Below are 57,671 nucleotides of genomic sequence, written 5' to 3' on the forward strand. Positions count from 1 at the left end.
AAATTGACACATATGCCATTGAATTCTACTTCGAAGGCGGATAAGTTACAAATTCAGCAGTTTATGAATGAAAAAGCGCAAGACAATCAAACATAGAATTATAACGAACCACAAGAAGTAATTATGAGTAGATGTATAAAAATATGTAAGAGAGAAAAAATTTTAGAGATAAATGTAAGCGCTATCATTTTGAATGGAGGTCTTTGCTTATGCCAACAAAAGCAGAAATAATTAAAACTTTGTACCCAGAGGATATTTTGAGTATTGCCAACGATTTAACGGAGGGAGAAGTAACTTTATTAAAGCAATTGAACGATATGTTGGAAGAGAACTATCGAGATTCGGTGAACAAACATTGGTTAAATGCTACAGAGCCAGAAGGATATTTTGAAGCTTTAGGTAAATTGAATTATTTTCAAAATCCACTACTGTTTGAGGGGCGTGAAGGTGAAAAAACACCAAGTCAATTATTCCAATTCTTCATGTCATACACAATTGCTAAATTTGATGTCTCACTCGCAACATTATTAGGTGTACATCAAGGTTTAGGGCACAATTCATTCTGGTTTGGAGGAAGTAAAGAACAACAAGCGTATTACTTACCTAAATTACAGTCACACGAGTTGCGCACATGTTTTGCTTTAACTGAGCCTGAACACGGATCGGATGTTGCGGGAGGTCTTGAAACCACTGCAAAACGAGACGGAGATCAGTGGATTATAAATGGAGAGAAAAAATGGATAGGAGGAGCGAATGTTGCCGACGTGATTCCAGTCTATGCTGTAGATATTGAAACGGGTAAACCTAAAGGCTTTATCATAGAACCCAATCAATCAGGTGTTGAAATTGACATTATTGAAAATAAAATAGCACTTCGCATCGTACCAAATACTAATATACGTTTAAACAATGTGGTCGTCAAAGAAGCACAACGCTTACAAAATATTAATAGTTTCAAAGATATTGCACGTGTTTTGTATTCAACACGAGCTGGCGTAGCTTATATGGCAACAGGTGCTATGGCAGGTGCATTAAAAGCGACCACAGATTATGTGACTAAGCGGAAACAATTTGGTAAAGAAATTAGCAAATTTCAATTAATACAAGAAAAATTAGCCATGATGCAAGGTAATTTAGCACAAGCTATGGCAACGTGTGCGCAACTGGCACGTATGCAAGCAAAAGGTGAATATGATGAAGTTGCTACATCAACGGCTAAAATGATGAACGCATTGCGACTCAGAGAAACGGTTTCAATGGGACGTGGTATTCACGGTGGTAATGGGATTTTAGCTGGTGAATATGATATTGCGAGATTCTTTGCAGATGCTGAAGCCATTTACACGTATGAAGGCACACATGAGATTAACGCACTAGTCATCGGTCGTGCACTTACTGGTGATTCTGCATTTATCTAAGAATACATCGACTTCATTAAAAAAATGATGCAATAAATTTGGAGGTTTTAGTATGACAATCAGAAAAGCAACGGTCTTAGGTGCAGGAACAATGGGTAGCCAAATTGCCGCACTTCTGGTCAACGCAGGATTAAAAGTAAAATTATTAGATATTGTGATAGATGACAATGAGCCCAATAAGATTTCAAAAAAAGCATATGACATCATTACTAATCCGAAACGGCCGCAACTATTTGATTTATCTTTTGCATCGAATCTGTCATATGGCAATTTTAACGATGATTTAACTGGAGAAGATGATGCAGACATTTATATAGAAGCAGTTAAAGAAGAAGTGGAAATCAAACATCAAGTTTGGAATAAAGTGAAAGATGTGGCTAAAGAAGATGCAGTATTTGCGACAAATACATCAGGTATCCCAATCGAATCAATCGCAAATGTTTTTGACGATAGTGATAAAGCAAGATTTTTCGGTATGCATTTCTTTAATCCACCGCGCATCATGAAATTGGTCGAAGTGATTCCAAATAGTAAGACGGCACAAACAGTCATTGAACGAGTACAATATTTTGCTGAAGATGTATTAGGAAAAGGGGTTATTGTTGCCAATGATGTGCCTGGTTTTGTAGCCAATCGTGTAGGCACACAAACGATGAATGACATTATGTATCGCGCAGAGTCGCAAGGCCTTTCGATTACCGAGGTGGATGCTTTAACAGGGCGTGGTATTGGTCGTCCCAAAATGGGCACATATGGTTTATCAGATTTAGTTGGCTTGGATATTGCTTTAGCAGTGACTCAAGGGATGCAACGTATTCCAGAAGAACAACCATTTTTCCATGATAATCAATTAGCCCAAAAATTAGCCCGAAATGGTGCTTTAGGAAACAAAACGAAACAAGGCTATTATAAAAAAGTAAATAAACAACGATTGGTTTTTGATCCTGAACAAAACGATTATGTTGAACCCCAACAACCACAATTTGAAATACTTGGTCAATTTAGTAAAGATTTAGCTAAAAATTTAGAAGTTATCTTTAACGCACAAGACGATGCAGGTGTATTTTTATGGGAAACACTAAGAAACAACTTCTATTATTCAGCAATTAATGTTCCTAAAGCTGCGACTTCATTCAAAGACATTGATCGCGCGCTCGTGTGGGGTTTTAACTGGAAACAAGGACCATTCCAATTATGGGATTCGATGGGCTTTGAACGTGTGAAATCACGTATGAAAGAAGAACTTGGACAATTACCTGATTGGATAGAACAACGTAACGAACCATTCTATGCACAGGGTGAAACAATCGAACGAATTACACCAGTAGATGACTACATTAATGAAACACTGTGGAATAGAACAGATTCTAATTTATCAGTAGCGTATAAAGATCAATTATTATTGAAATTGCAAAGTAAAAATAATGTGATTACGGATGGATTTTTAGCAGATTTACTTGAAGCTATTGATACGCTTGAACAATCTGACTATAGTAGCATGGTTATCTATGCAGGTGGTGCCAACTTCAGCGTAGGTGCCAACTTATTCCAAATGAAACAAGCGCATGAAGAAGGACGCGTGGTAGAAGAAGTTGGCGCGGCGGTTGAGCAGTTACACTATGTGTTTGCGAGATTGAAATACGCAGTGAAACCTATCGTCACGGCTGTACAAGGAAAAGCATTAGGTGGTGGCTGTGAACTAGTACTGCATTCACCGATTGTAGTTGCAGCAAGTGAATCATATATCGGCCTCGTTGAAACAGGTGTTGGGCTATTACCAGCAGGTGGTGGACTTGCAGAATTATCTGATAGGATATTACGTACAGATCATAAAATGGATGATAAACAGAAGTCTATTACTGATATATTAATGCAAATCGGTTTCGCAAAAGTATCCACAAATGCGTATGAAGCGGTGAAATATCATTATTTAAGAACTACAGATACGATTATTTTAAATACAGAGAAACGTGTGGAAGTTGCTTTGAACAGAGCACGCTATGAGTCTCAAACGAACTATATGCCAACACCTCAAGTACGATATATTGCGTTAGGTAAAGACTTTAAAGCATTAGCTGAAGGACAGTTGGACGCGCAACGTATTGGCCATTTTATCAGTGATTATGACTATGAAATCACATTGAAAGTTGCGGAAGTATTAGGTGGCGGAGACATTCCGCGTAACACCTATATCAATCAAAGATATTTGCAAAAACTTGAAAAAGAACGCTTCTTAGAATTGCTACAAAATAAAAAAACTTATGACCGAATCACTCATATTTTAGAAACAGGGAAACCATTACGAAACTAAAAATGAAATACAACAAGGAAGGGTGAGTTTAAATGCGAGATGCATATATAGTAGCTTATGGACGTTCAGCAGCTGGTAAGGCTAAAAATGGAGCTTTGTTTCATGAAAGACCAGATGAAGTTGCAGCAAAAGTATTAAAAGGTGTCTTAGAAAAAGTTGATGGTTCATTTAAACCAAGTATGGTTGAAGACGTGATAGTCGGCAATTCATTTCCAGAAGGGTTGCAAGGACAGAATATTGCTAGAACGATTGCATTGTTAGCAGGTATGCCAAATGAAGTGCCAGGACAAACCGTAAATAGATATTGTTCTTCGGGACTTCAGACAATTGCACATGCAGCAAATCAAATCTTAGCTAATGAGGCAGATATACTTGTAGCTGGTGGTATTGAGTTAATGAGTGCTGTGCCAATGGGTGGTAATGAACCTACGAACAATCCTATTTTACAAGATGAAGATGCAGGTGTTTCCTACCCAATGGGACTAACAGCAGAAATGGTAGCAGAGACATATAACGTATCAAGAGCAGACCAAGATGCATATGCGGTACAGAGTCATCAACGTGCAGCTGTGGCACAACAGGCGGGCAAATTCGATGATGAAATTATACCGATAGAAGTGAACACAGTTTCATATAATGATGAGGGTCCTGTTATAGGGAAAGCAGTGTTTGATACTGATGAATTAATTAGGCCAGACACGAATCAAGCATCATTAGCGAAATTACGAACGGTATTTAAGGCTGACGGCACTGTGACGGCAGGCACCTCAGCACCACTTACAGATGGCGCAGGATTTGTAGTACTCATGTCTGGTGAAAAACTAAAAGAATTAGGTGTAACACCTATTGCACGTTTTGTTGGATTTAAAGCAGTCGGTGTAGATCCTAAACTCATGGGTATTGGTCCAGCCTATGCGATACCGGAAGTGCTTAAACAAGCCAATTTAACGGTAGATGATATGGATTTAGTGGAATTAAATGAAGCATTTGCCGCTCAAACATTAGCTTCAATTAGAGAAGTAGGGTTAGATATGGATAAAACAAATGTTAATGGTGGTGCCATTGCATTAGGGCATCCACTTGGAGCAACAGGTGCAATGTTAGTCGGTAAACTACTATCAGAGATGAAGCAAAGACCAGATACGAAATATGGTATGGTAACGATGTGTATCGGCGTCGGCATGGGCGCAGCAGGTATCTTTGAATATGTCAGAGCGTAGATGATACGAATGAAGATATTTAATAGTAGATAGTACGACAAAAAGTCGCATTAAACGTGATCATGTTTGATCCAATTAATGCGGCTTATATTTGTTTATGTGAAGATGTGCTACGTTTGATTTCTTAATCGTTGTTTAGCAGTTTGTGTTGCTTGATTTACAGGTTGGTTACCAAAAGCTTTACCTAGGCCAAAATCTGGCATATTGATATAAATATTTTCATATTGATTGGTATCGACATTATACGTTTCATGATAAAAGCCTACAGCATCGTTATTTTTCAATGCTTTAGAGAATTTACGCCAAGCTTTTAAGTGGGTAGGCATTCTAGAATAACTCAGCAGTTTTTCATTGTCTTCCCAATATTGAACAATCATGACGCCACGATATTTGAAGAGCATTTCATAAGACAAACATCCTAGAGATACATCTTTCGATAATTCTTTGAGCATAGGTGGCATTGCTAAGAGAACGGGAAGCCATTTGTGAATTTTGTGCCATTTGTTTACGCGAAGTCCTATCAAAAATACAGTGACAGATTTAGTTGGTAATACAGTATAGCGACCTTGATTCATATTAATCATCCCTTTCGTTTTGAAAGCATATCGTTAATTTCGTCTATATAGCGTTGGTTGCGTCTTTTTTCTATTGTCCAAATGATAAAGTAAACAATTGTATAAATGATAACGAACATGAGTATTGCTGAAATTTTCAAAGGAAACCATCCAGCTAGTATTGCTAATGGGAACATAATAATGAGCATGAGACTAAAGTGCAATAATGTTTGCGTTAATAGTGCTTTGTTCGTATTTGAAAAAATCAATTCACCAAAGCTGAAAGTAATACCAATTAATGCCCATATGACAACGGAAATACCCATGATTTGCAATTCGGTCAAATGCTCAAAATAGAACTTGCCCATCGTTGATTCTGGAGATACTGGGTGAAAAGCTGTTTTTGCAAATAGTGTCGAAAATATTAAAGAGATCATGACACCTATGGTAATGCCAATAGTTACTCCATTAAATAATCGTTTCATAATTTGAGCGCCTCCTTAATTAAAGGTAAATATCGTCTAGATGAGTAGGTGAAATCACCATTTGTAAATATGATTTCAATCGTACTGTTTTTATTTAATTTTAGCTTATCGATGTAATTTACATTGATAATTTCGGATTTTGAGATTTGTAGAAAGTGCGCATTGAGTTGTGCTTTGACTTCGTATAAACGGTGGGTGGTTGTGTATTGATGTTCAGGTGTCACCATTGTGAGTACTTTATTTTCTATACGAAAACATATGATGTGGTGTTGTTTGATGTAATACGTCTCTTCATTGTATTTTCCGGGAAATAGTTTGCTGTTTGATAATTGATTGATATAGTTTAAAATTTCTGGTAATTGTTCAGTGTCTTCATGACTTTTAATCACAATCGAATCTTTAGGTAATTGATTGTCATATATCATTTTGACTTCCATAGATATCAGGCCTCCCTGTTGAACTAAGTAAACCAAATTTTGTGAGAAATTACTATATAAAGAGTGTATGTGGCTTGAAAAATGAGCTAAGTGGCAAATAAAACTAATAAAATATAAAAATAAAAACCTCGAACAATTGCTAGTGTCGTACTAGTCTTGCTCGAGGTTGTATCGAATGGAATGTTATTAATAAACGTCTCGTTGATAGCGTTGTTGCTTAATCATATCATTCAGATAAGCTTCAGCTTCATCCTGATTATAGTTGCCTTCCATTTTTAGGACGCTGACAAGTGACTGATGCACGCCACTCGCCATCTCATCTTTGTTCCCACATAGGTAAATAGTAGCACCAGCCTCAATCCATTTATAGAATTCAGTACTATTTTGTTCAATGCGATGTTGGACATAGATTTTATTTTCAGTATCTCTAGAGAAGGCTAAATCTAATTTATTTAATATGCCGGTGTGCAGCCAATGTTCTAAATCATGTTGATATAGAAAATCGTGTTGTTGGTTCTGATTTCCAAAAATTAACCATTTCTGTGACTGTAAATTTAAGTGTTCACTTTCCTGTAGATAAGCACGATAAGGTGCAATGCCCGTACCAGCACCAATCATAATCACTGGTGTGTCTGCGTCTTCGGAAAATGTGAAGTTTGGGTTCTTTTTAATATAGATTGGCAATGTCTCTCCAACAGGTGTGCGTTCAGCAAGTTGAACGGAACAGACACCTAGACGCTCGCGTTGATGAGACTCGTATTTAACGACACGAACAGTTAAATGGACGCTAGAAGGATTGACGAGATGACTACTTGAAATAGAGTATTCTCTAGGTGGTAACTTTCTTAATAGCTGTGGTAACATACTCGGTTCTAATGCCACTGGTGTAAATGATTGTATCAGGTCAATCAAATCTCTGCCGTATATATAGTTTTCAACCCACTCAGATTTTTGAATATTAGCATTTAGCATGGGATTACCAAATAATTCCGCAGCTTTTTTCATTAATCCGGGTGTTAGTTTTGAAATTTCAAAGTCGTGCGTTAAAGCATCTTTAAGTGAACGCGTAGCGCCACTGTCATTAATTGGTACAAGGGTTTCTGCATCCCAATTAAGTGTAGCAATCAATTGTTCCACAAGGGCAGGGTCGTTTTGAGGGGTAATGACAATGCTATCACCAGGTTCATATGTTTCGGGATATCCTTCAAGTGATAATTCGAGATGTCTCACTTCACGAGATGCTTCTGGTTCTGTGAGTACAGTATTTTTTAAGACTTCGGCTTGAAAAGGATTTGATTTTGAATAAGGTGCTTGAGGTTCTTCAATTGTGACTACTTCGTCCTCAATATTAGGCGTATCTTCATGTGTATCAGGTGATATTTGTGTTAGCAGTTCAAGCATATCGATGATCCATTGTTCCGCTGTCTCTTCATAGTCGAAATCACAATCGACTCTATCGGCCATTCTATGTGCACCAAGTTGCCCTAAGATGTGATCAAAATCTTTACCTGCCTGACAAAAATCTGGAAAGTCTTGATCGCCAAGCGCTAATACTGCAAAATTAACCGAATTTAATTGTGGTACCGCATCACTATGAAGATGGTCGTATAAATCTAACGCATTAATCGGTGGTTCACCAACACCTTGTGTCGAACAAATAATGAAAAGATGTTCAACCTCTGGCAATGAATCTCTTGGGAAATCATCCATATCCCAAAGATGTACTTTAAAGTTTTGTGTTTTTAATTTTGATTCAAATGTTTCTGCAATTTCTTCCGCATTACCCGTTTCAGTACCGTATAATACATGCACTTCTAAAGGCTCAGATTCAGTTGATGCCGGTGCGATATTTGGCTGTTCAGTAGCCGTTTCGGCGTCAGTTGCCGTATTTGCCACTGCATCTTTATTTGTAACAGGTTCGTTCCCTGATGTTGATACATTTGGATTGAGCAGGTAACCACTTAACCATTGTTGTTGCTCTGTTGTTAGCATTGGTATTAGTTGATTAATGAGAGCTAATTGCTTCTCGTCAAAAGGGGTGTTGTCTTGATTCAGTTGCATGTGTGTCACCTCTATTTATTATATTTATATAGAAAATAGGTAGATTAACCCCTACGATAAACTATATTGAATTTTATTGAATTATAACATTGATTGTATGTTTTTAAATGATACGGATTATCATTTAGATAAAAATCCAACGAATGGCCGATACATTTTAAACATTTAAATATGCCCACATCATAAATATAACGATGCGGGCACTTTTAATATGTTAAAAGGAGAAATAAAGTATTAAGAATGGCTCAAGTTCTTAATTATTATATAATGGCTAGATTTTAATCATAAATATTCGAAATATGATGGATAATACGTTATCAAAGCTTAAGGTTTGATCGCAAATGCACGTACGGGAATCCAGGTGCATCTTTAGGTTTAGGGCTAATCGTGTAGATAATAGCACCGCGACGAGGTAGTTGATCCAGGTTCGTTAGTAATTCAACTTGGAATGTATCTTGACCTAGGACGTAGCGCTCGCCAACGATGTCCCCATTTTTAGCGACATCGACGGATGCGTCTGTATCAAATGTTTCATGACCAATCGCTTTGACTTGTCGTTCTTCGAGTAAATATTTTAATGCATCTAGTCCCCATCCTGGTAAATGGATATCGCCAGCATCATTTTTATTCTCAAAGGCTTCAATATTTGGCCAACGTTTCGACCAGTCACTTCGAAATGCCACAAATGTTCCTGGCTCAATGGTACCGAATTCGGCTTCCCATTGTTCGATATGGGCGCGCGTTAAGATGAAATCAGCATCCCGTGTCACTGCTTCTGAAAAGTCTAAAACAATTAATGGCAAAGCTAACTCTTTCAACTCTAGTTCATGCAAGTAACGTGTATTTTCTACAAAATGAACTGGAGCATCTATATGTGTGCCATACTGGCTAACGATATTCCAATGTTGTACATAAAAACCATCATCCGCAACATTGAACAGTGTTGAGACGCGTGCGCGTTCAAATTCACTAAAGCAAGGTATATGTTCATCAAACGTATGGGTCAAATCGACCCATGTTGATGACTTTAATTGTTCTAATTGATTCCATAATGGATAACTCATCGATATCACCTACAATATTTGATACTAAACAGCTGCTGAGTGTGTTGATTTGCGTAATTTTTCAACTGAATTGACGAGTACGCTTAGCGCTTCTTTCACTTCGTCTTCTTTGCGGGTCTTCAAACCGCAATCTGGGTTTACCCAGAACAATGAGCGATCAATTTCTTGTAAAGCACGATGGATTGCTTCTGTAATTTCTGCTTCTGTTGGTATTCTTGGACTATGAATATCATATACACCTAATCCAATACCTAAATCATAGGTAATGTCTTCGAAGTCTTGAATTAAATCACCATGACTTCGAGACGTCTCGATAGAAATGACGTCAGCATCTAAATCATAGATGGCATGGATGATTTGCCCGAATTGCGAATAACACATATGCGTATGAATTTGCGTTGCATCTGCAACTGATGAAGTTGCAAGTTTAAATGAACGGACGGCTTTTTCTAAATATGCTTCATGATATTCAGAACGAAGCGGTAAGCCTTCCCTTAAAGCAGGTTCGTCGACTTGAATAATTTGAATACCAGCTTCCTCAAGTGCCAATACTTCTTCATTAATGGCTAAAGCAATTTGATCTTGAACTTCTTCACGAGGTAAGTCTACACGTTCAAATGACCAGTTTAAGATGGTTACAGGTCCTGTAAGCATACCTTTGACAGGTTTGTCAGTAAGGCTTTGCGCATATAGCGTCTCTTTTACTGTCAGTGGCTCAGTCCATTTCACATCGCCATAAATAACAGGCGGCTTAACTGCACGTGAACCGTAAGACTGAACCCAACCAAATTTAGTTACTAAGAATCCTTGGAGTTTCTCGCCGAAAAATTCTACCATGTCGTTACGTTCGAATTCACCATGAACGAATACATCTAAACCAATATCTTCTTGTATTTTTATCCAACGAGCGATTTCATTTTTTAAGAAATCTTCATATGCAGCATCGGTAATACGATTATTTTTCCAATCGGCACGATATTTGCGGACTTCTTGAGATTGTGGGAATGAACCAATCGTTGTTGTTGGTAAATCTGGTAAATTTAAACGTTCATCTTGTGCTTTTTTACGTTCTTTGAATGGTGATTGTCTAGACGTACGCACTTTTTCGAAATCATAGTCCAAGTTTTTGAAAGATTGCTCTTGGAAGCGTGCATAGCGTGCCTTCAGTTCGTTATATTTACGGTCGTCATTATCATTAAATAAACGTTTTAATGCATCTAACTCATCAAGTTTTTCTGTGGCGAAGCTCAAACCTTCTGCGACAGACGGGTCTAATGTTTCATCGTCTAACGACACTGGTACATGTAATAAAGACGATGATGGTTGAATAACAAGGTCATTTGTATAATTCTGTAAGGTTTCGATTAATGATTTTTTAGCTTCAATATCAGCTGCCCACACGTTTCGGCCATCGATAATGCCAGCGTAAAGGACTTTATTACGATCTAATGCACCGTCTTTAATTTGTTGAAGATTAAAACCGTGATCATGGACGAAATCTAATCCAAGTCCTTTGACAGGTAACCCATTTAAAAATTGAAGATTCACACGCTCAAAATAAGTTTGAATGACTAAATGGTCGCCTAAACCAGCATCAGCAAAATAATCATAAGCAGCTTGTGTTATTGTTTCATAATCTTTACTGTCGTCAGTCACAAGGATTGGTTCGTCAATTTGAATGTAAGGTGCACCTGCGTCGACTAATGATTGTAGTACCTCTTTATATAATGGTAACAGTGTGTTTACTTTCTCTTCGAATGATTGATGTCCACCTTTAGATAGTGCTACAAAAGTGATTGGCCCAACAATAACAGGATGTGCATCGACATTGAGTGATTGTGCATAATTAAAACGTTCTAGCAAGACGTTGTGATTTAATTTTGGTTCAGCTTTGTCCCATTCAGGTACGATATAGTGGTAATTCGTGTTGAACCACTTGATTAAAGCACTTGCAACATATTCTTTATTACCTCTAGCGATATCAAATAATAAGTCATCATTTACTTCTCTACCTTGGAAGCGTTCCGGAATAATATTAAAAAGCAAAGATGTATCTAGAATATGATCATATAATGAGAAATCACCGACAGGCACACTAGATAAGTTGTAATTTTTTTGTAGTAATAAATTCTCTTTGTGTAAATCTGTTAATTGTTGATTTAAAGTTGTTAAATCATATTTGTTTGCCCAGTAACCTTCGATGGCTTTTTTCCATTCTCTTTTTCTACCTAATCTTGGGAAACCTAAGTTTGATGTTTGAATTGTCATAATATTGCCTCCTGTGTAGTTGAAGTAATTGATTTTGAATAATTTGCTAGTTCTAATGTATAATCGACTTTTTGAAATGGTGTGATTAAGTACAATCCATTAAAGTATTCATGTACGGTGTCGATCAGTTCTTTTGAAAGTTTAAGACTTAGTTCTTTTGTTTTAACTTTATCGTCTTTAACAGCTTCAAATTGTGCGAGTATATCTTCTGATAATTTGATGCCTGGGACTTCATTGTGTAAGAATAATGCATTGTTATAACTTGTGACGGGCATGACACCAATGAATAAAGGTGCATCTATGTGTTTGGTTGCCTCATAGACTTCTTTGATTTTTTCTTTGCTATAGACTGGCTGCGTAATGAAATAATGTGTGCCACTTTCTAACTTTTTCTCTAAACGTCTGACAGCACCGTCTAATTTTCTTACATTTGGATCAAATGCCCCTGCGATGTTGAAGTTTGTCTTTGTCTTCAGCGCATCACCATCTGTGTTAATCCCACGGTTAAAGCGAAGTGCAATTTCCGTTAATCCTTTAGAGTTCACATCATAAACATTGGTTGCACCGGGGAGGTGGCCAATCTTTGAAGGATCGCCTGTGATGGTCAATATCTCATTAATGTTGAGTAATGAAAGACCGAGTAAATGAGATTGTAAACCGATTAAATTACGATCACGACAGGTAATGTGAACTAAAGGTTCGATATCAAAACGTTGTTTGATTATACTTGCCGCGGCAACATTACTGATTCGCACCGTGGCGAGTGAATTGTCAGCTAACGTAACAGCATCGATATTGGCATCATCAAGTTTTTTGATATTTCTGAAAAATAAATCGGTATCAAGGTGCTTTGGCGTATCTAATTCTACAATGATAGTAGGGCGTGACTTTACTTTAGATGTTAGATTTTGTTTTTTGGATGATTGTTCTTTCTGGTTGATATATTTCGTGATTGGAACAACATTTTTTTCTGAAACAGGCTTTAATCCTGTAATAGATGATTTAATATATTGAATGTGTTCTGGCGTTGTACCACAACATCCACCAATCAAGCGTACCCCTTCGTTGATGAGTTGCTCAGCAACTTTTCCAAAGTAAGCAGCATTATCGCTATATTTGAACTTACTATTTTCAATATCCAGTAGACTAGCATTTGGATAACACGATAAAAATGCGTGATTTGGTAACTCGATATGCGAGAATGATTGTTGCATATGGTGTGGACCATGATGACAATTAAGACCGACAATGTCAGCACCACTTTCAGCAACTTGTTGTAGCGCATCATTGATTTCTGTACCATTTCTCAAATAGTTGGTATTCAGTGCAGTAAGTTGTGCAATGACTGGAATATCATATTTGCGTTTCGTCGCTTTAATAATATTTGTAAGTTCTTCTAAATCATAATACGTTTCGAATAAAATGCCATCGACACCAGCTTCGACCAATGTCTCTACTTGGATTTCCGTATGATATTGAATAGATGACAGTTCTAAATCTTCTTGTTTAATTCCTCTGAAACCACCAACAGTGCCTAGAATAAACGTTTCATCATTTGCAGCCTTTTTAGCAATATCTACTGCTGCTTGATGAATATCTTTGACTTTGTGTTCGAGTCCGAAGACTTTAAGTTTTTCAAAATTTGCGCCATATGTGTTTGTCTGAATAACATCGGCACCGGCTTCGATGTAAGTACGATGAATACGTTCAACTTTATCAGGATGCGTTAAGTTGTAAGCTTCTGGACAAGTGTCTAAGCCTTCTGAGTAGAGGATTGTTCCAATTGCACCATCAGCTACTAAGATGTTGTTCTGTAATTTGTCGAGTAGTTGACTCATTGAAAGCCTCCTTAAATGCGTAATTTAAATCTGAAATTAATTCATCAGCGGATTCAATGCCAACGCTAAGTCTAAATAAGCCAAACGTAATATTGCGTGCATCCCTTACTTCTTTTGGAATCGCTGCGTGCGACATTGTAGCCGGATGAGAAAGTATCGTTTCAACGCCACCTAAACTCACGGAAACTAAAGGTAAGGATAGGGCATCTACAAATGCTTGTGCTTTGGTTTCATCTTTTAACCTAAATCCCAGAACAGCGCCGCCATGATGTGCTTGTGATAAATGTAAATCACTATTTCCCGGGTAATATACTTCAGCAATTTCATCGCGTTGGTGAAGTGCTTCATAAAGCTTTTTGGCATTTTCAACGGATTGATTGAAACGAACAGGTAATGTCTTTAAGTGTTTAGCAAGTGTCCAACTATCTTGCGCTGATAAAGCTGTACCAGTACCGTTCTGTAATAAATACAAGGCGTCCGCAACTTTAGCATTGTTCGTAATTGCGACTCCGGCAATGATGTCACTATGACCGCTTAAAAATTTAGTTGCACTATGTACGACAATGTCTGCACCAAGTGCTAACGGCGATTGTCCAAGAGGTGTCATAAATGTATTATCGACAGCGAGTAATAATTGATGATGACGTGCTATATCGGCAGCACCTCTGATATCAGTGATTTTAAATAATGGATTTGAAGGTGTTTCAATATAAATCAGTTTCGTATTATCTTGAATCGCTTGTTCAATTTCTTGTAAATGTGTTGTATTTACTGTTGAAAATTGAATGTCAAAGCGTGTTAATATTTGTTCTGTAAGTCTAAATGTCCCACCATAAACGTCATCGGGAAGAATGACATGATCTCCAGCATTTAATGTGAGTAATACTGCAGAAATCGCTGCGATGCCTGAAGCGTATGCGAATGCATGACTACCGCCTTCTAACTTTGCTAATTTTTCTTCTAATAAAGCACGATTAGGGTTGCCACTTCTTGCGTAATCATAAGGAGCGCCACCGCCGAGCGTTTTTTGATGAAATGTTGAAGAATCGTAAAGTGGTGGGTTGGCAGAGTCGTAATCTATGCCTCTACGTGCATCAAAAATTACTTCAGTTTCTTTGGATAAACTCATGAAATCACCTCTTGCTTTGATTTTTCTAATGCTTGAACAATATCTTGCTCAATATCTTCATAATCTTCAATACCGATAGACAATCTGAGTAAATATTCATCTATACCACGTTTGTCTTTCTCGGCGTCTGGCATATCGACGTGTGTTTGAGTATATGGAAAAGTGATAAATGTCTCTGTACCACCTAAACTTTCAGCAAAAATGCAGACCTTGAGATGCTCTAAAAATTTAGCTGCATTATAATTTTTATTTAAGCGTATGCTCAACATGCCAGTACGACCACTGTAAAGCACTTTTTCAATTGCTTCTAACTGACTACATCGTTCTGCTAATAATTGTGCATTATATTCTGAACGATCCATTCTTAAATGTAATGTCTTTAAACCACGTTGTAATAAATAACTATCGAAAGGTGACAGTGTTGCACCAATCATGTTGTGGAGTTGTCCTAATTGTTCGGCGAGTTGATCATCTTTTACCGTGACTACGCCAGCTAGGACGTCATTGTGACCGCCGATATATTTCGTAGCGGAATGTAAGACAATATCTGCCCCATCTTCCAGTGGTGTTGAAAGGTAGGGTGTTAAGAATGTGTTATCAATAATCGTAAGCAAATTATGCTTCTTAGCTAAGATGTAATAAGGATCTACATCTACTTCAATCATTTGTGGATTTGATATGGGTTCGATAAATAATGCTTTCGTTTGTGATGTAATACTTTGTTTGACCTCTTCATAATTTAGAAAGTCGACATATTTAAAATGAATACCATACTGTTGTTCGTAAAAATCAAAGAGTCTAAATGTACCACCATATAAATCGAAAGATACTAATACCTCGTCGCCAGATTTGAACAAATTACAAATTAATTGAATGGCTGACATGCCACTTGATGTCGCAAATGCAGCAACACCTTTTTCCAATTGTGCAAATGCTTCTTCGAACGTTGAACGTGTTGGGTTCTTCGTTCGCGTATAGTCATATCCTGTAGATGCGCCAAGTTGCGGATGCTGATAGGCTGTTGATAAATAGATTGGATTGGCAATTGCGCCTGTATGGTCATTGGATAATGCGATTTGAGCAAGTTCAGTATTTTTCATAATTGTTAACCTCCTTGTAAAAATAAAAAAGCTTCCGTCCTTTAAACCCGAATAATCGGATGTAAAGGACGAAAGCTTAGCTCGCGGTACCACCTTTGTTTGTTACTTTATCGCTAAAGTAACCTTATCCAGTACGCTAAATTGTTAAGTGCTTCGCGTAGACTGAATGGAGCATCTTAATTCGCAATGTAATGATTGTGCGAAAAGATGATGTGTGGTTAATCCAGTACGCCATTTAACAAAATGTTAATACTGTATCGCTATAACGGGCGATCCCGTTGACACCTCATATTGGTATCAACACTCAAAGGCCATTTTCAAACTTTCTTTCCGTGTCTTCTTTCAGCGTTACAAAGACTCTCTGTGCCAGCAGGGTAAGTTTTACTTTCCTTGTTACTGTGTTTCGAATATGTTTTCGTATTTGATATACACAAGACTACACACTAAAAATTACTTTGTCAACAACTTATCTGAAAATTTAGATTAAACTAATTATTCGAGGTGGTATTTTTAGCTGTTTCAGTGATGTTATAATAATTAAAATGTACCAATGCAAGCAGGCCAAGGGAAGCAGGTGTATGCAAATGAGCAATCATCAAGATCAAAGATTAATATTAGATGCTGATGAAAAAATTCAAAAAATAAATATACAAGCGATTAAAGCGAATCCTTATCAACCACGTAAAACATTTGACGATGAGCGATTACATGATCTCGCAAAATCTATTCAATTACATGGTATTTTACAGCCTATCGTACTTCGCAAGACCATTGCAGGATATAATATTGTAGTGGGTGAAAGACGTTACCGTGCTGCCAACATTGCTGGACTGACTGAAGTACCTGCAATTGTTAAATCATTAACAGATAAAGATATGATGGAACTTGCAATTATTGAAAATTTGCAACGCGAAGATCTTAATGCGATTGAAGAAGCGGAAAGTTATCGAAAGTTGATGGATGATTTGAATTTAACACAACAGGAAGTGGCACAACGCTTAAGTAAATCCAGACCCTATATCGCTAATATGTTGCGCTTACTTAATTTACCCAAATCTGTTTCTATCATGGTTAGAGACGGTGTATTGTCAGGTGGACATGGACGTACGTTATTAGGTGTGAAAGATGCACATCAAATGTTAAGGATTGCTAAACAAGCCTCCCGGGAGTCTTGGAGTGTACGTGAGTTAGAAAAATATGTGACAGCCCAATCTGAAACACCGAAAAGTAAGGCAGATGTTGCGCAAGATGCTATAACGAAACCTAAATTTATTAGACAACAAGAGCGACAACTTAAAGAACAATATGGTGCGCACGTTGCGATTACTACTAAAAATAAAAAAGGCCAAATTACATTTGAGTTTAAATCTGAAGCTGAATTCAAACGACTGATACATCAATTGAATGAAAAATATAAGCATGAATAGAAGGAAACAATATTCACATTCATACGGTTTTGTAGTATAATGTAACCATAAACACAATTGTCATAAGTACATCAAAACCCCCACAGCCGGTCAAAGCTTTGTGGGGGTTTTGTATGTTATTTTTATTCATTATCTTAGTGAATAAATGGAATGCCAAAGAATAAGTAAAAGAATATTAAAGGTGTAATGATTAATATATTGATTAGATTTAATATGTAACTTATTTTCCAAATACTTTTACATTTTTTAGAAAAAAGAAATACTAGTATTGATATCACAAATAATACTATTGAATTTAAAATGAAAAGGTTTAATATATCTCCCCCATACCAACTAGCGGGGGACAAAGGACTAAAGAACATTACTAAAATTATGAAATAATTAGCAATATTGATACTGAACATAAATAGTTTCATTCATAAATCAAACTTTTTCTAATGGTTTTATTATGTATTGTACCATGCTTCATAACTTTCCAAACTACTATGATGTTATAAGTCGAATTTGCAGTTAGAAATAGTCAATTTTTTCCTTACGTGATATAGTGTATAAATAATTTTCAAGACAAAAAATTACGGTATAAGGTAGGTTGGACTTTACATGGATAAGGCTATACAAGATCTTGCAAAAATTGAATTACACTGTCATCTCGATGGCTCAACGAGTGTGGAACTTATTAGGCAACTCGCTAAGGAACAAGATATCGACATCAATGAAGAGAAATTATTTGTTGATAGTAGCTGTGATAGTTTAGATGCATATTTACAGTGTTTTGAAGAGATTTTAAAGGTTTTACAGACAAAAGATAGTTTGCAACGTGCTGTGGTTGATGTTGCGCAACAAGCAGCGCGCGACAATATTAAATACATAGAAATTCGCTTTGCACCTTTATTTCATATGGATAAAGGTTTGACATTAACCGAGATATTAGAAGCTGTTGAAGCAGGTGTACAAGAAGCGGTACATACACTAGATATTCAAATGAACTTATTAATCTGTGCGATGCGTCAACATGATGAAGCAACGAATCGAGCGTTATTTGATTTTATTAAACAAAGCGATAGCAAAGCAGTATGTGGACTTGATTTTGCAGGACCAGAAGGCGGATTTCCTACTACGGCTATTCAAGGTGCTGCTATATACGGTCTAGAGCAAGGATTTAATATGACGTTGCATGCAGGAGAATGTGGTTGTGCGCAAAATGTCGTAGAAGCGATTAAATTAGGCGCGCATCGAATTGGTCACGGTGTGGCGATTAATCAAGATTTAGATGGCTTACAGTTTGTGAAAGAACATGATGCATTACTAGAAATCTGTCCGAAAAGTAATATACAAACGCAAGCGATTACCAGCGTTCACCAGTTAAATATTCCATATTTGATCCAAGAAGACATCCCATTCCTAATTAATACAGATAATCGTACGGTGACACAAACATCATTAAATGAAGAATATAGCTTATTATTACATCACCAATTGATGACGTATGAACAAATTCAATATATTAATCAACGAGCGATTAAATATACATTTTTAACTGATGATGAGCAACAACAATTAAAATTTAAAATGCAGTCATAAAAAAACGTTCAATTTCTTCTGAAATTGGACGTTTTTGAGATTCAAGACATTCACTTAGGATTTAGTATTAGGTTTGATACCGGATGCAATAAATAAACTAGCGCGTTGATTCATAAAAATATGGTCACCTGTATAAAACGTGTGTGTGTTTATATTGGTTAAGCCGTTTTGTTCAAGCACAGCCCGAATATCTGACTGATCAAAGCCATTGTAAACATTTGGATGATCAATTTTTTCATTTTTATCAAAATCGACAAGGATGAGTTGACCACCCTCATTGAGATGCGCACTGAGTTTCTCTAACAAACCTTGATAATTGCCACTATGAAGCAATACCAATGACAAGAAAACGACATCATAAGTCGTATTGACTAGTGAAGTATCATCAGATAGTGCATCGCCGGTCAAAGCTGTGATGGATGTTTTGCCCAATGCTTCGACTTTAGTTCGGAAAACATCAATCATATTGGGTGAAGCATCCATAAGGGTTACGAATTCAAAATGATGATCAATATTTAAGGTTACTAAGCCAGTACCGCCCCCATAATCTAGTAATGAATGGTGTTGGGAGCCCTCCAATAGTTGGTTGGTTTCTTGTGCAATGATTTGTGCCAATTGTATGTTTTTAGGGGTGTCATATTTTTGTGCAATAGCTTCAAAACGTTCTTTATTCAATAGATAAACTCCTTTAGTTATTAATTAATTCCAAAAGTATAATGGTTATTATAGATTCTAAAAGTCTTTAATAGATAATAGCACAGACTAGAATGTCTCACAAATAAATGAGCTAAGTCCAAAGTACGATTGAGTTTGAGCACAAAACTTGGTTTACTATTTATTAATAATTGGAATGGAAGGAACTTAAGACACCATGAAGCAATATTTAAAAATGATGAGTGGTAGCGTCTGTCTCGCGATATTAATGATATGTATTGGCAGTGGATTTACAAATGGCGTGGATGAGGGCGTATACCAATTTTTAAAACATAATATTACACAAGACTGGGCAATTCAATATCTTACAATCATTTCAACAGTATTATCTCCAATTAGTTGTTTGATTTACGTGATAATTTTATTGATTGTTTTATATATGCACGATAGATTTAAATTTTGGTGGTATGGTTTTTGGTGCTTCAGTGTATTTGCGATTGGCACAATTTTAAAATATGTCGTTCAACGCCCAAGGCCTAATGTGATGATTGATGGATTTAGCTTTCCGAGTATGCATGTTTTAAGCATGTGTATCTTTGTCAGTTTAATACTATTGATGAAAAATCATAAAGTGCTACAATGTCTCGCTATATTTTTAGTTATCTCTATCATGATTTCTAGAATTTATTTACAGGCGCATTATTTTACAGACACGATTGGTAGTTTGCTTGTATTGTATATTATGCTTCAAGCGTTAAATATTGGGAAAATGAATGATCAAAATCGTTAAATATAGGTTGACTATAAAAATGGCTGATTTCAGTTTGTATGAAATCAGCCATTTTTATTATGAGATAATAACTTTTAAAAAAGCAGCGAAATAAGCGCAAGGATAGGTAAACCACCTTGCTTTAACAAGATGGACTTTTGGCTCGTCAATGCGCCATATGCTGCTACTAAAATCATGTAAATCAATATGCATGCGATAAATGCTTTTGCATGCTCCGAAAAGAATAATAGATAGAGTAACAATATGCCTAACAGTCCATTATAGACACCTTGATTTTTCATAAGTGTATTTAAATGATTGGTTTGTAATGCTTCCTTAGGCATTTTGAAAAGCTTACTTGTTTTACTAGAAGTTGTGACAAATGTTTGTAATACCATAATGTATAAAAACTCTATAGCAACAAGTAACACTAATACAAAAGATACAATAGTCATTATTTTAGCCTCCATATCATTCGTAAATCTCAATATAACTATATAAAAAAGTTATGAGAAAATAAATATGTAAATTCAATATAATGCTTAAATAGTTCAAATAGTGAATACGCATATCGATAACATAAAATTTTTAATTCTCAAAAATTTCATATAAAAAACATAAAATTAAATTGACAGCGTTTTCACAATCGCTTAACCTTAATATGAATTTAACATTTCATACATAAGGAGCGTATTCATGTTTAACTTTTTAAGTCCACCAAAACATATTGAACCACTAGCATCAGAAAAAGTTGATGATACTTATAAGCGCATACGCTTACAAGTCTTTTTAGGTATTTTCATTGGTTATGCTGGATATTATTTATTGAGAAAGAACTTTTCTTTGGCAATGCCTGACCTGATAGAGCAAGGGTTTAGCAAAGGTGAGTTGGGTATTGCATTATCTGCCGTGTCTATTGCATATGGTATTAGTAAATTTGTAATGGGCACAGTGAGTGATCGGAGTAATGCGAGGATATTCTTAGCTTTAGGTTTATTTTTAACGGCAATTGTTAATTTATTGATGGGGTTTGTCCCATTTTTTACGTCTACGATTTCAATTATGTTCGTCATGCTCTTTCTTAATGGATGGTTTCAAGGTATGGGATGGCCACCATCTGGCCGCGTGCTAGTTCACTGGTATAGCGTAAGTGAACGTGGGTCAAAGACGTCAATCTGGAATGTTGCGCATAATGTCGGTGGTGGGTTAATGGCGCCCATTGCGACTTGGGGCATCTCTATGACAGCATTATATAATTTCGGTTATTTAAAAGGCTTTGAGGGTGTGTTCATTTATCCAGCGATATTAGCGATTGTAATTGCGATCATTGCGTTTTTACTTGTGAGGGATACACCTCAATCACAAGGTTTACCACCAATTGAACAATATAGAAACGACTATGCGACACGTTCTAAAGCAACGTTAGAAACGGAGTTGTCTACGAAAGAGATTTTGTTTAAATATGTGCTAAACAATAAATGGGTATGGGCAATCGCATTTGCGAATATATTTGTTTACTTTGTGCGTTATGGCGTCCTAGATTGGGCACCAACGTATTTAAGTGAGGAAAAGCACTTTGATTTAAAGGCGTCGGGTTGGGCTTATTTTCTATATGAATGGGCAGGTATACCAGGCACGCTATTATGCGGTTACTTGTCAGATAAGCTATTTAAAGGTCGCCGTGGTCCAGTAGGATTTTTATTTATGCTAGGCGTCACGGTATTCGTTATCATTTATTGGCTGAATCCACCAGGTAACGCTTGGCTAGACAACGTTTCACTTATTGCGATTGGCTTCCTCATCTATGGTCCTGTTATGTTGATTGGGCTACAAGCATTAGATTATGTTCCGAAAAAAGCGGCCGGTACAGCAGCTGGTTTGACGGGGTTATTCGGATATTTATTTGGCGCGGTAATGGCCAATATTGTCTTAGGATATGTAGTACAACATTTTGGATGGGATGTCGGTTTCATCTTACTAACAGTCATTAGCGTACTGGCGATGCTGAGTTTCATTCTAACTTGGAATAAGCGTGGTCAAATGTAGTGTTATTCAGATATTAGGCTGAAAATGAAAATATATAGCATACAAAAAGCACGCAGTAGTATAAAAATTAACTACTGTGTGCTTTATTATACCTATTTATGGATTAGGAACATTCACAAAATCTTGTTGATTTAATTGTACAGATTCACCTTGTTGATATAATTTTTCAACATGAAATTCTCCCCAATAACAAAGTGAAGATAAGATTTTACTGAGTGTGCTACCGTATTCTGATAGTTCGTATTCGACTTTAGGTGGTACTTGATCATAAACGATGCGATGAATAATGCCGTCTTTTTCTAATTCTCTTAATTGTTGCGTCAACATTTTTTGCGTAATGTTTGGTATGGCACGTTTTAAAGCGGATGTGCGCATGCGGCCATTATTTTGCAGATGGCACAAAATAACGGGTTTCCATTTGCCACCGATGACATCAATCGTGGCCTCAACACCAATATTATATGTTTTAGTCATGTTATTTGCTCCTTATAGGCACCAAAAAGCACCTATCGTACTTTAAAGTGCGTACTTCCTATTTGTATATGTGTGCATTATAGTAACATAATCAACAACAAATAAGGAGAGAAATGATTATGAATAAAAATAAATTTGCCATCATAGCTTTGGCAATGTCAGCATTTGCGATTGGAATGACTGAATTTATTAGCGTCGGACTATTACCATTAATTAAAGCAGAATTCCATACGACAATACCGTTAGCAGGTTTAACGGTTTCACTATATGCAGTAGGTGTTACGATTGGTGCGCCATTGATTACGCCTATGACGAATAAAATGAAGCGGAAACATCTACTTATTACGATTATGATTGTTTTTATCGTTGCGAATGCTTTGGCAGCATTTTCCACAACTTTCAGTATGTTATTAGTGATGCGTGTGTTATCAGCATTAGTACACGGTGTCTTTATGTCTATAGCTACTGCAATCGCAAGTGACCTTGTTTCACCGGATAAACGCTCTAGTGCGATTGCCATGATGTTCACAGGTTTAACGGTAGCTACAGTTACAGGTGTTCCTATTGGCACATGGATTGGACAAGAATTCGGTTGGGAAGCTTCATTTATAACTATTGCCCTCATTGGTCTAATCAGTTTAATCGTAAATATCGCAACTGTGCCTAATGATTTAAATGAATATGAGCAGGCTTCTTTATTAGAGCAGTTGACTGTTTTTAAAAATAAATCGCTAATGATGGTTTACGTGATTACAGCTTTAGGTTACGGAGGTACGTTTGTCGTATACACATATTTAACAACGATGCTGACAGACATACTGCACTTTGGTAACGATGGTGTCGTGATATTATTAGTCATTTACGGCGTCATGGTCGCTATTGGCAATACATTAGGCGGAAAATTAACCAACCATCAACCGACAAAAGTATTAATAGGTATCTTCTTACTACAAGCCATCGTATTGCTCCTTGTGGGTATCACAATGTCATTGCCAGCAGTAGGTACGATTGCAATTCTGTTAATGGGCTTATTCGCCTTCATGAATGTACCAGGATTACAATTGATTGTTGTATTATTTGCAGAGCGTAAGAACAAAGCAACGACAAACTTTGCTTCAAGTTTAAATATTGCAGCATTTAATATCGGTATTACACTAGGATCTGTCGTTGGTGGTTATGTATTAAAGCATTTTTCAATCACAATGACACCTTATTTCGGATTAATTATGGTATTACTTGCGAGTGCAATGATGTATATGGTTTATAAGGCAGAACAAGCGAAGCAATTACAATTAGCTTAATTGATGCACGATTTTAGTGTATTACTCAAAAAAGATTTTTAAAAAATGTAAAACTACTTTAAAATTCAATTTATATTTGAATTAATCTTTCGTTAAATTTAAAATTATTATAGAGTGATAGGTTTTTAAATTTAACTGAAAGAAGTGAATGTTTATGAATGTAAAAGAACTACTATTTGAAAAATTAGACGCTAAACAAGCAGAAATGGTGAAGCATCGTCGTTATTTACATCAACATCCTGAATTATCTTTTCAAGAAACAGGCACAGCGTCATACATTAAAGACTTTTACAAAAATAAAGACGTTACCGTGACGCAACCAGTTGAAGGTAGTCATGCAATTATTGTTGAAATCAAAGGGAAACATCCTGGCAAAACCATTGGGTTACGTGCCGATTTCGATGCGTTGCCGATTACAGAGGAAGCAGATGTGCCATTTAAATCATTAAATGAAGGTGTCATGCATGCTTGTGGTCACGATGCGCATACTGCATATTTATTAGGATTAGCAGATGCTTTCATAGAAATTAAAGATCAACTTTCAGGAACAATTAAAATTATTCATCAACATGCCGAAGAATTACCACCAGGTGGCGCGCAACAAATTATGGCGTCTGGTGCGCTTAACGATGTTGATGAAATTTATGGTATTCATGTTGTACCCGTAGCTGGACCAGAAGTGATCGGTTTTAATAAAGAGAATGCTTTTGCCGGCAGTTCAACATTCACACTAACAATTAAAGGCTTGGGTGGTCATGCTGCGAGCCCTCATAAGACGCATGATGCATTAGTTGCAGGCACGAATTTTGTAAATACGCTGCAAACGATTGTATCTAGACGTATTGACCCATCAGAAATGGGCGTCATTACTGTGGGTGCATTTGAAGCGCCAGGTGGTGCAAACGTCATTCAGGACAAAGTTACGATTAAAGGCACAGCGCGTTATTTAAATGATGACTTGGAACAATTTATGTATGAAGAAATTGAGAAAGTGGCTCAGAGTGTAGCTGTTGGGTTTGATGTTACGTATGATTTAGATTATCAATTTGGATATCCGGTGCTTTATAACCATCCAAAACAAACAAATCATGTTGTAGATATCTTGTCAGCGAGCAAAGGTGACTATTTTGAACATTTAGTGGAAATTCCAGCAGTTTCTGGTTCTGAAGACTTTGCGTATTATTTAAAAGAAATTCCAGGGACATTCTATATTGTTGGTTGTAAGCCAGAATATATTGAATCTCCATATATGAACCATCATCCAAAATTTGAAGTAAACGAAGACGCATTAATTGTAGCTGCCAAATCACTTGGTGAGATAGCGATTAACAGATTGACGGCAATAGAATAACTTCGAATTTAATGAAAAATTCAAAGATAACTTTCAATAAACAACAAAAAGCACTTACGCCATTCCTAATAGAATTGGTCGTAAGTGCTTTTAAATTATCATTATAAAACTATCGATATTTATAACGTGCGGCGTGCGGGTCTAGTATCATCAGATAGTTTCGCAGATAGAATCAATGCAATCACTGAAATACCCGTAGCAACCATAAAGGTTACGTTTACACCGTGTATAATACCGTCAACGCCATCACTTGGGTTTGCGGATACAGACATTAGTGTGATGAATAAAGCTGTACCAATCGCACCAGCCATTTGTCTGAATGTATTGTTCATGGCAGTCCCGTGTGCGATTAAGTGATTTGGCAATTGGTTGATGGCTAATGTGGTCATTGGCATCATAACCATAGCAATTGAAATCATACGTAAAGCGTTTGAAACGGCAAGATACGTGAAGCTTGTATGCGTTGTGAGCATTGTAAACGGTATTGAAGACACAACGAGTATGAATAACCCAATACGTGCTAACCACGTACCACCAAATTTATCGAATAAATAACCTGTCACTGGGTTCATAAGTCCCATAACGACTGCACCTGGAAGTAACACAAGTCCAGACTCTAAAGCAGAGAACTGTAACATATTCTGCATATACAGTGGCAAGATGATGTTAGTAGCGATTAATACACCAAAGACAAACATACTTAATACCGTACCTAATGTATAAACGTTATAGCTAAAGACTCTAAATTCTAGCATTGGCTCTTTCAGTTTTAATTGGCGACGAATGAAGATGATTAAAGATACAACCCCGACAACAAGTGGTACGATGAATTGTACACTTGCCCATCCAGCTTCACCGACTGAACTGAAGCTATACAGTAATCCACCAAAACCGAGCGTTGATAGAATGACTGAAGCAATATCCAATTTTGGATGAGATGTTTCGGTAACATTTTTCAATAAGAAAATTGATGCGATTATTATAATTACTGCGATTGGGAATACAACGTAGAAGACACTTCTCCATGTAAGATGTTCTACTAAAACACCCGATAAAGTAGGACCTATAGCAGGTGCAAAAGCGATGACGAGTCCAAACAGACCCATTGCAGTACCACGTTTTTCTTTAGGGAATGTTAAAAATAGAATTGTTTGCATGAGTGGCATCATGATACCTGCGCCTGCAGCTTGTAGAATACGTCCGATTAATAACATTGAAAAATCTGAGCCAATCGCACAAAGTAATGTACCCACTGCGAAGATACTCATAGCAGTTAAAAAGAGCTGCCTCGATGTATAGCGTTCGATTAAAAAGGCTGTAACTGGAATCATAATTCCGTTAACTAGCATAAATATAGATTGTAACCATTGCACGGTACTTTCAGATACGTGAAGATCTTTCATAATTGGCGGTAAAGCCGTTCCGAGTAACGTTTGGTTTAAAATTGTAATAAATGCCCCTGACAATAATACAATGAACAAGGGTATTCTTTTTTCGACATGAAAATTGTCATTTGATGTCAAAGCACTCACTTCTTTCATTAAAAATTACACAGTTTTATATTATAGCACTATACTTAATTTAAATCTAAAAGTTGAACTGAGAAAAATTGAATTTGCAGACAAAAATTATAAAAATGAGCATAAATAACAATGCTATTAAGTGCGGCATCAGGATTTTAAGACATTTGTTTCTTATATAAACATTTTACAACTATATGTAAGGAATACTACATGACTTGTGCTGATAATGTCAAAGTAAGAAGTTTGTTACGGTACTTATATTATTACGATAAATTCAGAATATTTAAACTTTATTATATAATGTACTATAATAATGAAGGTATTTAGACATTGGGTTTAAAATCACATCAGCAGATAATGGTTTTGAGCATAAAGCTTTTAAATGAGGAAAAGTGAGGTCTACGATAGATTTAAGATTAAAAAATAGAACTATTGTGGATTTTAATTTAAAGGAGAATATGTAATGAATAAACAAGATTTAATTGCTCCAGACAAATATAATATTGTCAGTGAAATTGAAAAATTTGCGGAGGATCCAACGAAACAAGCATTAATTTTTGAAGATGCAAGTGGTGAAGCACAAAAAGTGACGTATCGTACATTGATTCAAAGAGCCAATAAAGTAGGTAACGTGTTCAAAAAACATGGCTTACAAAAGGGAGATAAGGTTCTTATCATGATGCCGCGTTGCATAGAGACTTATGAAATATACATCGCGGCATTAAAGCTCGGTATTGTTGTGATACCAAGTTCAGAAATGTTACGTACAAAAGACCTGCAATATAGAATTACACATGGTGAAGTTAAAGCGATTGTGGCAGCTGCTCAAGGTATTGAAGAATTCAAAACAGTGGAAGAATACACTGAATTGACGAAATTTATTGTTGGCGGTCAAGCAGAAGAATGGCTAGATGTCGAAGCAGAAATGGCTACCGAAGCGGACACATTAGAAATAGTCGAAACGTCTAGAGACGATGTTGCACTATTATCTTATACATCTGGCACGACAGGTAATCCAAAAGCCGTCGTACACTCACACGGTTGGGGATATGCGCACATGCAAATGGCGCCGAAACATTGGTTGAGTATCACAGAAGATGATATCGTTTGGGCAACTGCAGCACCTGGCTGGCAAAAGTGGGTATGGAGTCCATTTTTATCAATTATGGGGTCAGGTGCAACAGCTTTTGTATATAATGGTAAATTTAATGCAGAGCAGTATTTATCACTATTGGAAAGCTACCAAATCAATGTACTTTGCTGTACGCCAACTGAGTATCGTTTAATGGCCAAATCACCAAACTTGGCGGACTACAATTTAGAACATTTACACAGTGCAGTATCTGCTGGTGAACCATTAAATAGAGAAGTTGTGGAAAAATTCCAGAATCATTTTAACCTCACTGTACGTGATGGCTATGGTCAGACGGAAAGTACACTACTTATAGGTTTCTTGAAAGATACACCAAGTCGTCCGGGCTCAATGGGGAAAGCTATTCCAGGTAGTCATGTCACAGTGATTAATGATGACGGCGCACCTGCAGCAGTAGGAGAAGTCGGCAATATTGCAGTGCCCTTAGACTTACCGGCACTCTTCAAAGGTTATTATAAAGATCCTGAACGCACAGCCGAACCTAGAATTGATTCATATTTCATAACTGGCGATTTAGCCAAAATTGATGAAGATGGTTACTTCTGGTTTGAAGGTCGTAAAGATGACATTATTATCAGTTCTGGTTATACGATTGGACCATTTGAAGTTGAAGATTCGTTGACGAAACATAAGTTTGTGAAAGAATGTGCCGTGGTCGCAAGCCCGCATGAAGTTAGAGGGAATATTGTTAAAGCATTTGTGATTTTGCAAGACGATGTGCCTGCAACAGAGGAAACAGTTAAAGCATTGCAACAATACGTCAAACAAGATGTCGCACCTTATAAATATCCGCGTGCGATTGAATTTGTCGAAGACTTACCTAAGACCAACTCCGGTAAAATTAGACGCATTGAACTTAGAGAAGCAGAACGTGAAAAATCATAATTTAAATGAAGAAACCCCCACGCTATGGTTGTAGTGTGGGGGTTTGTATGTCAATTGAGTTGAGCGAAATTATTGGAAAGCTGCACCTAATAGTGTGAATCCAATAAATACGACAAGGTAGGCAATCGACCATATGATAGCCGATTTCTTAGAAAAGCGACATGTCGCAAATAATAGGATGCCAAATACATAAGCACCAATGAAAGTTTGTAAATTAAATGCGCTTAATATTTTGTTACCTTTATCAAAAATATTAAGACTGGTAATCGAATAGTCGTTAATGGATAATCCTGCAATCCATTGAATAACCAATACAATTAGTCCGATAACACTAGTAATAATCAAATAACTTAAAGTTGCTGAAAAGATAGATTTTGCGCTTGCATCAGACTTCATAATTTTAGCAATTAATAAAAAGATAACGAATGTGACCCCGATACTAAGAATGGCGCCAATAGCACCACCAACGATACCACCAATTTGTGCAATAGATTTCGATTGTTCAATTTCTTGTTCACTTAAGCCAGTACCCTCGTACATTTGATTATAATCCACATTTAGACCAGCAATTATAGCAGCTAATATAACGATGATGATGGTGATAACAAGTTTTAAGCCCCAAGTCGGTTTTTCACGTAAACTTGCAAAATGTGAGGCTAAAGGTAAGTTAGATGATTCCATATGTATTGTTCCTCCTATGTATAACGTTTTCAAAAGTGTAACATGTACTACAATATTTTAAAACACTTCTATAAATTTTTAGTATTAATTACTAAAAATTAATAAAGTTAAAACTAAATAAATATGTTGTAAGTAAATTTAGAACACTATTTGTTTGATATTAATTTTAAAATAAAAAACATGATATTGAATGTATTTTTTATTGTGTCGATGTGATATGGTTTGAATAAGTAAATGTAAAGGCATTCATTTTATAAATATAAATAAAGGAGTGGCATTATGTTACATTATTACAAATTATTTTGGAAAAATGCGTTGAATATCAAAGGTAGGTCGAGACGTAAAGAATATTGGTATCCCATACTTATGAATATATTACTTGCGATTGTCATTGGACTTATTACTTATGCATTGCCCATACCGAGTATCATTGAAGAAGTAGTAGGCTGGATTCTTTATATTCTAGTGACAATTGCGATGTTTACAGTCACGGTGAGACGTTTTCATGATGTTGGAATGACGATGATGATTCCCATACTGTTGTTTGTAGGGACTTGGATCAATAACGCTATAAACTTTATTGATATTGATATTGTGAATAGTTTAGGATCTGCATTCTCAATCATAGCTGTTATTTTAGGTGTTATATACTTGGTGATTTCAATCGTAGGTTTAGTCGTATGTTTTACTAACGGTCAAAAAGAATTTAATAAATACGGCGACAATCCTAAAAGTAATGTGTAGCATTTATTAGGAAAGAGACGAGGCTGGAAAATGAGACGTAATAAAATCAAACGAAAAATGGATAAGGAAAATAAAGAAACAATATTTGGTGTCATATTCGATGTATTTCTAAATACCATTGGTTGGGTAATCAAGCTTATTAAAAATATTATTTCTTAAATAAGTATAAAAAGGGATAAGTATCATGAGGGCACGTAACTACTTGAAAAAGTGGTTGCGTGTTTTTTTATGAATTTTGCAATTTAGTGTATATTTCACAATTCTAATGTAAACTAATTTAAAATATAAGTTTACATTTATGTTCGATTAGTTTTATGATAATTACTAATAGGAATAAAAATTACTTTTAACCAATGGGGAGTGTCGAACAATGAAATTAGCTGAACGCATACTAAATGGTGAAGACTTAACAAAGGCAGAATTTTTACAGATTTATGAAAATCATAATATCGATACGTTGGATTTATTGAATGAAGCATATCAATTACGAAAGCATTATTATGGTAAGAAAGTGAAGTTAAACATGATTTTAAATGCGAAAAGTGGCATTTGCCCAGAAAATTGTGGCTATTGTGGGCAATCACGAGATATGAAGGAAAAAGAACGATATCGACTAGTTGATAAGGATCAAATTATGAGTGGCGCGAAGGTTGCGCATGATCATCATATTGGTACGTATTGTATTGTAATGAGTGGTCGTGGTCCAAGTGACAAAGAAGTAGATCACATTAGTCATACTGTAAAAGCTATCAAAGAAAATCATCCACAATTAAAAATTTGCGCTTGCCTTGGATTAACAAACGAGGAACAAGCGAAAAAGTTAAAACAAGCAGGTGTCGATAGATATAACCATAATATTAATACGAGTGAGCGTTATCATGACACAGTGGTAACGACACATACTTATAAAGATCGCACAGATACAATAGAAATTATGAAAAATAATAATATATCTCCGTGTTCTGGCGTGATTTTTGGTATGGGGGAAACGAATCAAGATGTGATTGATATGGCATTTGCGTTAAAAGAAATAGATGCAGATAGTATACCGATTAATTTTTTACATCCAATTAAAGGAACTAAATTTGGAAATATGAATGAATTAACACCAATGAAATGTTTAAGATTAGTTGCACTATTTAGGTTAGTGAATCCATCTAAGGAGATTAGAATAGCTGGTGGAAGAGAAGTGAACTTGCGCGCATTACAACCTTTAGCTTTGAAAGCTGCGAATTCCATATTTGTTGGTGATTATTTAATTACTGGATGACAGCCAAACAAATTAGATTATGAAATGATAGAAGATTTAGGATTTGAAATTGATTTTCAAACGGATGGTAATGTCAGTTATGAACAAACAAGTGAAATATAATAATATTGTTGGCATTGTTACAATAGTGTTATATAAAAATTTTTAAAACATATTGATTTATAAATATATGATGCTCTATATTTTAAAATGTATAAGTGTGATAGTATGGCACTGAAAATACATTTAAGGAGTGTTTGTTAATTGAAGAAAAAATGGATGTGGATTATAGGGATTGTCGCAATCATTGGATTATTGGCAATCGCATTGATTTTAAGGCAAGTTAATAGTAGCTCAGAGGATAAAGACGGCTACGATACATATAAAGTGGAGAAAGAAAGTCCACTCAATTTAGAGGGGAAAGCCTCTCCGCATGCAGTTAAAACATATAACAATAATAGTCAAATTGGGACATATGTCAGTACACAAGTTGATGATGGTCAATCAGTCAAACAGGGGGAACCATTAATCAATTACGACGTGAATAACAGTAAACGTCAACAGCTTGCTAACAAAGTGGATGAAGCACAGGCAAGTGTCAACGAAGACTACCGTAATATTAATCAAAATCCAAATAATAATGACTTACAAAAGAAACTCACACAAGATCAAAGCGCATTAAGTGAAGCACAACAACAATTAAGTCAACATGATAAGCAAGTCAATGATAGCGTGTATGCTGCTTTTGACGGGAAAGTAGATATCAAAAATAGTGAAAATGTGTCAGACGGACAACCTATTTTACAACTTGTATCGAAAGAGCCTCAAATTAAAACAACAGTTTCTGAATTTGATTTAGAAAAAATCAAAGAAGGCGACAAAGTAAATGTCAAAATTACAAGTAATGGTAAAACGGGTAAAGGTGAAATTAAGAAAATCTCAGAATTACCTAAAAGTTATGAAGAACAATTGGGTGAGTCAAGCGGTGCTAGCGCAGCAAGTGCCGGTGCTGGAGAAGGTGATGAAGGTGCAGGCACAGCGGCAACACAGTCATCTAATCCTGTAACATCTGATCCAAGTGGAGGTAATGATTCAGAATCATCAAAATACACGGTTATTATTGGAGATTTAGACATCCCGGTACGTGCAGGTTACTCTATGGATGTTAAAGTACCATTGGATTCTATAAAATTACCAAAATCTGTATTAACAAAAGATAATAATGTCTTTGTAGTCAATAAGGATAATAAAGTCGAAAAACGCGATATTTCAATTGATAAAGTCAATGGAGAAATCTTCGTGAGAAAAGGATTGAAGAAAGGTGACACGCTCATCAAAAATCCAAAAAATACAATGAATGATGGAGACAAAGTTGAGGTGTCATCATGATAGAACTTGTAGATATCAATCGACATTTCAAAAATGGTGATGAAACCAATCACATTTTGAAGGACATTAATATCAACATCAAAGAAGGCGAATTCATTGCGATTATGGGTCCTTCAGGTTCAGGTAAGAGTACACTCATCAACATTTTAGGATTTATTGATCGTGGTTATGAAGGCGATTATCTTTTTAATGGCGAAAATTATAAAAAAAGTTCGGACAATCACCTCGCAGAAATTAGAAATAAAACGGTAGGGTTTGTCTTTCAAAATTTTAAATTAATTCAAAATAACACGATTTTAGAGAATGTGAGTATCCCTCTTGTGTATGCAGGTATGGGTTCGCAAGCACGTAAAGAATGGGTCATAAGCACATTACATGATGTCGGCTTATTTGATAAAGAAAATCTAGTGCCGAATAAATTATCAGGTGGACAACAACAACGTGTAGCCATTGCACGTGCGATTATTAATCAACCGAAATTTATTATTGCCGATGAGCCTACAGGGGCACTAGATTCAAAAACATCTAAAGATATTATGGAATTATTTTTGAAATTGAATAAGGAACACAACACGACAATGATTCTAGTAACACACGATCGTAAAGTTGCGGATAAAGCAGATCGTATTATTCATATATTAGATGGACGTGTGCAACGAGAAGAGGTGGTTAAATGAAGAACATATCTAATATTTTAGCCGTCTCATTTAAGTCGATTTTGAAAAATAAACGTCGGAATATCTTCACAATGATTGGTATTATAATTGGTATTGCGGCCGTTATTACAATTATGTCTTTAGGAAATGGATTTAAGAAAACGGCAGCCGATGAATTTTCAGATTCTGGTGCAGGCAAAAACTCAGCCATTATTAGTTTCATGACGAGTAGTGGTGAAGGTGCTAAGGAAAACCCGTTCACACAACAAGATATTGATATGATTAAGCAAAAAAATGGTGTCTCTGATGCGAAAATCAAAGAAAATGATGACACAGGTTATTCTGCTAAAATGACTAATGCCCAGAAAAAAGGCGACATCAGTATTTTGAAAAAGAAAACGATGGAGAGCCCTGAAAAAGGTAAAGGGTTTGATGCAGATGACAACGAGTTACGCAAAAAAGTGGTAACTGTGGATGACAAAATTGCTAAAGATGTTTTCAACAAAGATGCGATTGGCAAAACGTTGTATATCGACGGCCAAGGTTTTAAAGTTGTCGGTATAGCGAACGATGCGATGAATCAAAATGCTGTCAATATGCCATCTAAAACGTTTGAACAATACATGAGTGGTCTAAATCAGGATTACCCGTCACTACAGTTGACCATTGCAGATGATGCGAATAAGAAAGATGTCGCAAATAAAGTCGCGGATGATTTAAATAAAAAAGGTTCGGGCGTTGGTAAAGGACAGTATAGCTATAATGATACGGAAGAAATGATGAAAGGTATCAACAAAGTCTTTGATGGTATTACTTACTTTGTGGCAGCTGTTGCAGGTATTTCATTATTTATTGCAGGTATTGGTGTCATGAATGTAATGTATATTTCTGTAACTGAACGTACAGAGGAAATTGCGATTCGACGTGCCTTTGGTGCCAAAGCGCGTGATATAGAGCTACAATTCTTAATTGAAAGTGTGGTACTCTGTGTCATCGGTGGTCTAATTGGTTTGATACTCGGTATACTGATTGCGGCAGGTGTTGATGCTGTGACGCCAGATTACATTCAGAGTGTGGTCAGTCTGAGCTCCGTGTTAATTGCGGTGGGCGTTTCAATGTTAATCGGTATCGTATTTGGTTGGATTCCGGCTAGAGCAGCGGCGAAGAAAGAACTTATTGATATTATTAAATAAGGAAATGCATAGTTTTATAAAAATTGAGTCATATGCAAAATGAACGCCCCTTACGATAAACGTGAGGGGCGTTTTGTGACGAAGTAATTAATCATAGGTAAATTTGTAATCATTATCTGAACATCTTTTCTTTTAAATAATGTGCAGTTTCAATAATTTCATCATAATAAAGTCCTGAATAATCAATATATTATACAACAAAGCGATTTCCTATTCCCACTCTTATTAAGTTAAAAGTTTCTTGAAATATAGGCATATTTTCAATCAGCACAACTGATTATTTTTTGTGAATATTTCCACTACTCAAACGTTTTTAAATTGTCTAATTGACTTCCTGAATTTTGAACTATCTATGATACTCTTTCATATCCTGCAATCATTTAAAGTCAATCCAATTAATAGACATTTATTTTAATAGAGCGTATAAATAATCAATCTACTTTTACACATCTATTTAAATTTCTTTTTTAACCAATTTAAATATTTTATATATATAACTGAAATAGTTATACCAACAGCTATAATAATACTCACAATAAACCATTTATCGTTTATGAAAATATCAACTATTTGACCTAAAGAAATAATAGTAAATATCAAGATAATGATATTTAAAAAGTTTATTTTTGATTCCATCACTTTCTGTTGTTTAGTTATTATATTATTCGAATTTTCAAAGTGTACTTTTTGTATAAATTCAAACTCTTTATCATCTATAAAATTTTTGTCTAGTTCACTTCTTAGATTATGGGAAGGCAAATATTTTAGTGAGTACCCTTGTATTATGGTCTTTTCTAGTTTATTGAGCCATTCTCTATGTAATGGTGTATCAGTATATGTTGTTTCTGCTAAAAGGTTCAATATAGTTTTCTTTATATAAATATGATTTAATGCAGACATAATAAATGAATTGTTAATTCCTCTAAAATGAGTTTTATCGTTAATGTAATCTTCTTTAGGTATTCCATACTCATTTTTTCCACTTTTTAAATTAATAACCATACGATCGATATTTCCGATAAAAGTAAAATGGCTAAAAGTAAATTGAGTTACTTCTTTTATAAAATAGGAACCTAATTTTTTATAATATGGAGCTGTCACAATTCTTTTGTAATTGCTAATATTACTAGAATTATTATGCATACTGTCATCTATCATAAAAAGCGTATAATATGAATGTTTAGTATCTTGATTAAAGATTATTTCAATATTTTTGACTATTTCTTTCCAGTAATCACTAATAAAGTCATTTATTACACCTTCTTTTATTTCCACTTCTTTATAGTCAATATCTCCATCTTTTAATTTAGGAATTAAAACTTTATCGCCCTTTTTTGCTGTTTCTAAAATATTAAAATTGTCCTCCATTATTTCTAATCTATCTAGTTCATCAGATATTTCTATATAAAAGATTCCTTGATTAAATATTTTCAAAGTAAAATATGTATAAATAGTTTTATCTTCTTTTTCAAATACTATAGGTGCTAAAAAATAAGTATGATAACTAGAGTATGAATCCATAGAAATATAATTGTTGTAATATCCTTCAGACTCCAAAAAATTCCGCCCAACATATTTTAATATTTCTTCATAAAATATTTGCTTTTTAAAGAGTTTATGGTTTTTCAGTGACTTTTCCAAAATTCACTTTACTTTTTCTCTCAAATTTACCAAATGCCACAATCGGAAGTACTTCTCTTATCTTACTTAAATCGTATTTATCAAAAGTTTCTACTGCATTTTCAAAAACATGGTAATGGTATATTCTACTTAAAAATTTAATTCTGTAAATATAGCTATTTTTCTCTATTTTAACAGTCTTTTGCATTCCTACCCACTATGGTGTTATAATGCAATTAACAAATATGATGCAAGCATGATAAGCACCGAGCCCGATAACTACTGTGAATAGTTATCGGGCTCTTTTGGTGTATTGGCTTTGTCGTCGTTTAATTATCTATCACGTTTATTAAGCCAATAAGAAAATAACGTGAGTATAACCCCTACTAGCATAGGAGCTATTAAAGATACAAATATGATGCTGAACATGATGTCACCTCCTTCCATGCTAATTACAGCACAGAAGTAAAACGACGACTTTTATATTATATCACTTGTAAATACATAGTGTATCCACTTCCGATTAGCAGAATTATGAAAATTATTTATAACATAATAGGACAAACTGAGTTTTTATAGAAGTGAATTTTATGATGATTACTCTGTAAATAATTCCATAGTCGATTTCTAGAATAAGGAAAAGTCATATCACGTAATTTAATTATGGAACCGTAATTTCAGCCCCACATTCTTGACAATAACGAATAATAAAGTTATCGTGATAATATTAAATAAAGATAATGATAGTCGTTGAAGGGCGCTTTTATTAAGGTGTGGAAGCTTTAGCAAGATGTTAATAGATAAATTGGCAAATTGAAAAAGTGGACAAACAGTAGCTAAAAGTGAAAATCGTACGGCATATTCAAGTGACTTTAAACATTCCAATAACAAATTTTTTACTTACATATACATATAATAATGGTAGCAAAGCAAATCACTACATACTGATATAAAGTGCGTTGTAATGAAGCCGACAATGATAATAAATCGAGCAAGGTTTATTATAGATTGTCGGCTTTTTTAAATCTTGAGAACAATATATTTCTGCTATAAACAATGTCCACTTTCCAATAAATCTATCGTACAAAGGAGAATCTGATATGTTCACACTACTTGATGTGTCTACACTGTTAACTATATTTTTCATCACTATTATTATTTCAGTCCTCAGTGGAATAATATTTTTAAATAAACGTATACCAGTGGCATATGTACGTATACATATATGTCTCTTAACGTTACCGCCATTCGTCGCATTAGTAGGTTTAATCGGAGCACCTAAAAATATAATGGTAGGTTTATGGTATTCAGATATACTAGCGTGGCTCATGTCATGTTTTGTCTTAATGATTGGCTTAATTATTCAACGTTATTGTGTGCGTTATTTATCTAGTGACAAAAAATATAGAAAATATTTCATGTTATTTACATGCACGACGAGTTTTGCAGCAATAGCTTGGTTAAGTGATGATATGCGCTTGATGGTTGTATGTTGGGGCTTCACATTGGTAGGTTTGGCGCTACTCATGAGTCTCAAAAAGGCGTGGAAAGTGACAAGAGTTGCTACAGTCGTGACGGGGAAATTGTTCTTCTTAGGATGGTTTGCGCTCTTCATCGCAGTGCTTTGGTTAGGTATTGCAACAGGAGAGTGGCGTTTTCATGCTATTTTTACAGAAACAAATTTGAATCAAATTGACGCGTGGTCTAAATTTGGTATCAATCTATTAATTGTATTAGCGGTCATGGTTCCGGCAGCGCAATGGCCATTTCAACGCTGGTTAATTGAGTCTGTTGCAGCCCCAACACCAGTTTCTGCAATTATGCATGCAGGTATCGTGAATGCAGGTGGCATTATGTTGACGCGTTTCTCGCCTATATTTAATGGTGACATTGCGTCGTTGGTGTTATTATTCTTCGCCAGTATCTCGGTAGTGATAGGCGCTGGCATCAGCCTTGTTCACGTGGATTATAAACGCTTGTTAGTCGGTTCGACAATTGGGCAAATGGGTTTTATGTTAATTCAATGTGCATTGGGTGCATATATCCCTGCAATCATTCATTTAATCTTGCATGGTCTATTTAAAGCCACGCTATTCTTACGCTCGGGATCAGCAGTACGTCACTTTAGTGTGCCGAGTCGTGCTAATGAAAGAATGTCTTATCTATGGATCTTAGCTGGTCGTGGTTTAGCATTAGCGATTGGATTAGGATTCTGGTTATCCGCACCTGAGCAAGGTTATCGTTTGGTCAGTGGCTTAATCTTAGCGTGGTCCTTATCTGTATCCTGGACACAGCTCGTGGCATTTGGTGAAGGTAGATTTGGTCGTATCATGGGCTTAATTATCCTGATTGTTGTTGGTGCAGTTTATTATATTGTCCATCACTTCTTTAGCCATGCCTTGCACATGATTGCATTCGATAGTGCGCAGCCGCCGATGTTCACTGTTGTGATTCTCGCGTTGTTATTACTGTTTGGTAGCTTGATGAGTACATGGATTGCACGTCACCGTTCGTCGGTCGCATTTTCAATCATTTATATGTGGATAGTGCGTTTAGGCGATGCGAAAATGGAAACCGTTGAGCGTCATCCAAATTATCTAAAATCGTACATATCTAAAGGAGGACATTAAAATGGGAAACTCTAATTACACATCAACAGACGCATTATATGAAAAAGTGACGCATGCAAGTCGTGTAATTGTACCTTTGTCACCCATTTCAGTGTTCGCTGCTAGAAGTCCATGGGCGAATTTAGAAGACAAGACGTTTGATGAAATTGCACAATGGTTAAAAGATGCACGTAAAGTAGATATGTATCCGCCGCGAATGGCGATTTTACAAGCACATCAACAAGGCGAAATAGACGATACTATACTGGAGCGTCGTTTACAACAATGGCTTGATGATAGGACGTTAACGATACCTAGAGCGGCAGCAGAACAATATGGACGTAATGCTTTGAAATTACAATCATTATCTAAAGCTACAGATTTAAACAAGCAGCTGGATACGTTGGTTGCACAATACAAGGCTAAGGATTCAACTAATGCCATACACCAACCTAGCACGCGTTTAGTACCATTAAAGAGTACATATATTGTTGATCAAAATAATGAAAAACTAATTGATACCGTAGATTATCACATGATAAAGTGGTGCAAATTATATCTGGATGATGCACAGTCTGGATGGACTATGCCCAATCGGGATAAAGGATTGTTTTATGCATGGCAACAACTTATAGTGTATGATCCAGCACTTTCAAAACAGCAACGCGCACGTTTGAAAGATTTGCCTAACAATGCATCGGAATTGATGGATACCGTGTTAACACGATTAGGAATTGCGGAAGCTGATATACAAACATATTTAGAGAATCATTTACTGTCATTACCAGGTTGGGCTGGCATGATGTTGTGGCACGATGAACAACATGATAAAGCACATGATTTAGTATTTTCATATCTTGCCATTCGTCTTGCTATGGAATGGACGATTGTCGCACCTTATTTGCCTGCGTCAGAGCCAGGAGATTTAAGTCATTCAAACGAAAATTATTTGAAATCACACATTCAAGCGTGGTTAGAGTGGGGCGGTTGTTCTGTAGAGGATTGGCAAAGTATGTCAGAGCATGAACAACAAAATTATGTCGCATTTTCTCGCAAATTTAATGATCAATTATGTAGAAAATTATGGTTAGAAGCATGGGAAGCAAGCTATAATCACCAATTAAAAGAGATGTTAGTCCCAGAACAGCGACATGATGCACAAACGAATGTTAGTGATGCGCATATGCAAAACCATACTGAAGTGCAAATGGCATTTTGTATCGATGTGCGTTCAGAACCATTTAGAAAACAAATTGAGTCAGCAGGTCCTTTCGAAACCATCGGCATTGCAGGATTTTTCGGCTTACCTATCGAGAAATTAGAGTTAGGCAGTAAGCATGGTCATCCATCGCTCCCAGTGATGAATCAACCACAACACCAAATTAAAGAATATACCCATGAACGCGAGCCAAATGCGTTTCAACAGCGTAAGCACATATTAGAATCAGTAACTTATACGTTTAAAAAAATGAAACAAAATGTACTTCCAAGTTTATTATTACCGGAATTAAGTGGTCCATGGCTAACGATACAAATGTTTACGCGTAGTTTTGTACCTAAACGTGTAGGTATGGGTATGCATAAGTTCTATGCACGTTGGTTGCGCAAACCTGAAGATACAGCGCTAACTTTGGATTATCAAACGCATCAGCATCACCATTTACATTTGAAGCATGGTTTACCAGTAGGCTTTACAGATACTGAAAAAGTAAGCTATGCACTGCAGGCATTGAAACTAATGGATTTAACTTCAGACTTTGCACCACTTGTTGTGATGTGCGGTCATGGAAGTCAAAGTGCTAATAATCCATATGCGGCTTCATTAGATTGTGGGGCATGTGGTGGTGCGGCCAGTGGATTTAATGCGAAAGTGTTAGCGCAGCTTTGCAATTTACCGGAAGTCCGTAAAGGGTTAAGAGAAGAAGGTATTAACATTCCTGAAACGACAATCTTTGCTGCTGCTGAGCATCAAACTTCTGTAGATGAAGTAACTTGGATTTATGTCCCGGAGCTTACGGAAGTGGCACAAGCTGCATTTGAACGTATTGAAGCGGCCCTACCTGAAATCAGTTATCGAGCAAATCAAAAACGACTCGCACAATTGCCGAATAACAATTTAACAACTCGTGACCCGATTCATGAAGTACATCGTCTTACAAATGATTGGAGTGAAATTAGACCAGAATGGGGTCTAGCTAAAAACGCTGCATTTATCATTGGGCAACGTACTTTAACACAAACCAGTGATTTAGCTGGAAGAGCATTTCTGCATAACTATCACTGGAAACATGATGAAGACGGCCAAATACTGGCGAATATTATCGCGGGTCCAGCGCTCGTTGCACAATGGATTAATTTACAATATTATGCGTCTACCGTTGCACCACATTACTACGGAAGCGGTAGTAAGACCACACAATCCGTGACTGCTGGTATAGGCGTGATGCAAGGGAATGCGAGCGATTTGTTAACAGGCTTACCTTGGCAATCCGTCATGTCAGCCGATGATAAAATGTATCACTCACCGATAAGGTTGTTAATCGTTATTCAAGCACCTAAAGTATTTATTAAGCGTTTGTTGGAAAATGATCCGGTATTCAAACAAAAAGTTGAAAATGGCTGGGTCAGACTGGCTAGTGTTGATGAGCATGATCAATGGGAAGACTGGTCATAGTTTAATTAATATAATAAATGATTGTAAGTAGTATGAGTGTACGTATATTATCGTTATTATTTCCTGGGGAATGTTGCACAACAATGGAGAAAATAGCAGAAAAATGGTACGGTTATCTTTGTTAAAAGTAATTTTCTGATATATAATTTTGGTGCTACAGGAGATGCATATTTAATGAAAATGACCAAAGGTAACTACGAGTCTGAAATCAGCAAAGCAATCACACAATGGGAAAAAGACTTCCTTGGCCGCGGCTCTCTGTCAGTTAAAACGGATATACTGCGCGATATGATTATTGTAAGTTTGCAAGGTGTGTTAACTCAAGCAGAATACAAAGTTTGCGAAACGAATGAAGGTTTATTAACGATTAAAAGAACCCGTTCTAAACTTGTAGAATCTGGCATAGAGGCATTAGATGATATTATTTTGTCTATTACTGGCGAAACCGTCAAAAGCTTCCATACGGATTTGAGCTCTAGAACTGGTGAACGTATTATTATTTTCAAGTTGGAAAATGATTTCGAGAAACAAATTACTGAATAATGTATGACTATAACAGGTGCCACACTTTATACTATTGATACTGATTAATAGATGGAGTGTGGTTTTATATGTGAAGATGTGGTGTTCAATAGTGCTATATATGTTTGTTTTTTAAGCATTATGAACATCGTTGTTACAAAAAATAGTTTAGTAAGTAAAAAATGTTATTAAAACACTTTGCTAAAGACCATATTTTTAATAAACTAGTTAAGGTCGCATATTTTATGGATTTATAAATATATTTTAACGTGCACGTAAATTTAAATCGGAAGTTCGATTTTTTGCAGTGTTAAAATGGTTAAAATAGAATTATATAAGAGTGATTGAGGAGGGAAAACGGTTGAATCAAATTAAAAGTATCCTTTATTCGATTATAGAACCATTAACGAAACCAGAAACATATCAAACCTTATTATCCAATATTATAATGATTATTATTTATGTCGTTGCAGCTTGGATTATTTTGCAGTTTATTAATAAAGGAATTGCGCAATTCTTTAAAATGCAAAATAAAGGTAAAAATGCTAATAAAAAACGTTCTAAAACATTGATATCATTAGTTCAAAATGTCGTATCATATGTGGTATGGTTTATAGTATTGACTACCATTTTAAGTAAATTCGGAATCAGTGTCGGCGGTATCATTGCCAGTGCTGGTGTTGTCGGCTTAGCAGTTGGTTTTGGTGCGCAAACAGTTGTGAAAGACATTATTACAGGTTTCTTCATTATTTTTGAAAATCAGTTCGATGTCGGAGATTATGTTAAAATCAGTAATGGTGGCTCTCCAGTAGCAGAGGGCACAGTGAAGTCAATAGGATTAAGGTCAATGCGTATTAATACAATTTCGGGTGAGCTAACGACTTTACCAAATGGTAGTGTCGGAGAAATCACCAATTATTCTGTAATAAATGGCGAAGCGATTGTAGATATTCCAGTGGCAATTGAAGAAGATATTGATAATGTGGAAGAAGTACTTAACACATATTTTGAAACAATACGCTCAAAATATTACTTGTTCATATCAACTCCAGAAATTATTGGCGTCAATTCTATTACAAATAACGAATTTATATTGAGAATTTCGGCTGAAACGATACCTGGTGAAGGTGCTTCAGGTGGCAGAATTTTAAGAAAAGAAATATTGAAACTATTCAAAGTTAAAGAAATTAAAACGCCGCAGCCAACGATGGTTCAGTACGATGCAAACCAGCAAAATCAAGGTTAAAACGGTCGGAGGTGTTACAGAATGACATCAAATTACGGTTTAAATGATATTGTAGAGATGAAAAAGCAACATGCATGTGGCACGAATCGTTTTAAAATTATTCGTGTTGGTGCGGATATTCGAATAAAATGCGAACATTGTCAACGCAGCATTATGATTCCTAGACAAACATTTGATAAAAAACTTAAAAAAATACTAGTATCTCAGCAAGATACTGAATAATAAGGAGAATAAATCATGGCTTTAACAGCAGGTATTGTTGGTTTACCCAACGTAGGGAAGTCTACACTTTTCAATGCAATAACAAAAGCAGGTGCACTTGCAGCAAACTATCCATTCGCAACAATCGATCCTAACGTAGGTATCGTTGAAGTACCAGACCACAGATTAAACGTTTTAACAGAAATGGTACAACCTAAAAAGACACTACCAACTACTTTCGAATTTACAGATATTGCAGGTATTGTTAAAGGTGCTTCTAAAGGTGAAGGACTAGGTAATAAATTCTTATCACATATCCGTGAAGTGGACGCGATTTGCCAAGTCGTACGTGCATTCGATGATGATAACGTGACGCATGTATCTGGTCGCGTAAACCCAATTGATGACATTGAAGTTATTAATATGGAATTAGTATTAGCTGATTTAGAATCAGTAGAGAAACGTTTGCCAAAAGTTGAAAAAATGGCACGTCAAAAAGATAAAGATGCGGTTAATGAGACACGCATTTTATCAAGAATTAAGGAAGCATTAGAAGAAGGTCATCCTGTAAGAAGTTTAGAATTTACAGAAGAAGATCAAAAATATGTCAATCAAGCGCAGTTGTTAACATCGAAAGACATGTTATACATTGCTAATGTGGGCGAAGATGAAATCGGTGACGATGACAATGAAAAAGTGAAAGCAATTCGTGACTATGCGGCTCAAGAAGATTCAGAAGTAATCGTAATTAGCGCCAAGATTGAAGAAGAAATCGCAGTGCTTGAAGATGAAGATAGAGAAATGTTCTTGGAAGATTTAGGCATTGAAGAGCCAGGTTTAGACCGTCTAATTCGTACGACATATGACTTATTAGGACTTGCTACTTACTTCACTGCTGGTGTACAAGAAGTGCGTGCATGGACATTTATTAAAGGTATGACAGCGCCACAATGTGCTGGAATTATCCATACAGACTTCGAACGCGGCTTCATCCGTGCTGAGGTAACGAGCTATGATGACTATGTTGAACATAACGGTGAAAATGGTGCGAAAGAAGCTGGTAAGCAACGTTTAGAAGGTAAAGACTACATCATGAAAGATGGCGATGTTGTCCACTTTAGATTTAACGTGTAGTTTGTCAGTTTGAATTGTTAAAATATAGAAAGGCGACATCACATGTAATCGTGTGGATGTCGCCTTTTTGCGTCATATTATAAATTTTAAATTTTTTATAGGGAGTTAACTATGAAGTAAACCAATCTGCATTAACATTAGGACCGATATAGTTGGCATCTACAGCTTGGCCTAATTCTGGAGAGTCATAGCTATCCGTATATTGCCATAAAACATGCGGACGGTCGGCTTCCGTTTTAGAATAATTGGCGAACCAGTAACCATCATATTCGTCTAACGCATTCTGTGTATTTTCAAGCATGAAACTTTCATTCGAATAAAATAGCACTTTTTTATTTTTAGCTAATGATTTCATTTCATCATACCAAGCAGAAGTCGTCTCTTCTGTTGTTCCTGATTTAACTGCATTTTCTTCAAAATCATTAACATAGAAACTTGCGTTTGGTGCACGATCATACAATTGTTTTGCTTCATAACGTGCATCATCAGGATTTTCATACATACTATATGAATAAACACCGTAGTCTAAATTATTCTTTTCTAAAACTTTAATATTATTTTTTAATGAAGCATCTTCTCTTTCAGAGCCATATTGTGCACGAATAATGATAAATGGATTGTTTTTCTTCAGTGCTTTGACTTGTTTGCTAGTTAAGTCACCTTGCCATTCTGAAATGTCGATGACACGCTCACCTTGTTGTGTTGATTCCTGTTCAGGTGCTGGATCTGCAGAACGCATTTGTGTGCTACTTTCTTTGGTTGATTTTTGATTATCATTGGATTGATAGGCAGCACCCATAGTCCCTTCTGGATGTTGTGCCGTTTCTGCTGCGCTTACAGTACTTAATGGTACAATTATTGCGAAAATAATGCTCATTGCTAACATGCAACGTTTAATAGTAATAGAAGAAAACATAACTTACTCCTTTATATGTATTAGATTGTACATTTGAATCTTTGTAATGCAACGAGATTCTGTACTCTCGAATGCAAGTGTCATGTTAGTAGAAAGTATAATCATTTACAACCTAATTTTATAATCTATACATTGTTTTATAATTTTTAATATTTTTGTAATTAAAAGTTAATTGCTAGTAATTGATTTTAGTCATATGTATTTTTTGATTGTATTTTAAGATTTAAAAATCTAATGTTTCATATGAAACAAAAGCAAATTTTCAAGACAGATCACGTGTGAAACCCATTGTAAAATGTAAAGACATGTGCTATAATTCTTGATTGTGAGTAATGAAAATTATTCCTTGCTTATCACAAATGATGATGAGCCGCATAGACCACAAGGAGGTGCAATTATACAATGAGAACATATGAAGTTATGTACATCGTTCGTCCGAACATTGAAGAAGATGCTAAAAAAGCAGTTGTTGAACGTTTTAACGGAATCTTAGCTTCTGAAGGATCAGAAGTTTTGGAAGCAAAAGACTGGGGTAAACGCCGTCTAGCTTACGAAATCAATGATTTCACAGAAGGTTACTACAACATCGTTCGTATCCAAACTAACGACAATGTAGCTACTGACGAATTCCAACGTTTAGCTAAAATTTCTGACGATGTAATCCGTTATATCGTTATTCGTGAAGACGAAGATAAGACAAGAAAATAATAGATGGGGGTCGTTTAAATGATAAATAGAGTTGTTTTAGTAGGTCGTTTAACGAAAGATCCAGAATACAGAACAACACCCTCAGGCGTGAGTGTTGCGACTTTTACTCTAGCAGTAAACCGTACGTTTACAAATGCCCAAGGGGAACGCGAAGCAGATTTCATTAACTGTGTTGTTTTTAGAAAACAAGCAGAAAATGTTAACAATTACTTGTTTAAAGGTAGTTTAGCTGGCGTTGACGGTCGCATTCAATCACGTAGCTATGAAAATCAAGAAGGTCGTCGTATCTTTGTCACTGAAGTTGTTTGTGATAGTGTTCAATTCCTTGAACCTAAAAATCAAAACCAACGTCACGCACAAGAAGGAAATAATAATTTCCAAAACTTTGGCGGACAACAATCAGGTCAAAATACGTCATCTTATCAAAACAATAACAACAGTTCATCAAACAATAATCAATCTGACAATCCATTTGCAAATGCAAACGGGCCTATTGATATTAGTGATGATGACTTACCATTCTAATTATATCGAACATATAAATTGAAAATTTTTTAAAAGGGGGCAATTACCATGGCAGGTGGACCAAGAAGAGGCGGTCGTCGTCGTAAAAAGGTTTGTTATTTCACAGCAAACGGAATTACACACATCGACTATAAAGACACAGAATTATTAAAACGTTTTATCTCAGAACGCGGTAAAATTTTACCACGTCGTGTAACAGGTACTTCAGCTAAATATCAACGTATGTTGACATTAGCTATTAAACGTTCTCGTCATATGGCATTATTACCATATGTTAAAGAAGAACAATAATAGATATTGTATCTGAAAACCCCGTAGGCATATACCTACGGGGTTATTTTTGTGTTTTGTGAATACAAACAGTAATTATGCTTGCATATTTTCTTCAAGTTGGCTCATTGCTAAATCATACTTTCTCCACCAAGAGTATTCATCATAATATTCCAAGGCTCTTTCAATTTCCATAATAAAAAATTCAATTGTACAATCTGAAAATATAAGCGGATATGCTAATGTTTCGCCTTCATACCAAAAACCCATGTCATGTATAAACCTTTCCAAATAATTCAACTCCTTAGTTATGTTTCAGAGTAAATAATGAAGCGAAAATTCACTTCTCTATTTTTTCAATACCAATAAACAAAGCAATGATGACTTGAAATAACATAAGAGGTACAAAAAAAGAAAAAATTAAACCAAATATAATCAATAGAACATATATGTCATCAATTTTATATTTACCGAATTTCATAAACTCCCTCCAATTTAAGCTATATTATTTTTTCTTCTAGTTAATTTAGTTTTGGATTGTCATCAATTTTCATAAATCGATTAGTAGAAGTTTTGCCCATACCACGTTCGCCATCCATACTAAAAAAAAAATAGCCAGTTAGGTTATTATAAAAACTAAATCAATCATCATCTTCTAATAAGTTAGTTACATTAATAGTAATTTCTTTAGTAACAGGGTTAATACATACATCTTCACCATAACCTAGAGGTTTTACTTGAATAGTATCATTCACTATTTTCAATGCTATTTCAACATGCTTATAGCTTTGTAAAATTAATAATGTATCTTCACTAACAACAACATCATGTGAGCCTTTACCATTTATAGTGACATTCCAATTATTAAACTGCATTCTGAATTCCTCCTTATATATTAATCTTCTACCTTCTCAAATCCATAAATCAAACAAATAATAAATACAATAAATACTACTGGTGCAAATATAGATACTACTAAAAATGGTAAAGATAAAATTATATAGTTATAATCATATTTGAATTTACCGAATTTCATAGTATTCCTCCTTTAACAGAAACGTTAAATTATGTAATTAGTGAGAATTAGGAAAGGTAATTTTTAAATATGTTATTATAATATTGTGTTGATTGTAATATTCACCTAAAGCATAACATAAAGGAGTCATTCAGAGTATGGAGAGACAAAAGAAATCGACTTGGATTATTAGTGTTATAACAGGCATCTTGATGTTTTTAGTTGTATTTTATATAGGTCATGCTAATATTTGGGGAGCATTGATTGTAGGTATATTAGGATGTATTAGTAATATGTTAATAACTGTTGATTTTAAAAATAAGAAAAAAGCTAGGTGACGGACTTTTAATTATTATAAAAACTTTAATTGAAAGTATAGCTTATTTAATAATAAAAAAATTTTGCATTATAGTACACCTGGGTGTACTATATAAGTGTGAGGTGAACTATGGACACTAAAAAAATTGAGCAGTTTAATGAACTGCATTTAGCATTTATAGAAATGAGTCGCAAAATCAATGAAGTAATTGAAGAAGAACATATTGATATATCGAGAGAACAATTAGGTGTTTTTAAATTATTATTAGAACATAAAAAGCTATCCATGAAAGAAATTGCAGAAAGTCAGGGTGTATTCAAGACTGCAATTTCAAAGAGGGTGAAAAAGCTAGAAGATAAAGGATATATTTCGAAAGTAAGCTCAACAGATGCCAGAGAAAAAGTCATCAAGTTGACGGAGAAGGGGCATCAGTTTTATGAAAACAGGCAAAACATTTTATATAAAGGACTAGAAAAAAAGTTAAATTTAAACGATGATGAGTTGCAACAATTATTTAGTCATGTGAGGGCTATAAATTCTATTTTAATAAAGGATGAGAACAATGGATAATAAAATAAAAGTTCATATATTGCATACTGGGTATGTGATTGTCGATGAAGCTTTGCCGTTTAGTGATGCTAATAATAGACCTTTGGCGTGGACGGGGTTATTTCGTTCGAAAAAGCATTTGGTAAAATTGCCTGTTTCCGTATATTTGATTGAACATCCTAAAGGTTTAGTATTGATTGATACAGGATGGCACACAGACAATCGGACGAAACAAATCAGAAATTTATTATTTCAATATCCTGTAAATAAAGCAGACTTACCTGAAGGACAAGCGATTCATGAACAACTTTCAGCCCTTGGATACAAACCTAGCGATATAGACTATGTGGTAATGAGCCATATGCACTGTGATCATGCGGATGGCTTAAGACTCGTGAAAGATGCGAAGCACATATTAGTTAGTGAAGAAGAATACGAAGCGATTAAAAAGGATAAGATGTATTATTTACCCCATGAATGGAACGGTTTACATTTAGAAACATATAAATTTGATAATACTGCCATTGGACCTAAAGGAAAATCATTTGATTTATTTAACGATGGTACGATACAGATGGTGTGGGTACCAGGGCACAGTAAAGGATTAGCATCAACAGTCATAAAAAGCATGAATAGTGATGAATTTTTATTACTAGTATCAGATGTTGGGTATGCAGCTAAATCATGGAAAGAAAATATAAAGCCATCCGTTCTCGTTAATAAGTTAGACGCTCAAGAATCATTAAATTGGGTGATGAAAACAGTAAAAGATGAAAATTGCATAGAAGCAGTAGCAAATCATGATCCAGATATAGAACCACATACGGTAGTGTTGTAAGAATTGATATTTGAGTAATTTAGATAGAGGTGAAAATAATGCCGAAATCGCAACGGATTATTTTAGCAATTTGTTTAATTCTATTTATTTTCAATCTGATTGCACCAATATTGGGTGAAGCGTTTAGTATAAATATGATTGATTTTAGTTCAATTACAATAAAAATTACGCAAGGGCTATTTGTCATTATCTTTGGGATTTTCACCTATAGGCAGATAAAACGCAAAGGTTGGAAATAATGATGGAAGTTTAGAAAAGATAACTGTTTTCATATTTGGAAGTAATACACAATATAAGAAATTGAGTTTGATATAAAACGCATTGTTTATAATCTCAAATTGTTTTTATGTAATATTTTTGTTTTATTTATGTAAATAGCATTGAACAATCTGATTGTGTAATATAAGATAGTGTTACGAAGTACCCTCCAGTACTTCATCCCTTTTAAGCTGCCCTTCGGGGGGAGCTTTTTATTTTGCTATTGAAATGAAACTACGTTCTTTTTGTTTCGCTATATAAAATACCCACACCACAACTACTCGAACCAACTTGATAATCGAACTTAATGATTTCTATATAAGGGTTTTCTTGTAGAAACTCATTTACCTTTTTGTTTAATCCTTTTTCAGTCATCGCATTAAAACATATAAATTTCATAGTTAAGTCGTCCTTTCTTGTATTATTAAAGGTTATTACTTATTTTTGGATTTTTGTTGATCTTCAATGGTTACGCCTTTTTCTTTAACGTTCATACTATTTGCTCTAATAAATCCAATGATATTAAGTAACATCAATACTAATAATATAATAGAAATAGTTGTGCTGCTAGTTCCTAAAAATTGAAAAATAATAAAAATTATCATCAATAATAGATTGATGGTATGGTGCACATATAAGGCTTTAGACATAAATAGCCTCCTTCAAAATTTAAGATGCGTTACTTTGGTGAAAATATAGTAAGCAACTATGTACTATATTTATAATATAACATAGACGAAATCAAGAGGACATTTTTCACTAGGAGGGCTAATTTGCTATTACCGAATATGGTCATGCTAATAATTACTATTATAGCAATTCTATTTATAATAATTTATTGCTTCATATTAAACAATTCTATTTTATATGTTTTTATTGCGTTGTTTATTCATTCAATCATTCTGTTCGCCATTAGGTGGCTTTGGATGGGGAAATCTATGGGTTCTGCATTCATGCACTCGTTTGATTTTATGACCATCGCCGTGATTATTGGATTCATTATATATAAATTTGTAAAAAGAAATACGAATTAACAGTTTTACAAAAGACATTAAAAAGGCGCTATATCAACAGTTAGTAAGTGTATAACGCCTTCTTGGTATATTTAACATTAATCTAGTTTTTTCATTGCCTTATCAGGAATTATTTTATTGATTTAATTGAAATGACTATTTGAGTAAAATTTTAATACCACGAATTAAATTGATAATAAAAAGTACGATGATGACTATACCAAATATTAATCCGATACCTATTGAAACATTAGAAATCATAGCGTGATTATCAAAAGGTTTTTCATAAACTTCTTTGGAAAATATAAAAGCAAGACTACTTAGAAAATAAAATACCGCTATACCGATATGATTAAGTAATGCTTTTTTGGCATGAGTTGTAACAGGTTTCTTTGCACATATCCAAACGACAATAGGTAGTAAGAAAGGTGCGAAAATACGCTGAAATAATTTAATGATGAAAGCACATTCTGATTGTTATTTTCCAAGTTTTTCACCTCCGATATAGCAAGTAAAACACAAAAAAATAACATATGGAACAATATAATGTTCGAATGACAACATTGTAAGTTTTATGTAATTTGAAGTCATATAAGATTGTGAATTAGTTGTGATAAAGTGCGTAGTGTCATAAACTATTGGTGAGTAGAAATACACTATATTAGATATAGATGTAATTTAGTAGATAAAATTGGAGGTATGAGCATGAATACAAATGATTTAAAAACGAAAATTCAAAATTTATATCAAGATATACTAATTAATTTAGATACAGAGAAGATAGATGATTATTTTGCGGAAAATTATATTCAAGAAACTGATCATGATACTTTGAATTTAAATGAATTTAAGGCCCATCTTCAAAAGTTAAAAGAAGTTGTGAAATCATTATCGATTGAAAAATTTAACGACATGCTCATTGATGAGCAACAGAGAAGCATATTTTTAAGATATGATGTTGCAGTAGAAAAAGTAGATAATTCAAAGGGGAATATAGAGGTATATGCAATATTTAAATTTAATGAAGTAGGTAAAGTTATTTCATGTCGTGAATTATCTAAAGCATATCATGAAGATTTAGAAGGTTTAGCGAATATCTAGATAAAGTAAAGAATTTCTGACAAGATGGGGGCGTTATATATGTACATTCCTAAATATTATGAAATGAAAGATTATGAGGAAATAAAACGTTTTATTAAAGCACATACCTTTGTCACAGTTGTGACCAATGAAGGGGATAAGCCAATTGCGACACATGTTCCAGTCAATATTTATGAAACTGAAAATCAACTTTATGTTTCTGGTCATCTGGCAAAAGGTAATAAACAGTGGCAAACTTTAGAAGATAATAAAGAAGTACTAGTAATCTTTCAAGGTCCACATAGTTATATTTCTTCAACTTGGTACGAAAAAGAAGATGTACCAACGTGGGATTACCAAAGTGTGCATGTATATGGAAATGGCAAGCTTTTATCTGAAGAAGCGCTTAAAAGAGATTTGGCAATATTGTTAGATAAGTATGAGTCACATCGGGAAAATGGTGCGACTTGGGATAATTTATCAGATAACACGAAGCAACAAGTTAAAGGTATCGTTGGGTTTGAAATTAAAGTGAATGAAATCGAAGCTGCCTATAAATTGAGTCAGAATAAGTCACAAACTGATTTTTCAAATATAGTAAAACACTTATCTGAAAGTGACTCTGAAAATGAAAAACAGGTAGCAAAGGCAATTGAAAAGCATCGTCGGCCTGAATAATTAGTAGTTATGAATAAGTGAAATACCAAATAGTCCCACGGTTTCTAAGCTCCTAATACGGGTATAGAATAGAAAGACTACGCGTAGACTGACCGACTTATAATTTTAAAATTAATACGTTCATGAATACACAAAAGTTTTAAATTATAAAGTTGAGGTGATTAAAATGGCGATACTAGCGTTGGTATTTCATTTGGTGTGCTTGATTTTAGTGGTAATTGCAGGATTAATCGCAATAAAAGAATTTAGAAAATTACCAAAACATCGTAATCAGAGAAAAATTGATACATTATTAGTTTTTGTGTTGTTTATTGCTTTAATTGCAATTTTATCAAGTGTTTTTACTGATATATAACAAGAAACTGCGACCTTATATGAACAAGGTCGCAGTTTTTTTAATTCATTTCATTATTCATTATTTCTGAAACTTTATCATTATATGTTTCTTGTGGAAGCCCTTCAAAGTCTTTTTGACGAGTTAATTCTTGTATTTGTTGTTGTGCTTGCTCAGACATACCTTCTGTGCTGAAATCGGTAGCGGGCATATTATTTAAATCAATGTTCTGTTTTTGATTTTGTTCTGGTGCTTGATTTGCTTGTTCTGAATTAGATGTGTTTGTATTTTGTTGTTCTGTTGATGTAATGTCTTGGGTTTGTTCAGTTGATTCCTCTACAGAAGTTTCATTAGTCTGTGCTTCATTAGTTGTATCTTCTGATGGAGTATGATCTTTGTCGCGATTTTTGTCTTGATTTTCTTTTTTCTTTTGTTTATCTTTGTCGCTTTGTGTATCTTTTTTCTCTGCAGTGTTTTTTTCTTCTTGTCCACCACATGCGGTTAATACTAAAAAGCAAGCTGATATTAAGAATATTAATTTTTTCATCTACAATTCTCCTTGGAAATATGATTTCATTAAGTATATTGTACTATATATATTTGAAATGGAGTACAAATTGTGACATTATATTAATAATTAAGAAGTTATAAATGAATTATTTTAATATTGCCTAATAGAAAGGGGAATAAACGTTGAATAAAAATGAAGGTATGGGTAAATTTTATGTGATATCGCAAGTTATTGGCGTACTAGCATCTATTGGGATTATCATTTTATTTATTAGTAATATATTTTGGAAATATAGTGCGGATGGTAATTTTAGTGGTGGTATGAATATTGAAGGGTCAAACATGATTGCATTTTATATTCTTGTAGCCATTGTTATTTTATCAGCTATTACTTCGGCAATTCTTAAGAAACGTAAAAATATGTAATTTTAAAAACGAAATAGCTCCATATTAAGTTTTAAGGGATGTGGACAATATGAAAATAATAAAAGCGCTTATAGCTATGGTATTTTCAATGTTTGCTTTTATTTTTGCGAATGTTGCAGTCGGTTGTATATGGTTTGCTATGTTGGCAATCTTTTCAATTTTTAAAGACAAGGACAATAAGGAAACTGAATAATAAAGTAAAACCAAGTCTGGTCACCATTAATGGTGACCAGACTTGGTTTTTTATGTGTTTCTAAATATATTAGCGTATTATTCCTCTATATTATAAATGTACATTATCTTTAGCGTAATAGAACAATTCTTTCTTTTCAGTTATAAATAATTGGATGAAGGTCAGGATACCAATTTTCCCAATAAGCATCGTAGCAATAATAACAATTTTGGTTATAGTATCGTATTCAGTTGTAAAATTCATACTTAGACCAACTGTGCCGAAAGCTGAAATCACTTCAAATAACACGGTTGTATAAGGTGCATGTGGGTTCAACATGCTTAGAATGAACGATACACTGAGTACATAGATAGTTGCAGAAAGTGAAATTGTAACGGCAATTCTCAATGTACGATCTGGTATAGATTTTTTGAAAATAGATGCATGAGTTTCGTTGCGTAATGTACTCTTGATAAAAAGTAATGTTAATACTAAGCTTGTCACCTTGATGCCACCAGCTGAACTTACAGGTGCGCCGCCAATAAACATTAATAACATCATCATCATTGAAGTGGGAGCAGTAATTTGCCCCATATCAACAGAGTTAAAGCCAGCTGTTCGTGTTGTTACAGATTGGAAAAATGATGTGCCTATTTTTTCTAAAAGTGAAAAATGATTTAATGTATTATGATTTTCTAAAATGAAGAAAATGGCAGTTCCCACAACGATAAGTATTAAAGACGTACTTAATACAATTTTAGAATGTAATTTGAGTTTCGTTAATTTGTGTGATACCGCTAAATCTAGAAAAACGAGAGGACCAAGCCCGCCCATAATTATTAATAAAGGAACTGTAATTGTGATAATTGGATCACTTACCGTACTCATTAAGTTATCTTTGAACAAAGCGAATCCTGCATTGTTAAATGCTGATATTGAAGTAAAGATACTTAAAAATAGACCTTTACCAAGGCCATATTTTGGAACAAAAGATAAGGCAATGCATAAAGTGCCTATTGCTTCGGTAACTAAACTATATAAGACAAATTGCAGCATTAGGCGAATGATACCACCAGGTGTATCAATATTCCACATTGTCATAACCAAATAGCGGCTTTTTAAACTAATGTGTTTATTGATCAAGATAAATGTTAAAAGTGTGACTGTGACAATTCCTAAACCACCAATTTGAATTAATAATAGAATAATCGTATCGCCTAACCAATTAAATTGTGACGATACATCAACAGTAACTAATCCAGTTACTGTAAAAGCGCTCGCTGCAGTGAAAAATGCATCTATGAAATCTAGATGACGGTTACCAGTGACTGGTAAATAGAGCAGTACTGCTCCAATCAAAGTTGTTGTAATAAAAAGCAATAGGTAAAAATATAAAGGCTTATTTAATATACTCATATTTTCCATTTCCTTTTCGATTTTAATCAACTGTATTTTATACCTATAGTTTAAAAAAGCAAGTAAATTTGTAAAAGTTTTGAAATAAAAAAACTAGAATTTCTATAAGGTTACAGAAATTCTAGTTTGTGTAGTGACTATATTAATTTTTACGTGTTTGTGTTTTTACGCCTTTTGTGACAGCTTCGGCAAAATCATAGATAGATTGCTTGTAGTTACTTGTATTTTCTCGTGTTTTTCTAGAAAGACTACTGTTATCAAAAAATGATTTACGGTATTGTGTTGAAATTTCTAGTTGGACACCTGAGCCAGTATCATTTTTATTAATAATGTTATTACTAGAGTCGCCATTTACATATTGCGGACTTTTTTCAACATTAAAGCCTTCTTTTTCTAATTCTTTTTTAATGGATTTAGCCATGGCTTTATCTTTGCCACCGATATAGACAACTTTCTTTTGTTCTTGTATGCCATGAATAGAGACAGCTTCATTTGATTCATTTGTCATTTTAATCAATTTTGGATCATCAAAACGAGTAGATGTGATATGCAATTTTTGATTATTAGTCTTTAATAATCCTTCGAAACTATATAGATTAAAGTCACCTTTTTTAGAAATGATTTTTGCTAATTCCGATGTTCCTGGTTCAATGCCACCACCATGGATAGCAGTTACAAGTATATCCTTATTGTTTGTGGTCTTGGCATTTATTTGCCAGTCGCGATGTTCTTTAGTATCTGATTTTAGTTCTGTAAAATTTTTATAGTAATCTTGATTTTCTGGTTGTCCATTTTTCCACACATATAAAAAATAGAGTGAAGCAAGGATAATACCAACAATAATCAACATAATTAGATAATATAAATAAGTATTAATGATATTTTTCATAAGAATCTCCTGTTATTGGTCGTTACAATTATGTCAGTATAACAGAACGTTTATGGTTTTAATAATTATATATTGATTACAATTATGTTAATTTGTATTGCACAATTTGTCATATTTTAATAAACGATAAATTGGTTTTTATCAGTAACTTAAGTGCATATTTCTATAAACCCATGTAAAATTCATATTGTAAATCATAATAGAAAGGGAGTGGATGATTTGGATATAGTGACAAAAATGCAGATTAATGTTCCAAAAGAACGAGTGTTTGAAGCGTTTATAGATCCTGAGCAGATTGGAGGATTTTGGTTTTCTTCAAGTTCCCAAAGATGGGAAGAGGGAAAATCAATTACGCTGCGATACAAAGAATATGATGCAGAATTAGTTGTTCAGATAGAGCGTATCGATCCGAATAATATGATTGAATTTACGTGGGGACCACATCCAGTAGCCATCCATTTTGAAGATAAGGGCCAAAATACAATAGTTACAACAACAGAAAAGAATTTTGATTCAACAGAGGTTGAGCAAATACTAGGTCAAAAAGAAGGCTGGGTTTACATGCTAAGTTGTCTGAAGGCCTATATGGAACACGGTGTATCGATTCGAGCCGCCATTTTATAGTTAATGATATAAGTGAGTAGAGAATCCAGAATATGGGTTTCTCTCTCACTTTTTTTATAAATATCGAAAGACAATCAAACAAAATACTTTTCAAAGAACTGTAAATATGTTTTAATGTAATTATAAAAGTTACAATTAAAAAGGTGATGTTCATGAATTTAGAA

61 protein-coding genes, 2 pseudogenes and 1 other annotated feature (2 of these 64 cut by a window edge) are annotated in these 57,671 nt (G+C 34.8%); of the genes and pseudogenes, 37 read left to right on the top strand and 26 right to left on the bottom strand.

Annotated elements, in window-relative coordinates:
- The 4 genes from ACSULM_RS04240 to ACSULM_RS04255 form a co-directional block, all read left to right on the top strand.
- Positions 1-96: the 3' end of a class I adenylate-forming enzyme family protein gene (locus tag ACSULM_RS04240; RefSeq protein ID WP_436860805.1), read on the top strand. Its footprint begins 1,413 nt before the window's first position; the window shows 96 of its 1,509 coding nt (coding positions 1,414-1,509); its start codon lies beyond the left edge, outside the window; its stop codon occupies positions 94-96.
- Positions 97-209: 113 nt separating this feature from the next.
- Positions 210-1,418, top strand: coding sequence for an acyl-CoA dehydrogenase family protein (locus ACSULM_RS04245; protein ID WP_436860807.1), 1,209 nt, complete (start codon positions 210-212; stop codon positions 1,416-1,418).
- Positions 1,419-1,470: 52 nt separating this feature from the next.
- Positions 1,471-3,729: a 3-hydroxyacyl-CoA dehydrogenase/enoyl-CoA hydratase family protein gene (locus tag ACSULM_RS04250; RefSeq protein ID WP_436860809.1), complete on the top strand. Its 2,259-nt coding sequence runs from the start codon at positions 1,471-1,473 to the stop codon at positions 3,727-3,729.
- Positions 3,730-3,761: 32 nt separating this feature from the next.
- Positions 3,762-4,949 carry a thiolase family protein gene (locus ACSULM_RS04255; RefSeq protein WP_436860811.1) on the top strand — a complete coding sequence of 396 codons (1,188 nt, stop codon included), beginning with the start codon at positions 3,762-3,764 and terminating at the stop codon, positions 4,947-4,949.
- 110 nt (positions 4,950-5,059) lie between these two features.
- Here the strand turns inward: ACSULM_RS04255 and ACSULM_RS04260 are convergent, their stop codons facing one another.
- The 9 genes and pseudogenes from ACSULM_RS04260 to ACSULM_RS04300 form a co-directional block, all read right to left on the bottom strand.
- Positions 5,060-5,524, bottom strand: a complete 465-nt coding sequence (locus ACSULM_RS04260) for a DUF4188 domain-containing protein (protein WP_436860813.1) — start codon at positions 5,522-5,524, stop codon at positions 5,060-5,062.
- A gap of 5 nt (positions 5,525-5,529) precedes the next feature.
- Complete coding sequence (locus ACSULM_RS04265) at positions 5,530-5,988, bottom strand: DUF3021 domain-containing protein (RefSeq protein ID WP_436860816.1); 459 nt, start codon at positions 5,986-5,988, stop codon at positions 5,530-5,532.
- On the bottom strand, positions 5,985-6,425 hold the full coding sequence (locus ACSULM_RS04270) for a LytTR family DNA-binding domain-containing protein (RefSeq protein ID WP_436860817.1): 441 nt from the start codon (positions 6,423-6,425) through the stop codon (positions 5,985-5,987). Before ACSULM_RS04270 ends, ACSULM_RS04265 begins: the two co-directional genes overlap by 4 nt.
- 186 nt (positions 6,426-6,611) lie before the next feature.
- Positions 6,612-8,486: a diflavin oxidoreductase gene (locus ACSULM_RS04275; protein WP_436860818.1), complete on the bottom strand. Its 1,875-nt coding sequence runs from the start codon at positions 8,484-8,486 to the stop codon at positions 6,612-6,614.
- Between the two features lie 324 nt (positions 8,487-8,810).
- A pseudogene (locus ACSULM_RS04280) lies at positions 8,811-9,550 on the bottom strand (cyclase family protein).
- 24 nt (positions 9,551-9,574) lie between these two features.
- Entirely contained in the window at positions 9,575-11,821 is a 2,247-nt protein-coding gene (metE, locus tag ACSULM_RS04285) for a 5-methyltetrahydropteroyltriglutamate--homocysteine S-methyltransferase (protein WP_436860932.1), read from the bottom strand.
- Complete coding sequence (locus ACSULM_RS04290; RefSeq protein ID WP_436860821.1) at positions 11,815-13,656, bottom strand: bifunctional homocysteine S-methyltransferase/methylenetetrahydrofolate reductase; 1,842 nt, start codon at positions 13,654-13,656, stop codon at positions 11,815-11,817. The genes metE and ACSULM_RS04290 overlap by 7 nt, the downstream gene beginning before the upstream one ends.
- Entirely contained in the window at positions 13,610-14,785 is a 1,176-nt protein-coding gene (metC, locus tag ACSULM_RS04295; protein WP_436860822.1) for a cystathionine beta-lyase MetC, read from the bottom strand. The genes ACSULM_RS04290 and metC overlap by 47 nt, the downstream gene beginning before the upstream one ends.
- Positions 14,782-15,885: a PLP-dependent transferase gene (locus ACSULM_RS04300; RefSeq protein WP_436860824.1), complete on the bottom strand. Its 1,104-nt coding sequence runs from the start codon at positions 15,883-15,885 to the stop codon at positions 14,782-14,784. Before ACSULM_RS04300 ends, metC begins: the two co-directional genes overlap by 4 nt.
- A gap of 61 nt (positions 15,886-15,946) precedes the next feature.
- Positions 15,947-16,291, bottom strand: a binding site (T-box leader).
- 178 nt (positions 16,292-16,469) lie between these two features.
- Here ACSULM_RS04300 and ACSULM_RS04305 point away from each other — a divergent pair.
- Together ACSULM_RS04305 and add are read left to right on the top strand one after the other, a co-directional pair.
- Positions 16,470-17,312 carry a ParB/RepB/Spo0J family partition protein gene (locus tag ACSULM_RS04305; protein WP_436860826.1) on the top strand — a complete coding sequence of 281 codons (843 nt, stop codon included), beginning with the start codon at positions 16,470-16,472 and terminating at the stop codon, positions 17,310-17,312.
- A 600-nt stretch (positions 17,313-17,912) separates the two neighbouring features.
- Positions 17,913-18,893 (top strand): adenosine deaminase, encoded by a 981-nt coding sequence (gene add, locus ACSULM_RS04310; RefSeq protein ID WP_436860829.1) that lies wholly within the window; start codon positions 17,913-17,915, stop codon positions 18,891-18,893.
- 54 nt (positions 18,894-18,947) lie between these two features.
- On the opposite strand, the gene ACSULM_RS04315 is transcribed toward add, so the two are convergent.
- A complete protein-coding gene (locus tag ACSULM_RS04315) occupies positions 18,948-19,568 on the bottom strand; it encodes a class I SAM-dependent methyltransferase (RefSeq protein ID WP_436860831.1) in 621 nt (206 codons plus the stop codon).
- A 196-nt stretch (positions 19,569-19,764) separates the two neighbouring features.
- On the opposite strand from ACSULM_RS04315, the gene ACSULM_RS04320 reads away from it, so the two are divergent.
- Positions 19,765-20,337 (top strand): phosphatase PAP2 family protein, encoded by a 573-nt coding sequence (locus ACSULM_RS04320; RefSeq protein ID WP_436860834.1) that lies wholly within the window; start codon positions 19,765-19,767, stop codon positions 20,335-20,337.
- Between the two features lie 74 nt (positions 20,338-20,411).
- On the opposite strand, the gene ACSULM_RS04325 is transcribed toward ACSULM_RS04320, so the two are convergent.
- Complete coding sequence (locus tag ACSULM_RS04325; RefSeq protein WP_436860836.1) at positions 20,412-20,771, bottom strand: DUF1304 domain-containing protein; 360 nt, start codon at positions 20,769-20,771, stop codon at positions 20,412-20,414.
- A gap of 241 nt (positions 20,772-21,012) precedes the next feature.
- On the opposite strand from ACSULM_RS04325, the gene glpT reads away from it, so the two are divergent.
- A complete protein-coding gene (glpT, locus tag ACSULM_RS04330) occupies positions 21,013-22,362 on the top strand; it encodes a glycerol-3-phosphate transporter (protein WP_436860837.1) in 1,350 nt (449 codons plus the stop codon).
- A gap of 96 nt (positions 22,363-22,458) precedes the next feature.
- Here the strand turns inward: glpT and ACSULM_RS04335 are convergent, their stop codons facing one another.
- Positions 22,459-22,836: a winged helix-turn-helix transcriptional regulator gene (locus ACSULM_RS04335; RefSeq protein ID WP_436860838.1), complete on the bottom strand. Its 378-nt coding sequence runs from the start codon at positions 22,834-22,836 to the stop codon at positions 22,459-22,461.
- A 119-nt stretch (positions 22,837-22,955) separates the two neighbouring features.
- Between ACSULM_RS04335 and ACSULM_RS04340 the strand changes: the two genes are divergently transcribed.
- Both ACSULM_RS04340 and ACSULM_RS04345 read left to right on the top strand, forming a co-directional pair.
- Positions 22,956-24,137 (top strand): MFS transporter, encoded by a 1,182-nt coding sequence (locus ACSULM_RS04340; RefSeq protein ID WP_436860840.1) that lies wholly within the window; start codon positions 22,956-22,958, stop codon positions 24,135-24,137.
- Between the two features lie 154 nt (positions 24,138-24,291).
- Positions 24,292-25,488 (top strand): amidohydrolase, encoded by a 1,197-nt coding sequence (locus ACSULM_RS04345; RefSeq protein WP_436860842.1) that lies wholly within the window; start codon positions 24,292-24,294, stop codon positions 25,486-25,488.
- A 119-nt stretch (positions 25,489-25,607) separates the two neighbouring features.
- Here ACSULM_RS04345 and ACSULM_RS04350 read toward each other — a convergent pair whose 3' ends face one another.
- On the bottom strand, positions 25,608-27,029 hold the full coding sequence (locus tag ACSULM_RS04350; RefSeq protein ID WP_436860844.1) for an MDR family MFS transporter: 1,422 nt from the start codon (positions 27,027-27,029) through the stop codon (positions 25,608-25,610).
- 445 nt (positions 27,030-27,474) lie between these two features.
- Between ACSULM_RS04350 and mbcS the strand changes: the two genes are divergently transcribed.
- The gene (gene mbcS / locus ACSULM_RS04355; RefSeq protein WP_436860847.1) at positions 27,475-29,049 is read left to right on the top strand and encodes an acyl-CoA synthetase MbcS; all 1,575 of its coding nucleotides are present in this window, start codon (positions 27,475-27,477) and stop codon (positions 29,047-29,049) included.
- A gap of 69 nt (positions 29,050-29,118) precedes the next feature.
- Here mbcS and ACSULM_RS04360 read toward each other — a convergent pair whose 3' ends face one another.
- On the bottom strand, positions 29,119-29,730 hold the full coding sequence (locus tag ACSULM_RS04360) for a YIP1 family protein (RefSeq protein WP_436860849.1): 612 nt from the start codon (positions 29,728-29,730) through the stop codon (positions 29,119-29,121).
- Between the two features lie 279 nt (positions 29,731-30,009).
- Here ACSULM_RS04360 and ACSULM_RS04365 point away from each other — a divergent pair, with 279 nt between their 5' ends.
- From ACSULM_RS04365 to ACSULM_RS04390, 6 genes and pseudogenes are all read left to right on the top strand, one after another.
- Complete coding sequence (locus tag ACSULM_RS04365) at positions 30,010-30,474, top strand: DUF805 domain-containing protein (RefSeq protein ID WP_436860851.1); 465 nt, start codon at positions 30,010-30,012, stop codon at positions 30,472-30,474.
- Between the two features lie 30 nt (positions 30,475-30,504).
- Positions 30,505-30,633: a hypothetical protein gene (locus ACSULM_RS04370; RefSeq protein ID WP_436860853.1), complete on the top strand. Its 129-nt coding sequence runs from the start codon at positions 30,505-30,507 to the stop codon at positions 30,631-30,633.
- Positions 30,634-30,844: 211 nt separating this feature from the next.
- Positions 30,845-31,846, top strand: a pseudogene (gene bioB, locus ACSULM_RS04375) (biotin synthase BioB).
- Positions 31,847-31,987: 141 nt separating this feature from the next.
- Positions 31,988-33,112: an efflux RND transporter periplasmic adaptor subunit gene (locus tag ACSULM_RS04380; protein WP_436860855.1), complete on the top strand. Its 1,125-nt coding sequence runs from the start codon at positions 31,988-31,990 to the stop codon at positions 33,110-33,112.
- The gene (locus ACSULM_RS04385) at positions 33,109-33,789 is read left to right on the top strand and encodes an ABC transporter ATP-binding protein (protein ID WP_436860857.1); all 681 of its coding nucleotides are present in this window, start codon (positions 33,109-33,111) and stop codon (positions 33,787-33,789) included. The genes ACSULM_RS04380 and ACSULM_RS04385 overlap by 4 nt, the downstream gene beginning before the upstream one ends.
- Positions 33,786-34,961 carry an ABC transporter permease gene (locus ACSULM_RS04390; RefSeq protein ID WP_436860859.1) on the top strand — a complete coding sequence of 392 codons (1,176 nt, stop codon included), beginning with the start codon at positions 33,786-33,788 and terminating at the stop codon, positions 34,959-34,961. Before ACSULM_RS04385 ends, ACSULM_RS04390 begins: the two co-directional genes overlap by 4 nt.
- A gap of 450 nt (positions 34,962-35,411) precedes the next feature.
- On the opposite strand, the gene ACSULM_RS04395 is transcribed toward ACSULM_RS04390, so the two are convergent.
- The 3 genes from ACSULM_RS04395 to ACSULM_RS04405 form a co-directional block, all read right to left on the bottom strand.
- Positions 35,412-36,518, bottom strand: coding sequence for a hypothetical protein (locus ACSULM_RS04395; protein ID WP_436860861.1), 1,107 nt, complete (start codon positions 36,516-36,518; stop codon positions 35,412-35,414).
- Between the two features lie 58 nt (positions 36,519-36,576).
- Complete coding sequence (locus ACSULM_RS04400) at positions 36,577-36,789, bottom strand: hypothetical protein (protein WP_436860862.1); 213 nt, start codon at positions 36,787-36,789, stop codon at positions 36,577-36,579.
- A 125-nt stretch (positions 36,790-36,914) separates the two neighbouring features.
- Positions 36,915-37,028 carry a type I toxin-antitoxin system Fst family toxin gene (locus tag ACSULM_RS04405; protein WP_436855541.1) on the bottom strand — a complete coding sequence of 38 codons (114 nt, stop codon included), beginning with the start codon at positions 37,026-37,028 and terminating at the stop codon, positions 36,915-36,917.
- 653 nt (positions 37,029-37,681) lie between these two features.
- Here ACSULM_RS04405 and ACSULM_RS04410 point away from each other — a divergent pair.
- From ACSULM_RS04410 to ychF, 6 genes are all read left to right on the top strand, one after another.
- Complete coding sequence (locus ACSULM_RS04410) at positions 37,682-39,211, top strand: NADH dehydrogenase subunit 5 (RefSeq protein ID WP_436860864.1); 1,530 nt, start codon at positions 37,682-37,684, stop codon at positions 39,209-39,211.
- 1 nt (position 39,212) lies between these two features.
- A complete protein-coding gene (locus ACSULM_RS04415) occupies positions 39,213-41,864 on the top strand; it encodes a DUF2309 domain-containing protein (protein WP_436860867.1) in 2,652 nt (883 codons plus the stop codon).
- Positions 41,865-42,038: 174 nt separating this feature from the next.
- Positions 42,039-42,407 carry a DUF2294 domain-containing protein gene (locus tag ACSULM_RS04420; protein ID WP_436860869.1) on the top strand — a complete coding sequence of 123 codons (369 nt, stop codon included), beginning with the start codon at positions 42,039-42,041 and terminating at the stop codon, positions 42,405-42,407.
- A 340-nt stretch (positions 42,408-42,747) separates the two neighbouring features.
- Positions 42,748-43,632, top strand: coding sequence for a mechanosensitive ion channel family protein (locus ACSULM_RS04425; RefSeq protein ID WP_436860871.1), 885 nt, complete (start codon positions 42,748-42,750; stop codon positions 43,630-43,632).
- A 21-nt stretch (positions 43,633-43,653) separates the two neighbouring features.
- The gene (locus ACSULM_RS04430; protein WP_069996239.1) at positions 43,654-43,854 is read left to right on the top strand and encodes a DUF951 domain-containing protein; all 201 of its coding nucleotides are present in this window, start codon (positions 43,654-43,656) and stop codon (positions 43,852-43,854) included.
- 15 nt (positions 43,855-43,869) lie between these two features.
- On the top strand, positions 43,870-44,967 hold the full coding sequence (gene ychF / locus ACSULM_RS04435; protein ID WP_436855546.1) for a redox-regulated ATPase YchF: 1,098 nt from the start codon (positions 43,870-43,872) through the stop codon (positions 44,965-44,967).
- A gap of 109 nt (positions 44,968-45,076) precedes the next feature.
- Here the strand turns inward: ychF and ACSULM_RS04440 are convergent, their stop codons facing one another.
- Positions 45,077-45,883: a GH25 family lysozyme gene (locus tag ACSULM_RS04440; RefSeq protein ID WP_436860873.1), complete on the bottom strand. Its 807-nt coding sequence runs from the start codon at positions 45,881-45,883 to the stop codon at positions 45,077-45,079.
- Positions 45,884-46,285: 402 nt separating this feature from the next.
- On the opposite strand from ACSULM_RS04440, the gene rpsF reads away from it, so the two are divergent.
- From rpsF to rpsR, 3 genes are read left to right on the top strand one after another with little or no spacing between them, the layout of a single operon-like run.
- The gene (gene rpsF, locus ACSULM_RS04445; protein ID WP_069996236.1) at positions 46,286-46,591 is read left to right on the top strand and encodes a 30S ribosomal protein S6; all 306 of its coding nucleotides are present in this window, start codon (positions 46,286-46,288) and stop codon (positions 46,589-46,591) included.
- An 18-nt stretch (positions 46,592-46,609) separates the two neighbouring features.
- Complete coding sequence (ssb, locus tag ACSULM_RS04450; RefSeq protein WP_069996235.1) at positions 46,610-47,116, top strand: single-stranded DNA-binding protein; 507 nt, start codon at positions 46,610-46,612, stop codon at positions 47,114-47,116.
- A 48-nt stretch (positions 47,117-47,164) separates the two neighbouring features.
- The gene (gene rpsR / locus ACSULM_RS04455) at positions 47,165-47,407 is read left to right on the top strand and encodes a 30S ribosomal protein S18 (RefSeq protein ID WP_002484306.1); all 243 of its coding nucleotides are present in this window, start codon (positions 47,165-47,167) and stop codon (positions 47,405-47,407) included.
- A gap of 75 nt (positions 47,408-47,482) precedes the next feature.
- On the opposite strand, the gene ACSULM_RS04460 is transcribed toward rpsR, so the two are convergent.
- The 3 genes from ACSULM_RS04460 to ACSULM_RS04470 form a co-directional block, all read right to left on the bottom strand.
- On the bottom strand, positions 47,483-47,677 hold the full coding sequence (locus tag ACSULM_RS04460) for a hypothetical protein (protein WP_436860875.1): 195 nt from the start codon (positions 47,675-47,677) through the stop codon (positions 47,483-47,485).
- 350 nt (positions 47,678-48,027) lie between these two features.
- Positions 48,028-48,261 (bottom strand): hypothetical protein, encoded by a 234-nt coding sequence (locus tag ACSULM_RS04465; protein ID WP_436860877.1) that lies wholly within the window; start codon positions 48,259-48,261, stop codon positions 48,028-48,030.
- A gap of 20 nt (positions 48,262-48,281) precedes the next feature.
- The gene (locus ACSULM_RS04470; protein WP_436860878.1) at positions 48,282-48,422 is read right to left on the bottom strand and encodes a hypothetical protein; all 141 of its coding nucleotides are present in this window, start codon (positions 48,420-48,422) and stop codon (positions 48,282-48,284) included.
- Between the two features lie 137 nt (positions 48,423-48,559).
- On the opposite strand from ACSULM_RS04470, the gene ACSULM_RS04475 reads away from it, so the two are divergent.
- From ACSULM_RS04475 to ACSULM_RS04490, 4 genes are all read left to right on the top strand, one after another.
- On the top strand, positions 48,560-48,739 hold the full coding sequence (locus tag ACSULM_RS04475; RefSeq protein WP_436860880.1) for a hypothetical protein: 180 nt from the start codon (positions 48,560-48,562) through the stop codon (positions 48,737-48,739).
- 110 nt (positions 48,740-48,849) lie between these two features.
- Entirely contained in the window at positions 48,850-49,290 is a 441-nt protein-coding gene (locus ACSULM_RS04480) for a MarR family winged helix-turn-helix transcriptional regulator (protein ID WP_436860882.1), read from the top strand.
- Positions 49,283-50,107, top strand: coding sequence for an N-acyl homoserine lactonase family protein (locus ACSULM_RS04485; protein ID WP_436860884.1), 825 nt, complete (start codon positions 49,283-49,285; stop codon positions 50,105-50,107). Before ACSULM_RS04480 ends, ACSULM_RS04485 begins: the two co-directional genes overlap by 8 nt.
- A gap of 38 nt (positions 50,108-50,145) precedes the next feature.
- Positions 50,146-50,346 carry a hypothetical protein gene (locus ACSULM_RS04490; protein WP_436860885.1) on the top strand — a complete coding sequence of 67 codons (201 nt, stop codon included), beginning with the start codon at positions 50,146-50,148 and terminating at the stop codon, positions 50,344-50,346.
- Between the two features lie 253 nt (positions 50,347-50,599).
- On the opposite strand, the gene ACSULM_RS04495 is transcribed toward ACSULM_RS04490, so the two are convergent.
- Positions 50,600-50,764 carry a hypothetical protein gene (locus tag ACSULM_RS04495; RefSeq protein ID WP_436860887.1) on the bottom strand — a complete coding sequence of 55 codons (165 nt, stop codon included), beginning with the start codon at positions 50,762-50,764 and terminating at the stop codon, positions 50,600-50,602.
- Between the two features lie 35 nt (positions 50,765-50,799).
- Positions 50,800-51,015: a hypothetical protein gene (locus ACSULM_RS04500; protein ID WP_436860889.1), complete on the bottom strand. Its 216-nt coding sequence runs from the start codon at positions 51,013-51,015 to the stop codon at positions 50,800-50,802.
- A 1,068-nt stretch (positions 51,016-52,083) separates the two neighbouring features.
- Here ACSULM_RS04500 and ACSULM_RS04505 point away from each other — a divergent pair.
- From ACSULM_RS04505 to ACSULM_RS04515, 3 genes are all read left to right on the top strand, one after another.
- On the top strand, positions 52,084-52,479 hold the full coding sequence (locus ACSULM_RS04505; RefSeq protein WP_436860890.1) for a nuclear transport factor 2 family protein: 396 nt from the start codon (positions 52,084-52,086) through the stop codon (positions 52,477-52,479).
- Between the two features lie 39 nt (positions 52,480-52,518).
- Positions 52,519-53,136: an FMN-binding negative transcriptional regulator gene (locus ACSULM_RS04510; protein WP_436860892.1), complete on the top strand. Its 618-nt coding sequence runs from the start codon at positions 52,519-52,521 to the stop codon at positions 53,134-53,136.
- 166 nt (positions 53,137-53,302) lie between these two features.
- Positions 53,303-53,491: a hypothetical protein gene (locus ACSULM_RS04515; RefSeq protein WP_436860893.1), complete on the top strand. Its 189-nt coding sequence runs from the start codon at positions 53,303-53,305 to the stop codon at positions 53,489-53,491.
- A 40-nt stretch (positions 53,492-53,531) separates the two neighbouring features.
- Here the strand turns inward: ACSULM_RS04515 and ACSULM_RS04520 are convergent, their stop codons facing one another.
- On the bottom strand, positions 53,532-54,017 hold the full coding sequence (locus ACSULM_RS04520; protein WP_436860894.1) for a hypothetical protein: 486 nt from the start codon (positions 54,015-54,017) through the stop codon (positions 53,532-53,534).
- 146 nt (positions 54,018-54,163) lie between these two features.
- Here ACSULM_RS04520 and ACSULM_RS04525 point away from each other — a divergent pair, with 146 nt between their 5' ends.
- Both ACSULM_RS04525 and ACSULM_RS04530 read left to right on the top strand, forming a co-directional pair.
- Entirely contained in the window at positions 54,164-54,406 is a 243-nt protein-coding gene (locus ACSULM_RS04525; RefSeq protein WP_436855566.1) for a hypothetical protein, read from the top strand.
- A 49-nt stretch (positions 54,407-54,455) separates the two neighbouring features.
- Positions 54,456-54,599, top strand: a complete 144-nt coding sequence (locus tag ACSULM_RS04530) for a hypothetical protein (protein WP_436860896.1) — start codon at positions 54,456-54,458, stop codon at positions 54,597-54,599.
- Between the two features lie 90 nt (positions 54,600-54,689).
- Here ACSULM_RS04530 and ACSULM_RS04535 read toward each other — a convergent pair whose 3' ends face one another.
- Together ACSULM_RS04535 and ACSULM_RS04540 are read right to left on the bottom strand one after the other, a co-directional pair.
- Positions 54,690-55,994, bottom strand: a complete 1,305-nt coding sequence (locus ACSULM_RS04535) for a TrkH family potassium uptake protein (protein ID WP_436860898.1) — start codon at positions 55,992-55,994, stop codon at positions 54,690-54,692.
- Between the two features lie 142 nt (positions 55,995-56,136).
- The gene (locus ACSULM_RS04540) at positions 56,137-56,883 is read right to left on the bottom strand and encodes a poly-gamma-glutamate hydrolase family protein (RefSeq protein ID WP_436860900.1); all 747 of its coding nucleotides are present in this window, start codon (positions 56,881-56,883) and stop codon (positions 56,137-56,139) included.
- 228 nt (positions 56,884-57,111) lie between these two features.
- Between ACSULM_RS04540 and ACSULM_RS04545 the strand changes: the two genes are divergently transcribed.
- Complete coding sequence (locus tag ACSULM_RS04545; RefSeq protein ID WP_436860933.1) at positions 57,112-57,507, top strand: SRPBCC domain-containing protein; 396 nt, start codon at positions 57,112-57,114, stop codon at positions 57,505-57,507.
- A gap of 152 nt (positions 57,508-57,659) precedes the next feature.
- On the top strand, positions 57,660-57,671 hold the start of the coding sequence (gene hypR, locus ACSULM_RS04550; protein ID WP_436860935.1) for a redox-sensitive transcriptional regulator HypR. 423 nt of this gene lie beyond the right edge of the window; only the first 12 of its 435 coding nucleotides appear in the window; its start codon is at positions 57,660-57,662; its stop codon lies beyond the right edge, outside the window.

Origin of the sequence: Staphylococcus caeli (genome assembly GCF_051413795.1) — a bacterium.
GTDB lineage: Bacteria > Bacillota > Bacilli > Staphylococcales > Staphylococcaceae > Staphylococcus > Staphylococcus caeli_A.

Coding starts and splice junctions, on each gene's coding strand:
- ACSULM_RS04245 (WP_436860807.1), top strand. CDS start 210: ATGCCAACAAAAGCAGAAATAATTAAAACTTTGTACCCAGAGGATATT.
- ACSULM_RS04250 (WP_436860809.1), top strand. CDS start 1,471: ATGACAATCAGAAAAGCAACGGTCTTAGGTGCAGGAACAATGGGTAGC.
- ACSULM_RS04255 (WP_436860811.1), top strand. CDS start 3,762: ATGCGAGATGCATATATAGTAGCTTATGGACGTTCAGCAGCTGGTAAG.
- ACSULM_RS04260 (WP_436860813.1), bottom strand. CDS start 5,524: ATGAATCAAGGTCGCTATACTGTATTACCAACTAAATCTGTCACTGTA.
- ACSULM_RS04265 (WP_436860816.1), bottom strand. CDS start 5,988: ATGAAACGATTATTTAATGGAGTAACTATTGGCATTACCATAGGTGTC.
- ACSULM_RS04270 (WP_436860817.1), bottom strand. CDS start 6,425: ATGGAAGTCAAAATGATATATGACAATCAATTACCTAAAGATTCGATT.
- ACSULM_RS04275 (WP_436860818.1), bottom strand. CDS start 8,486: ATGCAACTGAATCAAGACAACACCCCTTTTGACGAGAAGCAATTAGCT.
- ACSULM_RS04290 (WP_436860821.1), bottom strand. CDS start 13,656: ATGAGTCAACTACTCGACAAATTACAGAACAACATCTTAGTAGCTGAT.
- metC (WP_436860822.1), bottom strand. CDS start 14,785: ATGAGTTTATCCAAAGAAACTGAAGTAATTTTTGATGCACGTAGAGGC.
- ACSULM_RS04300 (WP_436860824.1), bottom strand. CDS start 15,885: ATGAAAAATACTGAACTTGCTCAAATCGCATTATCCAATGACCATACA.
- ACSULM_RS04305 (WP_436860826.1), top strand. CDS start 16,470: ATGAGCAATCATCAAGATCAAAGATTAATATTAGATGCTGATGAAAAA.
- add (WP_436860829.1), top strand. CDS start 17,913: ATGGATAAGGCTATACAAGATCTTGCAAAAATTGAATTACACTGTCAT.
- ACSULM_RS04320 (WP_436860834.1), top strand. CDS start 19,765: ATGAAGCAATATTTAAAAATGATGAGTGGTAGCGTCTGTCTCGCGATA.
- ACSULM_RS04325 (WP_436860836.1), bottom strand. CDS start 20,771: ATGACTATTGTATCTTTTGTATTAGTGTTACTTGTTGCTATAGAGTTT.
- glpT (WP_436860837.1), top strand. CDS start 21,013: ATGTTTAACTTTTTAAGTCCACCAAAACATATTGAACCACTAGCATCA.
- ACSULM_RS04335 (WP_436860838.1), bottom strand. CDS start 22,836: ATGACTAAAACATATAATATTGGTGTTGAGGCCACGATTGATGTCATC.
- ACSULM_RS04340 (WP_436860840.1), top strand. CDS start 22,956: ATGAATAAAAATAAATTTGCCATCATAGCTTTGGCAATGTCAGCATTT.
- ACSULM_RS04345 (WP_436860842.1), top strand. CDS start 24,292: ATGAATGTAAAAGAACTACTATTTGAAAAATTAGACGCTAAACAAGCA.
- ACSULM_RS04350 (WP_436860844.1), bottom strand. CDS start 27,029: ATGAAAGAAGTGAGTGCTTTGACATCAAATGACAATTTTCATGTCGAA.
- mbcS (WP_436860847.1), top strand. CDS start 27,475: ATGAATAAACAAGATTTAATTGCTCCAGACAAATATAATATTGTCAGT.
- ACSULM_RS04360 (WP_436860849.1), bottom strand. CDS start 29,730: ATGGAATCATCTAACTTACCTTTAGCCTCACATTTTGCAAGTTTACGT.
- ACSULM_RS04365 (WP_436860851.1), top strand. CDS start 30,010: ATGTTACATTATTACAAATTATTTTGGAAAAATGCGTTGAATATCAAA.
- ACSULM_RS04370 (WP_436860853.1), top strand. CDS start 30,505: ATGAGACGTAATAAAATCAAACGAAAAATGGATAAGGAAAATAAAGAA.
- ACSULM_RS04385 (WP_436860857.1), top strand. CDS start 33,109: ATGATAGAACTTGTAGATATCAATCGACATTTCAAAAATGGTGATGAA.
- ACSULM_RS04390 (WP_436860859.1), top strand. CDS start 33,786: ATGAAGAACATATCTAATATTTTAGCCGTCTCATTTAAGTCGATTTTG.
- ACSULM_RS04400 (WP_436860862.1), bottom strand. CDS start 36,789: ATGCAAAAGACTGTTAAAATAGAGAAAAATAGCTATATTTACAGAATT.
- ACSULM_RS04405 (WP_436855541.1), bottom strand. CDS start 37,028: ATGGAAGGAGGTGACATCATGTTCAGCATCATATTTGTATCTTTAATA.
- ACSULM_RS04410 (WP_436860864.1), top strand. CDS start 37,682: ATGTTCACACTACTTGATGTGTCTACACTGTTAACTATATTTTTCATC.
- ACSULM_RS04415 (WP_436860867.1), top strand. CDS start 39,213: ATGGGAAACTCTAATTACACATCAACAGACGCATTATATGAAAAAGTG.
- ACSULM_RS04420 (WP_436860869.1), top strand. CDS start 42,039: ATGAAAATGACCAAAGGTAACTACGAGTCTGAAATCAGCAAAGCAATC.
- ACSULM_RS04430 (WP_069996239.1), top strand. CDS start 43,654: ATGACATCAAATTACGGTTTAAATGATATTGTAGAGATGAAAAAGCAA.
- ychF (WP_436855546.1), top strand. CDS start 43,870: ATGGCTTTAACAGCAGGTATTGTTGGTTTACCCAACGTAGGGAAGTCT.
- ACSULM_RS04440 (WP_436860873.1), bottom strand. CDS start 45,883: ATGTTTTCTTCTATTACTATTAAACGTTGCATGTTAGCAATGAGCATT.
- rpsF (WP_069996236.1), top strand. CDS start 46,286: ATGAGAACATATGAAGTTATGTACATCGTTCGTCCGAACATTGAAGAA.
- ssb (WP_069996235.1), top strand. CDS start 46,610: ATGATAAATAGAGTTGTTTTAGTAGGTCGTTTAACGAAAGATCCAGAA.
- rpsR (WP_002484306.1), top strand. CDS start 47,165: ATGGCAGGTGGACCAAGAAGAGGCGGTCGTCGTCGTAAAAAGGTTTGT.
- ACSULM_RS04465 (WP_436860877.1), bottom strand. CDS start 48,261: ATGCAGTTTAATAATTGGAATGTCACTATAAATGGTAAAGGCTCACAT.
- ACSULM_RS04470 (WP_436860878.1), bottom strand. CDS start 48,422: ATGAAATTCGGTAAATTCAAATATGATTATAACTATATAATTTTATCT.
- ACSULM_RS04475 (WP_436860880.1), top strand. CDS start 48,560: ATGGAGAGACAAAAGAAATCGACTTGGATTATTAGTGTTATAACAGGC.
- ACSULM_RS04480 (WP_436860882.1), top strand. CDS start 48,850: ATGGACACTAAAAAAATTGAGCAGTTTAATGAACTGCATTTAGCATTT.
- ACSULM_RS04485 (WP_436860884.1), top strand. CDS start 49,283: ATGGATAATAAAATAAAAGTTCATATATTGCATACTGGGTATGTGATT.
- ACSULM_RS04490 (WP_436860885.1), top strand. CDS start 50,146: ATGCCGAAATCGCAACGGATTATTTTAGCAATTTGTTTAATTCTATTT.
- ACSULM_RS04495 (WP_436860887.1), bottom strand. CDS start 50,764: ATGAAATTTATATGTTTTAATGCGATGACTGAAAAAGGATTAAACAAA.
- ACSULM_RS04500 (WP_436860889.1), bottom strand. CDS start 51,015: ATGTCTAAAGCCTTATATGTGCACCATACCATCAATCTATTATTGATG.
- ACSULM_RS04505 (WP_436860890.1), top strand. CDS start 52,084: ATGAATACAAATGATTTAAAAACGAAAATTCAAAATTTATATCAAGAT.
- ACSULM_RS04510 (WP_436860892.1), top strand. CDS start 52,519: ATGTACATTCCTAAATATTATGAAATGAAAGATTATGAGGAAATAAAA.
- ACSULM_RS04515 (WP_436860893.1), top strand. CDS start 53,303: ATGGCGATACTAGCGTTGGTATTTCATTTGGTGTGCTTGATTTTAGTG.
- ACSULM_RS04520 (WP_436860894.1), bottom strand. CDS start 54,017: ATGAAAAAATTAATATTCTTAATATCAGCTTGCTTTTTAGTATTAACC.
- ACSULM_RS04530 (WP_436860896.1), top strand. CDS start 54,456: ATGAAAATAATAAAAGCGCTTATAGCTATGGTATTTTCAATGTTTGCT.
- ACSULM_RS04535 (WP_436860898.1), bottom strand. CDS start 55,994: ATGAGTATATTAAATAAGCCTTTATATTTTTACCTATTGCTTTTTATT.
- ACSULM_RS04540 (WP_436860900.1), bottom strand. CDS start 56,883: ATGAAAAATATCATTAATACTTATTTATATTATCTAATTATGTTGATT.